The sequence below is a fragment of the Pseudactinotalea sp. HY158 genome, assembly GCF_009660225.1.
In the GTDB taxonomy this organism is placed as follows: Bacteria; Actinomycetota; Actinomycetes; order Actinomycetales; family Beutenbergiaceae; genus HY158.
In genome coordinates this window covers 1,259,271-1,316,941 of the sequence record NZ_CP045920.1, presented here as the reverse complement: position 1 = coordinate 1,316,941, position 57,671 = coordinate 1,259,271, and the positions used below count along the sequence as shown (strand labels likewise).

Here is a 57,671-nt window from a genome sequence, read left to right as displayed (position 1 = left end):
TCGATGTCGCGCAGCAGCGGCCAGGCGTGCGCGAGCAGGTGGTGGGCCAGCAGCACGGGCTGGGCGTGTTGCAGATGGGTGCGCCCCGGCATCGGTGCCCCCGGATGGGCGGCGGCCTGGTCGATCAGCGCCTGCGCGACGTCGCCGACGAGACCGGCGATGAGGCGGGCCTCCTCCCGCAGGTACATCCGCACGAGGGTGGCGATCTGGTCGTTGCGGGAGCGCCCGGCGCGGAGCTTGCCGCCGAGGTCGACCCCGGCGCGCTCGAGCAGGCCCCGCTCGAGCGCGGTGTGCACGTCCTCGTCCGCCTCGGCCGGGGCGAACGCGCCGCTGCGGACGTCGGCCTCGAGGGTGTCGAGCGCCGCGATCATCCCGGCCAGCTCGCGCTCGTCGAGGAGGCCGGCCGCGGCGAGCACGCGGGCGTGGGCACGGGAGCCGGCGATGTCGTGCCGGGCGAGCCGCCAGTCGAAGTGCGTGGACTTGCTCAGCGCCGCGAGGGCGTCGGCCGGCCCGCCCGTGAACCGCCCGCCCCACAGGCTGAGGGAGGAGTCCTCAGCCATTCGAGGACTCGCCCTCGGCCAGGTCGCCGGTGCCGAGGTCCACGGCGTTGCCGAACTTCTCGTCGCGGGCGGCGGCGAGCTTGGAGGTGAGGCCGAACAGCTCGATGAAGCCGCGGGCGTGGGACTGGTCGAAGCTGTCGCCCTCGTCGTAGGTGGCGAGGTTGAAGTCGTACAGGCCCTGCTCGCTGCGCCGGCCGGTCACGGTGGCGCGGCCGCCGTGCAGGCTGAGGCGGACGTCGCCGGAGACGTAGGCCTGGGTGTCCTCGATGAAGGCGTCGAGGGACTTCTTCAGCGGGGAGAACCACTGGCCCTCGTAGACCGTGTCGGTCCACCGGTCGGAGATCGTGCGCTTGAAGCGGGCCTGCTCCCGTTCGAGGGTGACGTTCTCGAGCTCCTTGTGGGCGGCGAGCAGCACCATGGCGCCGGGGGCCTCGTAGATCTCGCGGGACTTGATGCCCACGAGCCGGTCCTCGACGATGTCGATCCGGCCAACGCCCTGGGCGCCGCCGCGGCGGTTGAGCTCCTGGATCGCCTGGAGCGGGGTGACGGCCCGGCCGTCGATCGCGACCGGGATGCCGCGGGCGAAGGTGATGACCACCTCGTCCTCGACCGGCGGGAAGCCCGGGTCGTCGGTGTAGCTGTACACGTCCTTGGTGGGGCCGTTCCAGATGTCCTCGAGGAAGCCGGTCTCGATGGCCCGGCCCCAGACGTTCTGGTCGATCGAGAACGGGTTCGACTTGGTGGTCTCGATGGGAAGGCTGTGCTGCTCGGCGTACGCGATGGCCTTCTCGCGCGTGAGCGCGAGGTCGCGCACGGGGGCGATGCACGACAGGTCGGGGGCGAGCGAGGTGATGCCGACCTCGAAGCGCACCTGGTCGTTGCCCTTGCCGGTGCAGCCGTGCGCCACGGTCGTCGCACCGAACTGGCGGGCGGCGCGCACGAGGTGCTTGACGATGACGGGGCGGGAGATCGCCGACACGAGCGGGTAGGCGTCCATGTACAGGGCGTTCGCCTTGAGCGCCGGCATGCAGTACTCGTTCGCGAACTCGTCGCGGGCGTCGGCCACGTAGGCCTCGACGGCGCCGCAGTCGAGGGCCCGCTGTCGGATGACCTCGAGGTCCTCCCCGCCCTGGCCCACGTCGACGGCCACGGCCACGACCTCGGCGCCCGTGGCTTCACCGATCCAGCCGATGGCCACCGAGGTGTCCAAACCTCCGGAGTATGCGAGAACTACGCGGTCTTTGGTCATGCTTCCTGCACTTTCTGATCGAGGATTCGAGCGTTGGGATGAGCGAGTTCGAGGAATCGGGCGGCGGTCGCGCGCCCCCCGTCGGGCTCGGCGGTGATCACGAGCACCGTGTCGTCGCCCGCGATGGTGCCCAGCACGCTGGGCAGGATGGAGGTGTCGATCGCCGAGGCGAGGAACTGGGCGGCCCCGGGCGGGGTGCGCAGCACCACGAGGTTCGCCGACGGCTCGGCGGAGACGAGCAGGTCGCCCAGGAGCCGGGCCAGCCGGGCCGCGAGGTGCTCGGCGTCCGGGTCGGCGCCCGGCGCGGGGCTCCCCTCGGCCGGGACGGCGTAGCGCTGCCCGTCGCCGGCCCGCACCTTATAGGCGCGCAGCTCCTCCAGGTCGCGGGAGACGGTCGCCTGCGTGGAGGTCACCCCCGCGCCCGCGAGCAGGTCGCGCAGCTCCGCCTGGGAGCGCACGGCGTGACCGGCGATGAGCCGGCGGATGAGCGCGTGCCGGGCGGTCTTCGTGGCGGGAACGCTCACAGCCGCGCCCCGGGTCCGCCCGTGTGGTCGAGGAGGAACGAGAGCACCGCCTTCTGGGCGTGCAGCCGGTTCTCCGCCTCGTCCCAGACCACGGATCGGGGCCCGTCGAGGACCTCGGCCGTGATCTCCTTGCCCCGGTAGGCGGGCAGGCAGTGCAGCACGACGGCGGCCGGTGCCGCCAGGGCGAGCACGTCGCCGTCGAGCTGGAAGGGTCGAAACGGCGCGAGCCGTTCGGAGGCCTCGTCCTCCTGGCCCATCGACACCCACGTGTCCGTGGCCACCGCGTCGGCCCCGGACACGGCGGCGCCGGGGTCGTCGGTCACGGTGATCGAGCCGCCGGTCGTCGCGGCGATCGCCTCGGCGCGGGCGAGCAGGTCGGCCCGGGGCCGGTAGCCGGCGGGGGCGCCGATGCGCACGTCCAGGCCCGCGAGCGCGCCGCCGAGGAGGTAGGAGTGGGCCATGTTGTTGCCGCCGTCGCCGAGGTAGGCCAGGGTGCGCCCGGCGAGGGCGGGCCCCGCGCCGTCCACACCCCCGGCGAGCCCACCGGTGTGCTCGGCGATCGTGAGCAGGTCGGCGAGGATCTGGCACGGGTGGAAGTCGTCGGTCAGGGCGTTGACGACCGGCACGGTGGCGGCGCCGGCCATCTCCTCGATGCGGTCCTGCCCGTACGTGCGCCAGACGATCGCGGCGACCTGCCGGGTGAGCACGCGGGTGACGTCGGCGATCGACTCCCGGGTGCCGATCTGGGCGAGGCCGCCGTCGACCATGACCGGGTAGCCGCCGAGTTCGCTGATGCCGACCGTGAACGAGAGCTGGGTGCGCAGCGTCGGCTTGTCGAAGATGACCGCCACGGACCGCGGGCCGGCGAGGCTGCGATCGGCGAACCGGTCGGCCTTGAGGGCGGCGGCGCGGGTGAGCACCTCGCGCTGCTCGGCGCTGGTCAGGTCGTCGTCGGCGAGGAGGTGGCGGGTCATGCCGCGCCCCCGTTCGACTGGGCGTCCCCGGTGGCGCGCTCGGCCGCGGCGAGGATCGCCGGCAGCGCGTCGATGAAGTCCTGGGCCTGCGCGGCGGAGAGGATGAACGGGGGCGCGAGCCGCACCACGGTCGGCGCGGCGGCGTTGACGATGAAGCCGGCCTCGAGCGCGGCGGTCACGACCGCCGGGCCGATCGGTGCCGTGAGCTCGACCCCGAGCAGGAGCCCCTCGCCGCGGACGCCGCGGATGAGGGCGTGCTCCCCGGAGGCCTGCGGCAGGGCGGTGATGCCGGCGCGCAGCTGCTCGCCCCGCTCGCGGACGGCCGCGAGCAGGTCGTCGCGTTCGATCACGTGGATCGTGGCGAGGCCGGCGGCGGCCGCCATCGGGTTGCCGCCGAAGGTCGTGCCGTGGTTGCCCGGGGTGAACACCCCGGAGACGTCCGCGCCGAGCGTGACGAGCGCGCCGACGGGGAAGCCGCCGCCGAGGCCCTTGGCCAGCGCGATCGCGTCCGGCACGATGCCGCCGCCGATCTCGGGCAGGTGATGGGCCATCCAGGCGCCGCACCGGCCCATGCCGGTCTGCACCTCGTCGAGGATGAGCAGGGCCCCGGCGGCGCGCGTGAGCTCGCGCACCTGCGCCAGGTAGCCCGGGGGCGGCAGGCGCACGCCCGCCTCCCCCTGGATGGGTTCGAGCACGACCGCGGCCACGTCGCCGGCGGCCAGCTCGCGCCCGATCGCCTCGGCGTCGCCGAAGGGCACGTGGGTCACGCCGCCCGGCAGCGACCCGAACGGGTCCTTGTAGGCACTCTTGTAGGTGAGGGCGAGGGCGCCCATGCTGCGGCCGTGGAAGGCCCCCTCGGCGGCGAGGACCCGGGGCCGCCGCTGCCCGCCGTGCTTGCGCGCGAGCTTGAACGCGGCCTCGATCGCCTCGGTGCCGGAGTTCGTGAAGAACACCTTCGACCCGGCCGGCGCGCCGCCCGGCTCGGCGAGGGCCAGCAGCCGCTCGGCGAGCGCGATCTGGGTGGGGGTGGCGAAGAAGTTCGACACGTGCCCGAGCGTGTTGAACTGGGCGGCGATCGCGCCGGTGAGCGTCGGGTGGGTGTGGCCGAGGCAGTTGACCGCGATCCCGGCGAGCAGGTCGAGGTAGCGGCGGCCGTCGGCGTCCCACACGTAGGCCCCCTCCCCGCGCACGAGCACGCGCTGGGGCGCGCCGAACGTGTTCATCAGGGCGCCGGCATAGCGCTCCTGCCACTGCGCGGCGGTGGCCGCCTGGGTCGTGCCTGCGATGAGGTCGCTCATCTGAAGCCATCCTCCGGTTCGATCATTGTTCCCACCCCGTCGGTGGTGAAGATTTCCAGCAGCAGCGAGTGCGCCACCCGCCCGTCCACGACGTGGGCACCGCGGACCCCGCCCCGCACGGCCCGCAGGCACGCCTCCATCTTGGGCACCATCCCCGATTCGAGCCGCGGGAGCAGCGCCTCGAGCGCATCGGGGGACATCCGCCGGATGAGGGAGGAGCGGTCGGGCCAGTCCCCGTAGAGCCCCTCGACGTCGGTGAGCACCACGAGCTTCTCGGCGCCGAGGGCCACCGCGAGCGCGGCCGCGGCGGTGTCGGCGTTGACGTTGAGCACGTCCCCGGGGTGGTCGACGTCCGGCGCGATCGTGGAGACCACGGGGATCCGGCCCGAGTCGAGCAGCCCGCGCACGATCGCGGGGTTGACCCGCACGACGTCGCCCACGAGGCCGACGTCCACGCGCTCGCCGTCGACGGTGGCGTGGCGGCGGCGGGCGCCGAAGAGCCCGGCGTCCTCCCCCGAGATCCCCACGGCCAGGCCCTGGCGCACGTTGAGACGGTTGACCAGGGTGCGCTGCACCTGGCCGGTGAGCACCATCCGCACGACGTCCATCGTCTCCGGCGTGGTCACCCGCAGCCCGCCCCGGAACTCGCTCGTGATGTCGAGCCGGCCGAGCATCGAGGAGATCTGCGGGCCGCCGCCGTGCACCACGACGGGCAGGAGGCCCGCCTGCCGGAAGAAGCGGATGTCGTCGGCGAAGGCGCGTTCGAGCTCCGGGTCGACCATCGCGTTGCCGCCGAACTTGATCACGACGACCTTGCCGGAGAAGCGTTCGAGCCACGGCAGTGCCTCGATCAGCGCCCCGGCCTTCTGCTCGGGTCGAAGGGTGCGCGCGATGCGGATCTCAGCCGTGTCGGTCACGTCGGTCACGTCGGTCGCGTCGGTCACGTCGGTCGGGTCCGCGGCGGGGCCCTGCTGGGAAGGGGTCATGTGGAGTAGGCGCTGTTCTCGTGGACGTAGTCGTGGGTGAGGTCGTTGGTCCAGATGGTGGCGGAGTCGGTGCCGGCGTGCAGGTCGATGAGCACGTGTACGTCCCGGGCCGAGGCCAGGTCGACCTCGGTCCGCGGCCGGTGCGCTCCCCCGCCGCGGCAGACCATGACGCCGTTGACGCTCACGTCGAGGTCGTCGGCCTCGAAGCGGGCGACCTCGACGGGCACGGTGCCCACCTGCGCGAGCACCCGGCCCCAGTTCGGGTCGTTGCCGTAGATCGCGGTCTTGAACAGGGCGGAGCGGGCCACGGCGCGGCCGACGGCCTCGGCCGCGTCGGTCGAATGGGCCCCGACGACCTCGACGGCGATGTCGTGGCTCGCGCCCTCGGCGTCGGCCACGAGCGCCCGGGACAGGTCGGCGCACACGGAGGTGAGTGCGGCGGTGAACTCGCCCCGGTCGGGCGTGACGCCGCTCGCCCCGGAGGCGAGCAGGGCGACCGTGTCGGAGGTCGACATGCAGCCGTCGGAGTCGACCCGGTTGAAGGTCGCGCGCACGGCGCCCGCGAGCGCCTCGTGCGCGAGTTCGGGGGTGAGGACGGCGTCGGTGGTGACCACCGCGAGCATCGTGGCCATCGCGGGGGCGAGCATCCCGGCGCCCTTGGCCATCCCGCCCACGCTGTAGCCGGAGCCGGTGGCCACGGCCTCCTTCGCCACGGTGTCGGTGGTGAGGATCGCCTCGGCGGCGTCCGCCCCGCCGTCGGGGGCGAGCGCGGCCGCGGCGGCGTCGACCCCGGGCAGGAGCACCGCCATCGGCAGGTGTTCCCCGATGAGCCCGGTCGAGCAGACGAGCACCCCGGCGGCGGGCATCCCGAGCGCCGCGCCGACGCGCTCGGCCGTGGCCACGACGTCCGCGTCGCCGCGCGGGCCGGTGCACACGTTCGCGCCGCCGGAATTGAGCACGACGGCCCGGATCGACGTGCCGCCGGACTCCGCGAGGCGGGCGCGGGACCAGGTGACCGGCGCGCCGACCACGCGGTTCGTGGTGAACACCCCGGCGGCCACCGAGTCGGGGCCATCGTTGACCACGAGCGCGAGGTCGGACTTGCCGGAGGGCTTGAGGCCCGCGGTGACGCCGGTGGCCCGGAAGCCCCGGGGGGCGGTGATGCTCACGGCGCGACCCCCTCGATCGGGAGCCCGGCGGTCTCGGCGAGGCCGAGCGCGAGGTTCATCGACTGCACGGCCGCTCCGGCGGTGCCCTTGACGAGGTTGTCGATCGCGCACACGACGACGGCCCGGCCGGCCCGCTCGTCGAGGGCGACCTGCATGAGCGCGGTGTTGGCGCCCAGGGTCATCGCGGTCGAGGGCCAGGCGCCGTCCGGCAGCAGGTGCACGAACGGCTCCCGGGCATAGGCCTCCTCCCAGGCCGCCCGCAGCGAGGCGGCGGTGGTGCCGGCAGTGACGGGCGCGCTGATCGTGGCGAGGATCCCCCGCGACATCGGCACGAGCGTGGGGGTGAAGGAGATCTGCACCCGCTCCACGCCGGCATCGGCGCCGGCCGCGCGCAGGTTCTGTTCGATCTCGGGGATGTGCCGGTGCACGCCGCCGACGGCGTAGGGCACGGCGCTGCCGAGGCCCTCGCTCGCGAGCAGGTGGGTGCGCAGGCTCTTGCCGGCGCCGGAGTAGCCGTTGGCGAGCACGGCCACGAGGCCGGTCGGATCGACGACCCCGGCGGCCACGCCCGGCTGGATCCCGAGGGTCACCGCGGTCACGTTGCAGCCCGGCACGGCGACCCGCGTGACACCGGCGAGGCGATCGCGTTGGCGAGCTCCGCCGTCCACAATCAGCTCGGGCAGGCCGTACGGCCAGGTGCCGGCATGCTCGGAGCCGTAGAACGCCGTCCACTCGCCGGCGTCGGCGAGGCGGTGATCCGCGCCGCAGTCGAGCACGAGGGTGTGTGGGCTGAGGGTCTCGAGTTCGGCCGCGATCGCGGCGGAGGCGCCGTGCGGGAGGGCGAGGAACACGACGTCGTGACCGGCGAGGTGCTCGGCCGTCGTGGCCGTGAAGGTGCGGTCCGCGAGGCCGAGCAGATGCGGCTGGGTCGCGCGGACCGGCTCGCCGGCGTTGGAATGGGCGGTGAGTGCCCCGAGCCGCACCTGTGGGTGGGCGGTGAGCAGCCGCAGGATCTCGCCGCCGGCGTAACCACTGGCCCCGGCAACAGCCACGTTTACAGTCATCTGCATAACTATACACAGTCTCGAGCAGTGTGGGCGGACTGGAAGAATATCCCGCATGAGTATCCGAACGATCGTCCAGGGTGACGAGGTCGACGACTATCCCCTCCTGCCACCCGAGGCGGCCCGCGGCACGGCGCTGCGCGTGACCGAGGTGGGCGAGGGGGTGCTGCACGAGCCGTGCCGCACGATCACCGAATTCGACACCCCGGAGCTGCACACGCTCATCGACGACATGTTCGCCACGATGGCCGTCGCGGAGGGGGTCGGGCTCGCGGCGAACCAGGTGGGCGTGGACCTGCGGCTGTTCGTCTACGACCTCACCCACGCCGAGGTGCGCCACGTGGGGCACGTGCTCAACCCCGTGGTCGTGATCGAGGAGGAGGCCGGCACGGAGGAGTCCGAGGAGGGATGCCTGTCGGTGCCAGGGCCGGGGGCCGAGCTCTTCCGGGGCTCGCGGGCGACCGTCACGGGCGTGGACGTCTACGGCGAACCGGTGACCATCACCGGCGAGGGATACTTCGCGCGCTGCCTCCAGCACGAGACCGATCATCTCGGCGGCCGGCTCTACATCGACCTCATCTCCAAGCGCGAGCGCAAGCGGGTGCTGGCCGATATGTCCGACCTGCGCGAGGAGGTGCTCGAGCGGCGCACCGAGCTCGCCGCCGAGCTCGGCAAGGCGGCCCCGACCTACCCGGATGCGCCGCCGGCCCGCTAAGTGTTCGGGGCGCCGCCCACTCTGCGGTTCGGGTCGGGACCGTTCACCTCCCCGGGGCTGGTCGATCCTCCCCGTCCGACGGTCCGCGGCGTAACTTGGGGGGATGCACGCGATCGAGATCGACGCCCCCGGCGGGGCCGACACATTGGAATTCGTCCCCGTTCCCGAACTCGAGCCGGGACCCGGCCAGATCGTGGTGCACCCCCGCGGCATCGGCGTCAACTTCTACGACACCTACGTGCGCGGCGGCGTGTACCCGGCCGACTTCCCGCTGCGGCCCGGGTCGGAGGGCGCCGGTGAGGTGATCGCCGTGGGCCCGGGCGTGACCGGAGTCGCCCACGGGGACCGGGTCGCCTGGACGGGATCGGTCAGCGGGTCCTACGCCGAGCAGGTGCTGCTCGGCGCCGAGGCCGCCCTGCCCGTGCCGCCGGGGCTCGATCTCGTGACGGCCGCGGCGCTGCCGCTGCAGGGCCTCACGGCCCAGATGCTTGTGGACGGCGTCGCTCACCTCGGCGGACCCGGCACCGATCAGCACACGGTCTTCATCACGGCGGGGGCCGGCGGAGTGGGACAGCTGTTCATCCAGCTCGCCCGGGCGGCCGGTGCCCGCGTGCTCACGATGGTCGGCACGGAGGCGAAGGCGGAGGCCGCGCGCACGGCCGGGGCCGAGGACGTGTTCGTGCCCGACGGCGAGGAGCCGGTCGCGGCGCTGACCGAGTGGCTGCGCGGGCACACCGGTGGCCGCGGCGTCGACGTGTTCTACGACGGGCTCGGCCGGGCGACCTTCGACGCCGCGATCGCCTCGACCCGGATGCGCGGCCTCGTCGTGCTCTTCGGGGGCGCGTCGGGGCAGGTTCCCCCGTTCGACCTCCAACGCCTCAACCGGGCCGGCTCACTGTTCGTCACGCGCCCGACCGTGTGGCACTACGTGTCCGACCCGGCCGAGTTGCAGCGCCGCTGGGCCGAGGTGAGCGAGGCCGCCTCCCGCGGCGACCTGGCCGTGACCATCGGGGCGACCTATCCCCTCGAGCACGCGCGCTACGCCCACGAGGCCCTCGAGGCCCGGATGACCACCGGCAAGGTCATGCTCCTGCCGGCGTGAGCGACACGGGTGCGCCGGGTGCGGCATTCCGTGCAGATCGCGGGACCGGACCTCGACGGAATCCCGCCTTCGGCGGTGTATCGGCCAGGCTGAACCGGGGTGCGGGAGGCCCAGGCATCGCAGCGCGACGAAGTGGTGTCGGGGAGGGCCAGTTCCGGGCTGTACCTGGGACCCGGACCTGCCCCTCCCCGACGGGCCGCAATCAGGGGAGTGATGCGGCCGTCTGTGCGCCCAGGACGGAGGCGACCTCGTCGGCCCAGGCGGAAACCAATTCGAAATCCCGACGATCCTCGAGGTTCGCGCGCGTCATCGAGATGAGCGCCCGCTCCGCGTCGGTGAGGACGTCCGGGTCGACCCTACCGAGGAAGATCGGGTAGCGACTGCCCAGGTAGGGGCGTGCCGCGGGATGGGTGAACGGGGGCGCGAGCGGATTGCCCGTGATGTTCTTCAGGCCGGAGGCGAACACCCACACGGGCAGCTGCGGTGCCTCCCGTTCGAGGCGGGCGGTGAACTTGCGCGCGGCCGTGAGCGGGCGGCCGATGTAGATCGCCGTACCCACGATCACGGCGTCGTAGTCGAGGTCGGTCACCTGTGCGACGTCGGCGGTGCGCACCTCATGTCCGTGCCCGCTCAGCACAGAACCCACGACGGCACCGAATTCACGAGTCGAACCGTAGTTCGAGGCGGTGGCAACGAGGACTCTCATGACTCAAGGATCCACGCCGATCCGGGTGGCCTCGTAGGGCGAACGTCCCAGGAGGCGTAGTCCGAACGTCCCACGCACGAACTCCACCCGAGTGGGTCGATCAGGCGTCCGCGGACACCGTCGCATCCTGTCCGCGCGCTCCCACCAGTCGCGGCCGGCTCGCCGCGACCCCGGCGATCAGCTGCGCCACGAGCATGACCCCGAGCGCCGCGATCGGGACCGTCCAGCCACCGGTGGCCGACCGGAGGGCACCGAGCCCGATCGGGCCGAGGCCCGCGAGCAGGTACCCGAAACCCTGCGCCATCGTGGAGACCTGCCCGGTGTGATGGGCGTCCGGCGAGCGCCACACGATATAGCTCAACGCCAGGCTGATCGCCGCGCCCTGCCCCAGTCCGAGCAGCGTCATCCACACGTACGGCGCGGCCGTCGGGGCGAGGGCCAGCCCGGCGAACGCGACCCCGCTCACCCCGACGGCGAGCACGATCGGCAGCCAGGCGGGACGTGCCCGCCGGGCCAGGGCCGGGGTCACCAGCGACGCCGCGATCCCGGGGAACGCCGAGAACGACAGCATCCAGCCGGCCTCATCGGCACCCATGCCCGCGCTCGAGAGGATCGAGGGGACCCACGTGAGCGCCGCGTAATAGCTCATGCTCTGCAGGCCCATGAGCGCCGTGACCGCGAGCGCGACCGGATCCCGCAGGATCGCCCGGAGCGCGGGAGCACCCTGCCCACCCCGCCCGCCGGATCCGTCGGCAGAGCGAGCACGAGCCACCCGCCCCGATGAGCGACGCAGCTGCGGGATCCACAGGAGCACGGCGGCCACCGCCGGGATCGCCCACAGCGCGAGCGCCGCCTGCCACACCCCGCCCGCCAGGGGCAGCAACGGCACCGTCAGGCCCGAGGCCAGCGCGGCGCCGACGAACAGCGCCGTGGAGTACAGCCCCATCATGAGCCCCGCCCGATGGGAGAAGTCGCGCTTGATCGCGGCCGGCATCACGACGTTCCCGATCGCGATCGCGGCCCCCACGACGACCGTTCCGGCGAACAGCGCCGACATGCTCGGGTGCAGCCGCAGCACGATCCCGGCCGCGAGCGCGATCATCGTCGCCCCGAGCAGCCGGTGCATGCCGAACCGGCGCGTCAGGGCCGGGGTGAGGAACGCGAACGCGCCGAAGGCGATGACCGGGATCGTGGTCAGCAGGCTCGCCGCGGTGGCCGACAGGCCCAGGCTCGCCCGGATGTCGTCGAGCACCGGCCCCACCGAGGCCACCCCGATGCGCAGGTTCAGCCCGATCAGCAGCAGGCCGGCGGCGAGCAGCAGCCCGCCGAATCTGCCACCGCGGGCGGAGCGGCCCGGCAGCTCGGCGGCGCCGGCAGGGTCGCCGCCCGCCGGTCGAGCCCGAGCAGGCGAGTGTCCGGGGGCGGCCTGCCGCAACGCTGACATGGATCCCGTTTCGTCGTGAGGCGCCCGGACCGAGGCCGGCGGGCGGGCGGCGCGAACCGGCCCCGCCCCGGACATGTCTACCCCGGCGCCCCGGCCGCGAACAATCGCGGGCGTGCCGTCTGTGCGCAACACCACCACGCCGGCGATCCGACCCCCGGACTCAGTTCCCGAGGGGATCCTCCTCGAGCGCTACGCCCTCCCGGCCCGGCTCGCCCGGGCGAGCTGCGCCGTCCATAGGCCCCGGCACGTCGAACGCGGACCCGCGGCGCGCCCGCGAGTACTCGCTCAGCTCCGCCTCCACCGAGCGCGTGTACGGCAGGAAGTACAGCGCCACGATCCCGAGCACGGCGAACAGGATCGGCACGCCCGCGGTCGCGAACCGGATGCCGGCCTGGGCGGAGGCGCTCTGAAGTTCGGCGTGCTGGTCGTAGCCGGCGGCGGCGATGATGAACATGAAGATGGTCGTCTGGGTGCCGATGAGCGGGGCCGACATGATCGCCTTGAGCGACGTGAACGAGCCGGTCTTGCGGGTGCCGGTGAGGCGTTCGTTGTCGTCGATGAGCGCGGCCTCGAGCGCGATCGCGGCGGTGCTCATGATGTACCGCCCGCTCATGAGCACGAAATAGCACAGCAGCACGTGCCACCACTCGCTCGCCCAGAACAGCCCCGCGAGGCCACCGATATAGGGCACCATTCCGGCGAAGATCGACGCGCGCGACCCCACCCGCTTGATCATCCGGGCGAACAGCGGCAGCGCCGCCAGCACGAGGATCATCGACCCGGTGTCGGTGATCGTGGCCTGCGTGCCGGTGCTGCGGATCACGTGATCCATGAAGTACAGGAACGCGGTGAAGTACATGCCCATGGGCGCGAGCGCCGTGGTGCCGTAGGCGAACCAGGCCCAGAACGCCCGCATCCGCATGATCGAGCGGGCATCGGCCCGGAACTGGGCCCAGGTGAGCGCCTGGTCGCCGGCGTCGCCGCGCTCGTACAGCTCGGGCGGATCTTTGAGCGCCAGCGCCGGGACGAGGTAGAGGAGCCCGTTGACCGCCACGACCCCCATGAGCAGCGTCGCGATCGTGGCGCGGCTCGTGATCGCCTCGCCCACGAGCAGCTGGGTGGCCACGACCGTGGCGACCGCCGAGGAGACGTTCCCGATCCACGACTTGCCCACCTCGACGTCGATGCGATCCTCGCGTGTCGGCGCCGCGAGGTAGACATAGCTCGTCGCCGCGATGAGATAGAAGGTGGAGGCCACATCGAACAGGAACAACTCGAGCAGGAACACCCACAGGATCGCCGCCTGCGACCAGTCCGGGCTCGTCCACGCCATCGCCACGAGCCCGAGCAGCATGAACGGGATCGTCCGCCGCATGACGAGCAGGAACTTGCCGCGCCCGGGCCGGTAGCGCATCTTGTCGAGCATGAACCCGAAGATCGGGTCGTTGACCACGTTCCAGATGTTGAACGCCAGGTACACCCAGCCCACGTACGCCGGATCGAGCCCGATCACGTCCGTGTAGAACTTGATATACACGTTGTGGATGAGCACCGTCGACATCCACGTGGCCGGCAGTGGCGTGGCCAGCAGTGCCTTCTGGCGAAAGGTCAGGGCCATCGCCCGCTCCGATCGGTCGTGTTCATCGTCGAACCCGTCATGCACGCCGGCACTGTTCCGGCCCCGTCCCGGGCCTCAGCGCCCGGTCAGTTCGTAGGCGCCCTCCCCCGGCGGGACCTGCACCCAGGCGCCGTCCCGCTCGCACGCGGCGGGCGCGCCGTCCCGTGTGACCGTACATTCTCCCCCGGGCAGGTAGAACAGCGAGGGTCCGCCCGCGCCGGTGCCGCGCCAGCGCGCGCGCAGCGTGCCGCCCGCGACCCGCCAGTCCAGGCCGTCGCCCGCGAAAGCGGCCGGGCGGGGGCGGGTCAGGGCGGCGGCCGCCTCGGACCCGGCGAAGCCCTCCTGCCAGCACCAATAGGTCCACGACCAACCGTGGGCATCGAACAGGTCCTGCAGGAAGCGGGCGTGCTCGCCCACCCCGGGGCCGAGGTCGAGCGCGCCCCACTCCCCCACGAGCACGGGCACGCCGAGCCGCTCGGCGGTCTCCGCGTGACGGGCGAAGATCGTGCCCGCCCGGGTATTGCTCGAGAGCGCGATCGCCGGCGTGTCCACGGTCAGGTCGTACCCGTGCGGGGAGTACAGCCACGCGTCGTCGGCGAGCGGCGGCTGTCCCGAGGGCACGCCCGTGTTCGCGAAATAGGAGTGCTCGCGGGCGATGAGGCCGCGGCCGTCACGCGTACGGACGGCGGCCGTCACCTTCGCCATGAACGGCGCCACGGCCTCGTTCTCGAAGGCCGATACGAGCGGATGGACGGCGTCGCCCACCTGTCGGTGCACGCTCTCGCTATCGAGGTGGGCGAGCTGGGCGAACTTCGCCGCGGGGTCGGCGAAGTCAGCGAGCACCTGCTCGAGGTCCTGCCCGGTCGCGGCGGCGAACGCGCCGATGAGCGCGCCGAAGGTCTCCGGCGCCCCGCTGCCGGGGGCAGGCTCGTTCAGCAGGTCGTAGCCGAGCAGGCCCGGATGACCGGCGAAGCGTTCGGCGACGTGCGCCCACATCGCCGCGAACCGGTCCTGCAGCCCGATTCCGCCGGGGCCGAGGGCGTTCGCCCAGAACCGGTCGAGGGCCTCGTGCAGGGCGGGGCTGGTCAGGTAGGCGTCGCTCCACAGCTCCGTGGCGTCGAACGGCTGCTCGGTCAGGGTGGCCCAGGCGGGGGCGCCGTCCCCGAACGCCTGTGAGTACAGGTCCTGGTGGGAGTCGAGGAGCACGACCATGCCGGCGGAGTGGAGGAGGTCGAGCTGGGTGGCGATCCAGTCGAGGTAGTCCTCGTCGTAGTCGCCCGGGGCCGGTTCGACGGCGGCCCAGATGAGGCCGAGGCGCACGAGGGTGAACCCGCGGGCCGCGAGGTCGTCGATGTCGGCCGGGCTCCAGGGGCCGCGGAAACCGCGCTCGATATAGCTCCCGGTGGTCGCGTGACCGCCCTTGGCCACGAGGTTGATCCCGTGAAACACGCGGTGGCGGCCGTGGGAATCGCGGATCCGCGCGCCGTCGGTGTGGAAGGACATGTGCACTCTCCTGCGTCGCCCCGTTACAACGAGTCCAATCTACTGACGGGGCCGTTCGGATGAGAGCGGTTTGGACGATCGTCTTGCCCGCGTGGTGGCGGCCAGGAAGACCCCCCGACCGGGGGGTTCCCGGCCGACGGGGCCGGGTGGACGCTGTGTGGACCGGACCGAGGAGCCGACATGAACACCGACCCGTTCACCCAAGGAGACGACCAGCCCGTGGTGGTGATCGGCAGCGGCCCGGCCGGGCTGGCCACGGCCGCGGAGCTCACCCGGCGGGGAGTCGGCGCCGTCGTGCTCGAGCAGGGGGCGGGCATCGGCGCCGCGTGGGCGGCCCGCTACGACGGCCTGCGCTTCAATACGAGCCGGCTCCACTCGGCCCTTCCCGGGGCGCCCTTCGAGCGCGCCTGGGGTCAGTTCCCGACCCGGGACCAGTACGTGGGCTACCTCGCGGCGTACGCGCGGTCCCGGCACGTGCGGGTTCGGACCCACGCCCGCGTCGAGCGGCTCGACCGCCGGGGTGGCACGTGGCGGGTGACGACCCCGGCGGGAATCCTGACGACCCGGCACGTGGTCGTCGCCTGCGGGCGATTCAACGTTCCCGTGCTGCCCGACTGGGCCCGCCGGGAACGGTTCGGCGGCCGGCTGATGCACGCCTTCGACTACCGGAACGCGGCCCCGCTCGCCGGACAGCGGGTACTCGTGGTGGGCGCGGGATCGACCGGGATGGAGATCGCCCACGAGCTGGTGGGCGTCGCCGGGACCGTCTGGCTCTCGGTCCGCACTCCCCCGACCATCCTGTTCCGGATGATGCTCGGCGCGCCGGGCGACCTCCCGGTCCCGGTCATGATGCACCTGCCGCCGGCCTGGGTGGACCGCCTGCTCCGGCCGATGCAGCGCCGGGTCGTCGGCAACCTCGCGCCCTACGGCCTGCCCGAGGCGTCGGCGGGCCCGATGACCCGGCTGCGGAACCGCGGCGGGATCGGGGTGGCCGTGGTCGATCCACCGGTGGTCGACTCGATCCGGTCCGGCGCGATCCGGGTGGTCCCGGCCGTGGACTCCCTCGAGGGCGAGCACGCCCGACTCGCGGACGGGCGGCGACTGCGCCCGGACGTCGTCATCGCCGCGACGGGGTACCGGACCGGCCTCGAACCGCTCGTCGGCCGGTTCGGCGTGCTCGACGAGCGGGGCGAACCGGTCGAACGCACCGGGCGTGAATCCGCGCCGGGACTGCGGTTCGTCGGTTACGTCGCCAGGCCGGGGATCACGGGCTACGCCGGCCGGCTGGCTCGGCGGGCCGCATCCGAGATCGCGGCTCGGGAGAGAGCATCGCGACGAGCTCGACGCGGCTCGACGCCGCCAGCTTCGCCAGCACGTTCTTCACGTGGCCCCGCAGCGTCTCGGGAGTGATCCACAGGTCGGCCGCGATGGCCCGGGTGGTCTTGCCCGTGAGCAACAGCTGGGTCACCTCGCGTTCCCGACGGGTGAGCTGATGCAGCCTCATCACGAGCGGTGCCAGGTCGCCGCGCGTGGCGGGGTCGAGCACGAGCACGGTACGCCCCGGCCCCTCCCCGCCCAGCCGCGCGCCGCGCACGATGACGGACTCCCCGGCCGCCGTGCGGGCCCACGCCCGGGCCGGGTCGAGACCGGCGGGATCGACGGCTGCCGGGTCGGGGCCGGCAGCGCCGTCGCCGACGAGCGCCCGGGCCCGTCGCGCCACCTGGTGAAGCACCATCGTGCTCCGCAGGGATTCGTCCTCCGGGTCGCCGAACCACGTGGACACCATCGGCGTCATCGACTCGACCGAGCCGTCGTCCCGGAGCACGATGAGTTCCGGGGTGCCGTCGGCGGGGGCCTCGACCGCCCCGACGGCCAGGCCCGTGCGGATTCCGTCGGCGACATGCGGGGCCACCCGGGCGAGGAGCCCGACCTCGGCCGCCGTGAAGTCGGGCTCGTCGCGGCGCCGCACGAGGCACGCATGGCCCCAGGCGTCCGAGCCGCACGCGAAGACGGCCCGCAGCTCGTCGCCGTAGCCGCGCGGCCGGTAGACACGGCGCCACCGGCTGCTCGCATTCAGGTCGCCGCCGGTCGTACGGCTGAGCGAGGCGGCCGGGACTCCCCGATCGACCATCTCGACGAACCGATTGACGTCCTCGGTCTCGCTCATCTCCGCCTCGATGAGCTCGAGATGGGTGTGCCGGTCGACGCCCTCACCGTAGACGCCGTTCATGAGCATCGTGTCCGGGTCGACGAGGATCCAGCCCGCGGCGGCGTACGGCACGTCGGAGCGGATCCGGGCCGCCACCCACTCGAGCAGGTCCAGCGGATCCTGCGCGCGGGCACAGACCCGCGCGACATCGCGCACGAGTCGGTCCGGCACGCTCCCGCTGCGCCTCATACCCACGATCGTCCCACCGCCGCCGGCGCGGTGTCCACGAGCGGCGCCGGACCGTCACCCACCTCGGGGTGCGTCAGTTCGCGCGCGCCCGGCGCCGCACCGCCGCGAGGATCGCCCCGCCGCCGAGGATCGCCGCGAGGGCCAGCGCGACCGGCAGGGCCGGCTCGCTGCCCGTCCGGGCCAGTTCCTCGTCCGGCGTGGCCGCGGTCGGGTCCGGGTCACTCGACTCCGCCGGGTCCGTGGTCGGGTCGGGCTCGGTCGTCTCCGCCGGGTCCGTGGTCGGGTCGGGCTCGGTCGTCTCCGTCGGGTCGGGGTCGGTCGGGTCCGTGGTCTCGGTCGGGTCCGGGTCGGACGTCTCCGTCGGGTCCGGGTCGGCCGTCTCGGTCGGGTCCGGGTCGGTGGGCTCGGCTCCCCAGACGCTCACGCCGAGGAAGCTGTCGCCGGGCCGGTCGGCGGGGCCGGAGACGTCGTCGACGAGTTCCATGGCACCGGTCGCGGGGTCGATGGTGCCGAGCGCGGTGTGGACCTCCACCTCGCCGGCCACCGTGGATCCGAGCGCCCACAACTGGCCGGCCGCATCGAAGTCGATCGCCTCGATCGCGAACATGGAGTCCTCGTCGCCCTGGAGGATCTCTCGGTGGCCCGAGGTGGCGACCTCGTCGGTCCCGAGATCGACCGGTGCGAGCCTGTGGGAGATGGACTCGACCTGGCCGTCCTCCTCGAGGGCGACGAACAGCAGCCAGGTCTCACCGGTGGGGCTCGTCGAGAGGTCCTGCACCCAGGTGTAGTCGTAGCCGAGATGGTTCGCGACGCGGGTCTCGGGCGTGAACTCGCCGGTGACGGGGTCGATCACGCCGATCTCCACGACGTCGGCGCGATCGTCCAGGGTTCCGTACCCGATGCAGATCGCGCGGAGGAGGCCGCCGGTGTAGTCGGCACCGAGGCAGCCCTCGAGCCGCAGGTCCTCCCGGTCGCCGAGCGCGGAGTCGTACACGATGGCGACGGGCGCGCCGAAGGTGCCGTCGGTGGCGTCCACCGGGACGACGGCGGGCGCTCGGTACAGGTCGGTCTCGGGATCGCCGGTCGGCGGTTCCTCGGGGTCCGGAGCGTCGGGGTCGACCTCGAGCATCTGGGTGGTCGGAAGGTCGTCCGGCGCGTCGACCGGAGCGGATTGGAGTACCGCGTACCCCTGGCCGTCCTCGTCGACGTCGAGCCCCCCGCCGATCACCCAGCCGCCGCTCGACCAGCCCGTGATCGGCCCGCCCGCGGCCACGGACGCCGCCGTCACGGAGTCGAGGTCGAAGAGCCGGGTCACCGCGTCCGCGGGCTCGAGGTCGTCCCCCTCGGCATCGACGACGATCTGGGTCAGGGCCGTGATCCGCTGCCCGTCCGGGAGTGGATCACCGGGGGCGGCGGCCGTCGGCACGGATCCGGCGAGGAGCACGGCGCAGGCTCCGGCACCCGCGAGGGCGGCGCGTCGTGGACGGGTTGCGGTCATGTGTGGCTCTCCTTGGATGGGGTCGGCGGCCGCGCCGGGGGCCTTCGCGATCGACTCCGGGCAGGGCCGTCATCGACTCCGGGCAGGGCCCGGCGCAGCAGCGGCCCACTCTTGCAGCGGCCGCTCACAAACCGCTCACAAGAACGCCCCCTCGAGGATTGATCCTCGAGGGGGCGATCCTCACCTCATCCGGTGCGATGATGCGGTGCCGTCCTATCGGCCGCGGGGGTGGCTCCGGCGCCGCATGGTGAGCAGCACGGCACCCGCAAGCACGAGCGCGGCCGTCGCGATCCCGAGCGGCCCGGCGGACAGGCCGGTGTCCGGCATCGCGCCCCCATCACCCGCATCGCCCGACGGCTGCACGGACGGATCGGACGAGTCGGACGGATCCGCATCGCCGCCCGGGCCGCCGGGTGTCGGATCGGTCGGATCCGTCGGGTCCGGGTCCGTCGGGTCCGTCGGGTCCGGGTCGGTCGGGTCCGTCGGGTCCGGATCCGTCGGGTCGGTGGGATCGGTGGGCGCCGCCTCGGTCGTCACGGCCGCGGAGGCCGGCGACTCGGCACCGGCCCCGAGCGCGTTGAGCGCCGTGACGGTCGCCGTGTACGTGGCCCCGGGAACGAGGTCGGTGAAGTCCGCCGAAGTCGTTCCCGCGTCGACCGTGACGGTCGCGGCATCGGCGTCGCCGGAGAGCGAGACGCAGTACCCGGTCACGGCGGAGCCGCCGTCGTCGCTCACACCGGACCAGCGCACGGTGATCGTCGTCGGCGCCGTCAGCTCGGCCGCCGGCGCGGCCGGCCGGGCCGGCACGGTCATCTCGACGAGCCCGTCGATCGCGGCGACGAGACCGTCGCGGGCCGCCGTGTAGTCCGCGTGGGACGCGCCGGCGGCAAGACCCCGGGCCTGGGCGAGCGCGTCCTCGAACGCCTCGACGCTCTCCCGCGTGTACGCGGTCGTGTCGAGCGATTCGGCCGCGTCCACGACCTCGGCCAGTTCCCGAACGACCACCCATTCGAGCTGCTCCTGGGCCGCGTTCAGCACCCAGAGCGCGTCGTCGACCTCCGGCTGGAGCGAGGTCGGATCCTCGAGGGTGACCTGAGCGTCCTGGAGGGCGCGTTCGAAGACCCCGAAGTCCACCGCGATGTACCTGTCGCGCTGCGGCAGCAGGTCGCGGGCGGCCTCGACGGCCTGGCGCAGCTCGGTCAGGTCCGCCCCGCCGAACTCGAACCAGTCGAAGTTCGCCACGTAGGGATGCCCGGAGTCGGTGCGCGCACGCATCGTGATCACGAGGGTGTGCACGCCGGTGACCTCCGCGGGCAGGGCAGCGGTCACGGTGCGGTAGGCGCTCCAGCTCGTTCCCGTGGTGGGCAGGGGGATCGTCGCGATCGGGTCGTTCGCCGCGTCGTCCAGTCGCACCTCGATCAGCGCGCCGGGACCGGTGCGCCCGGAGTTGTTCGCGTACCGCACCGACAGGGTGCTGAACTCGCGGGCCGACAGGTCGACGTCGTCGTAGGTGAGCACGCCGCCGTCCCAGGTGCCGCCGACGTTGCCGATCGTGTTGCCGGCGTCGTCGGTGCTCGTCTCGGTCTTGAGCCCGTTCCCGTTCGAGTCCGTGAACGCCTCGGCCTCGACACGCGCGGTCTGCGCCTCGGAGCCGTCGCCCGGGCTCGAGAACTGCGCCCAGTCGATGTTCCCGATCCACGGCCGCGCCTCGGTGGTCGAGCCCTCGAACACCAGGTAGAGCGTGTGGGAGCCCTCGAGCAGCGACGGGTCGGACAGGGTGTGCTCGACCGTGGTGTAGTCGCTCCAGCTCGATCCCGACGACGGGAGGGCGACCTCGTCGAGGAGCGGGCCGTCCGGGGCATCCAGGCGCAGCGCCACGCGCGAGTCGGCGGGGCCGCGTCCGCTGTTGTTCACGTAGCGGATCGTGAACGTCTCCGGCGGGGCGCCTGCGAAGTCCAGGTCGCCGTAGGCGATCCAGCTGCCGTCGCGCACCCCGCCGAGGTTCCCGAGCGGGACGCCGCTGGAGTCGGTGCTCGATTCGGCCTTGAGGTCGCCGCCGGACCAGTCGTCGCTGCTCTCGGCCTGCAGCCGGCGGTGCGGCGACTGCGCGATCGACAGCGACCCCACGGCCCCCTGGAGGTCGTAGAACGCGCTGCGCAGGTCCTCCTCGCTCGCGTCCTCGTCGGCGAGCAGGTCTCGGGCGGCGGTCCGCGCCGCCTCGAAGCCGGCGAACGTGGACGACGCGTAGTTGCCCTTCTCGATGAGGCGCACCCGTTCGTAGAGGTCGGCGAGCTGCGCGTGCCACTGTCGGTCGAGGGCGACGGTGAAGGCGCGCAGCCCGAGGCCGTCACCGCTGATCGACGGCGCCGGCGTGGCCTCGAACGCGCCGTCGGCGAAGCGGAGCACGAAGCTCGCGCCGCGCTCGATCGTGCCGTGCACCCGCAGGTCCAGGGTGCTCGGTCCGGTCTTCTCGGCCGCGGCCTCGAGGCCCGCCGGCAATCCGGGCAGGGTGAGGTCGCCGTCGGCCACGAGATCGCGGCCCTCGGCGCCGGCGAAGCGGGCGCCGTGCATCGTGAGCACGACCGACTCCTCCAGCGCGCCGTCGGCGCCCGCCCGCATGGTCAGCCGGTCCGCGCTCACGGTGACGCCGGCGAAGGTGACCCGCAGATCGAGGGCCGGCGGGGCGTCGTCCAGGCGCTGCGCGAACGCCGCATCGGTCACACTCAGACGCAGGTCGTCGGTGCTGTCGAGCGGGGTGGAGGCGGCGGCCCGGCCCGTGAGGGAGAGCTGCACCGTGCGGTCGTCGACCCGGATCGCCGAGAGGGTGAGGCCGGCCGGGACGCCGCTCGCCTCGATCGCCCCGCCGGCGGCGAGGTCGTCGCCGTCCGCGCCCGCGAACGCGCCGTCCGCCAGGCTCAGGGTGAGCGAGTTGCCGATCGACCCGTCGCCGGCGGGCGCCTCGTGGAACTCGCGCGAGTCGAGCGACACCGGGGAGTCCGGTTCGTAGATCGAGCTGTCCACGGAGTCGCTCAGCGAGGGCGGGGCGATGCCGTCGGCCGCCCAGTCGGACGGCTCGGAGCCCATGGTGAACGCGAGCTCGCCGCCGGCCATGAGCTGGTCGTAGGTCACCCACGTGCGGTCGAAGGCGGCGCCGTTCAGCCGGGCCGACTGGATGTAGTAGGAGTCCGCGGAGACGCCGTCGGCCGAGATCGTGAAGCTCGAGCCCGAGGGGTAGGTGATCGTCGTGCGCTCGAAGAACGGGCTGCCGATCTGGTACTGGTCCGACCCGAGGTTGACCGGGAAGAGGCCGAGGCCGGCGGCGACGAACATCGACGACATCGTGCCGGTGTCGTTGTCCATGGTCGGCAGGAAGCCCTGCGGGTCGAGCGAGTAGACCCGGGTCTTGACCGGCGGGGTGAACTCGCCACCGGAGGAGGGCGCGTAGCTCGTGGACCCGGTGGCGATGTACCGGTTCCAGGTCTTCTCCGTGTAGATGCTGCGCACCCAGTGCTGGGTCTTCGACGGCGCGCCCACGTAGTTGAACAGGTACGGGGCCTGCAGGTCGATCTCGTTGGCGTTCGAGTGGAGCATCCGCGACCCGTCGTCGGGCGCCTGCTCGCCGAACATGTAGCTGAGCGCGGCGAGGGTGTTCTCCCGCCCGCCCATGAGGTCGATGAGGCCGCCCATGTCGGGGGCCATGTACCAGTGGTACTGCCAGGCGGTGCCCTGGTAGAGGTTGCCTGCCTGGAACCGTTCCGGGTCGATGTCCGCGAAGGTGCCGTCGGCGCGCCGGGGCAGGTTGAGGCCCACGGTCGTGCCGTCGGGCAGTTCGACCGCATTCTCGGAGAAGATGTTGACCCAGTTCGTCGCGCGGTCGCGGTAGGCGCGGGCCTCGTCGGTGTACCCGAGCGCCGTGGCGATGGTCGACATCGCCCAGTCGTCGTAGGCGGTGCCGAGGGTCTCGTCCATCTCGTTCGCGATGTACCCGAGCTCGACGTTCGACTCGTCCGCGTAGCGTCCCTGGGATTCGGTCACGAGCCCCGGCCAGGCCTGCGCGAGCCCGGTCGGCTGCGCTCCCTTCGCGATCGCGTCGGCGAGGACGACGGCGGCTCGCTCGAATCGCACCGTCGGCACCGCGTGGGTCAGGCTCCCGAGCCTGCTCGCGCCGCTGTCGCCGAGGCCCGCGAACAGGTCGACGATCGATTGGGCCATGTCGGCGTAGAGGTCGGGGTAGGCGATCGCCAGCGCCCCGTACTTGCGGAAGTCGTCCCAGAAGCCCCAGCCGTCGTAGTGGGTGTACCCCTCCGCCTGGCGGATCGTGCCGTCGAGGGAGCGGTAGGTCCCGCTCGTGCTCGTGGCGTTCACGGGGGTGGCCAGCATCCGGTAGAGGTGGGTGTAGAACAGCCGGGCGAGCGTGCCGTCCGGGTCGCTCGTCGCGCTGGTCGAGATCGCCACCCGGCCGAGCAAGTCCTCCCAGGCGGCGCGGGTGTCGGTGCGGATCTGGCCGAAAGTGCGATCGGCGATCTCGACGCCGAAGTCGACGGCGGCCTGCTCGGCGCTGATCGTCGAGATCGCCACCTGCAGGCCCACCTGCTCGCCGGCCTCGACGTCGAAGTCGAGGATCGCGCCGATGTCGGTGCCGGCCCGGTTCTTCGAGGTCGTGCTGAGCATCCGGTTGCCGCCCCACGTGCGCACGGCGGCCGTGGGCGCGGTCGACTCCGCGTAGTAGAAGAGCCGGTACTCGTAGCCGTTGAAGTAGCCGACGACCTCCCCCGAGAGCGCGGCCCGGCCATCGGGCAGCTCGGTCACCGCGAGGGTCGCGTCGCGCCGGTCGGTGAAGTTGTTGGCCAGGTCGAGCACGAGCGAGGCCGTGCCCGCCTCCGGGAAGGTGAAGCGATCCCAGCCGGCGCGGGTGTCCGTCGTCGCCTCGGCCACGATCGGGTCGGCGCCGGGGGCATCGCTGACGTCGGAGTCGGTTCCCTCGGTCGTGGTCAGGTCGACCCGGTAGTACCCGGGCGAGGCCTCCTCCGCGTCGTGGGAGTAGGTCTTCGCGTAGGAGGCGCGGTCGGGCCGCTGCGTGTAGTCGACGTAGGTCGGGACGACGAGCAGGTCGCCGCCCGCGCCGCTGCCGCCGACGCCGTCGAGGTTCGTGTGCGTGAACCCGGCGATCTGGTCCTCGGCGTAGTCGTAACCGGTGTGCGAGCGATCGGGGGTCGTCATCGGGTTGATCTTGACGAGCGAGTTCGGCGCCTGCGCGCCCGGGAGGTCCTGGCCGTAGTCGTCCTCGGTCGAGACGAACGGGTCGACCAGCGAGGTCACGTCGGTCACGGGGGTGGCCGCGGGCGTGATCGCCGGTTCGGGCGCCGCGCTCGCCGAGATCGCCCCGCCGGAGACGAGGGCGGCGGCGAGCACGAGGCTCGCGGATGCATGGGCTGTGCGGGTGAAGATCACGGGGGTCCTAGCGTGCCGGCTGCCCGGCCAGTGGCTTGACAGCGTTGTCAGAAGGTCCACGTACCGTAACACGCACGCGTCGACCGCGACACCCCCGATCTGTCGGTACTCCATCTCGCCGATCATTTCCACACCCAGGGTGGAACCCGTCGCCCGCTGCCGCTAGAATGAATCGCTCTACGTAATTTGATTCAGTAGGCGGAGCGCATGAACACGAGCACCGTGAACGCAGCCATCGAAAGCGCCCGCACGGCTGCCGGCCTCTCTCAGCGCGCCCTGGAGAACCGCACGGGCATCTCCCAATCGACCCTCAACCGCATCCTGACCGGCAAACGGGCGCCGAAGATGACCGAGTTGATCCAGATTGCCGCCGCCACCGGCTGTACCGTCACGCAACTGACGGGTACGGCCGTCGCGAACCGTGTGCAGTGCGCGGCCCGTTCCACCAACGGGGCCACCATGGAGGGCATGCGGCAACGACTGCTGCACTTCATCGAACTCGATGCCTACCTGGACGACCAGGCGATCTCGACGACACGCTGACCCGGGGGGACCATGACAAGCGAACAGCAGGGCCGAGCGGCAGCGGCCGCCTTCCGCGCCGAGCACCACCTCGGCTTCCAACCCCTGGGGGATCTCGTCGCGCTCATCGAGCGCGCCACCCCACACGACGTCACCATCCTCGACGCGACGCCCGACGAGCACGGCCTCACCATGCGCGATCCGGTTCGCGGCGTCGCGTTCATCGGCATCGCACGCACCCGCAATCCCATGCGGCAGCGCAGCACCCTCGCCCACGAGCTCGCCCACGTTGTCTTCGATGATTGGGACGGCACGCCGAGCCTCACGAGCCGGTCACCACAAGAGGTCCGGGCTGACGCGTTCGCGCGCCACCTCCTCGTACCCCTTCAAGGTGTCGCGGAACTCCTCGGTGATCGCGACAGCGTAGCCGCACGAGATCTCTCCACCGTCGTCCAGTCGTTCTTGGTCTCTCCGGCGATGGCAGCCATCGCTCTTCAGAGCTGCGGCTATATCGATGAATCCACCAAGCACGAATGGATGACGCTGTCGACGCTCCACCTGGCAACGCGCTTCGGCTGGAGCGACCAATACGCCTCGCTACAGAACGATGCCGACCGGCTACGCTCACCGCAGCGGCTCCTCGCTCGCGCGATCAACGGCTACGGCGAAGGCGTCATCAGCGCACAGGCCATTGCGACCCTCAGGGGAATCAGCCTCGAAGCGGCCACCGATGAGCTCTCAGCCGCCGGAATCATCCCTCGGACCCCTCGGCCACCGTGGCTGTCCGCCGCAGACCTACCCATGGTCTCCGTCGATCTCAGCGACCTGGACGACGAACCTCCCGAGGGCACCACGGCATGACCTCTCGCCCGATCATGGACGACGGGCTCGCTCCCTTGATGTCCACGGGCCTCATGGAGCTTCCCTGCTGGACGCAGTAGCTCGAACCGGTCCCACCCCGCCCGCTCACGCCGCCCGGCGCCGGGCCTGGGCCTCCATCTGCTCGAGCACGACGACCACGGCGTCCTCGCGCCGGTCCGGCGGATAGTCGTACTTGATGAGCAGCCGCTTGACGTTGCGCCGCAGGGTCGCGCGGACGTCGTCGCGCACCGCCCAGTCCGTCTTCACGTCCCGGCGCATGATCCGCACGAGTTCGCGGGCGATCTGGGCCAGCACCCCCTCCCCCTGCAGCTCCAGGGCCGCGTCGTTCGTGGCCACCGCATCGAAGAACGCGAGCTCGTCCGGGTTCAGGGGCGGGTCGAAGAGCCGGCCGCGGTCCTTCTCGGCGCGCACCTCGTTCGCCACCTGCACGAGTTCGGCGATGACCTCCGCCGAGGTGAGGTTCGAGTTCGTGTAGCGCACCATGATCGCCTCGAGCCGATCGGAGAAGGCCCGCGCCCGGATCGTGTTCCCGCGGGTGGCCGCCCGGCTCTCGCGTTCGATCAGCGCCCGGAGCAGTTCGATCGTCACCTGCGGGGTGGCGCTTCGCTGGGCACCGGCGAGGAACGTGGCGTCGAGCTGATCGATGCGCTGCACGCCGAGGCCGGCGGCCTCGTAGACGTCGAGCACCTCGCCCGAGGTGAAGGAGCGGGCGGCGAGATCGGCGAGAAGGCGAGCGACGTCGTCCGGAATCGGCTCACCGCGCGCGTGCCGGTCCTCGGCGTCGACCTTGCCCATCCACACGCGCACCTCCTCGTAGAAGCGGGCCTCGGTCGCGAGTTCGGCCAGGCCCTCGCTCCGGCCGCACAGCGCCCACGCCCGGGTGAGCCGCCCGGCGAGCCGGCGGAACCGCTCCTGGCGGGTCTCCTGCCCCGCGGGCACCTGGTTGCCCGGGGTGCGCGGGCTGCGCAGCCAATCGACGACCTGGAGTGCGGCGCTCGCGTAGCCGCGCCCGTCGACGCCCACCCGCTCGAGCTGGGCGCGCCAGTCGGAGCCGCCGAGCAGGTCGCGCAGCTGCAGCACGAGCGCCCGTGCGAGCCCCGCGGCGTCCTCGACCGTGCGCCCGACCGGCCGGGAGTCCCGGTCGCGCTCGGTGTACTCGGCGAGCGCGTCCCGCAGGTTCTCGGCGATCGGTGCGTACGCCACGAGCAGCCCGGCGTTCTTGCCGCGGAAGGTGCGGTTGACCCGGGCGAGGGTCTGCATGAGCAGCGCCCCGCGCATCGGCCGGTCGAGGTAGAGGGTGTGCAGCGGCGGCGCGTCGAAGCCGGTGAGCATCATGTCCTTGACGATCACGAGCTCGAGTTCGTCGTCCGGATCCTTGAGGCGCCGCTTGATCACGTCGTTCTGGGACTCGCGGCGCACGTGCTCGGAGATCGGCGGCGCGTCGGCGGGCGTGCCGGAGTAGACCACCTTGATGCGGCCCCGGTCGAGGTCGTCGTGGTGCCAGTCCGGGCGCAGCGTGACGATCTGCTCGTAGAGCCGCGCGCAGATCTCGCGGGTGGCGGCCACGATGAGGCCCTTGCCGGGTGCTCCCTCGCTTGTGGACGACGCCCGCACCAGTTCCGCAACGGCGTCACGTCGCGCCTCCCAGTGGGTCACGAGGTCGGCCGCGAGTTCGCGCATGCGGGTGGGGGCGCCGTAGACGGCGTTGATCACGGCGACGGAGCGTTCGAGGCGCTCGCGTTCGGCGTCGTCGAGCCCGGTCGTGACCTCGTCGGCGGTCGCGTCGATCTCCTCGGCGGTCACGTCCTCGGCGAGGCCGACCTTGACGAGCCGCGACTCGAAGTAGACGGGCACGGTGGCGCCGTCCTCGACCGCGCGGGTGAGGTCGTAGGTGTCGATGACGTCCCCGAAGACCTCGCGGGTGTTCCGGTCGGCGGTGTCGATCGGGGTGCCGGTGAAGGCGAGTAGGGTCGCGTTCGGCAGTGCGTTCTTCAGGTGCCAGGCGTAGCCGTCGAGGTTGTCGTAGTGGCTGCGGTGCGCCTCGTCGACGATGAGGAGGATATTCGAACGTTCGGAGAGCATCGGATGGGCGGCGCCGGCGTCCCGCTCCTCATGGGTGAGACCGAATTTCTGCAGGGTGGTGAAGTAGATGCCGCCGGTGCGCCGGGAACTGAGGGCCTCGCGCAACTCGGAGCGACGCCGCACCTGGCGCGGCTGCTCGGGCAGCAGCTGGGAGCGGGCGAACGTCGCGTACAGCTGGCCGTCGAGCTCGGTGCGGTCGGTCACCACGACGATCGTCGGGTTCTCGAGTTCGGGACGGCGGGCGACGAGCGCGGCGTACAGCTCCATCTCCATCGACTTGCCCGAGCCCTGTGTGTGCCACACGACGCCGGCCCGGCCGTCACCGGCGACGGCGGCCACGGTGGCCTCGACCGCCTTGGTCACCGCGAAGTACTGGTGGGCCTTGGCGATGCGCTTGGTCAGGCCGTCCTCGCCGGAGTCGAAGGCGACGAAGGACCGCATGAGCTGGAGGAATCGGGCGTGGTCGAAGAGTCCGTCGATCAGCACGTCGAGGGCGGTGTCCCGGTCGACATCGAGATCGAGCAGGAGTGGTTGCTGCGGTCCGTCGAGGCCCTCGCTCGCATCGGGCGGGCCGCCGGGGGCGACAACCGCGCCGGTCGCGTCGACGTTCCACGGGGCGTAGTGCTCGAGCGGGGTGAACGGGGTGCCGTAGCGGGCGGTCACACCGTCGGAGACCACCGTGAGCACGCAGAACCGGAAGGCGCTCGGCAGCTCCCGCACGTAGGTGGCGATCTGGGCCTGCGCGGTGGCGATGTCGTCGCCGGCACTCGCGTTCTTCAGCTCCATCACGACCACGGGCATCCCGTTGAGGTAGAGCACGAGGTCGAACCGGCGCTCGACCTCGCCCGAGATCACCGTGACCTGGTTGACTGCGAGCCATTCGTTCTGCCCCGGCGCGGCTCCGGTGAGCCGGATCGAGGGCGAGCGTTCTCGGCCCTCGTCGATATAGGTGAGGCGGTAGCCGTCGGTGAGGTAGCGGTGGATCCGCTCGTTCTCGGCGATCGCATCGGCCGAGGTGGCGCGCAGGATCTCGGCGGCGGCCTGGTCGAGGTACTGGCGGGGAACCTCGGGGTTGAGCCGCCGCAGCGCCGACCGCAGCCGCGACGGGATCGCGAGCTCGGCCCACGACTCGCGCTGCGACTGTGCGCCGAGGGCCGCGTAGCCGGGATGACCGACGGCGCTGCTCGCCCCGGGCGCGATCTCACGCCCGGAGAGCGGCTGCCAGCCGAGGTGCTCCTCGGCGAGCCGCTCGAGCGCGAGCTGTTCCCAGTCGGATTCCCGCACGGTGCCTCCATCGCTTCCGGTTGTGGGCGAGCCTATCGGCGCCGCCCAGGGCAGCATGGCAGCAAGTGATCGCGCTCGATCGCCTGGAGGCGATAACCCTACTGATCGGCCCTCTGGCACACCCGGCGGTGCGGGCGGGCCGCATGCTCGTCAACGGTCACGACGGCGGCGTGCCATGCGCGAGGTCCGACGGCCTCGAAGGAGAACTCGAAGATCGCGGGCATGGTGGCGTTCCTCCAGGATGGGGCACCTGTGGCGATCGACCAGGCCGTCTGTTGTCGAAATGAGACTCGGTAGGTCGGCCAGTGCCCGCGCACCACCCATCGAGACCAGGGTCGTTCGGACGGTGCTCCGGATAGTCATCCTGTCGCCCCTCGCCGTCGAAGTCGGGCTCACGGTGGTCGGCGCCAATCATGCGATCCATCTCGAACGCGAGTGGTATCCGGTCGAGGGCAGTTCCAAGCGTCCTCCGACGTGATCCCGGAGCTCGAACAGACGGTCGCGATCTGCTAGCTGGAACGGTCGCGATCTGCTAGCTGGAACGTCCGCGATTCGCCATCTGCGCTGGTGACAGGCACAGCAGGTCGGGCGGTCGACACGGCTGCGTCGACCTTGCCCCGCCTGCCCCGGCCGTGGATGGCATCCGGGGTACCGCCCATCGGCCCCAGGAGCCATCGATGACGCCGACGGCCTCCACGGGTCTCATCCTCACCGACGAATTCACCGATGCCCTCGAGCGGCTCGAGCGCGGCGAGAATCTTTTCCTCACCGGAGGGGCGAGGACGGGGAAGTTGACGCTCATCCGGCACGTCCCCTCCTCGGCGATCCGCCGGTCGGGTCGAGGTTGCGCGAGCCTCTCTCCGACAGCATCGAGCAGGTGGCCGATTTCATCGGCACGCAGTTCTCGTCACTCGCTCATAATGTGCTCAGGTCCGCTTCGGTGGCGTAGATCCCCAATTCGGCCAGTTCGGACGGAGTCTCCTCGAGTGCCCGGGCACGTTGCGATGTCGTCTGCGGAATGACCCACGGCTCGGAGAGCGCCCGCACGTCCGTCGCCCACTCGGGTACTGCTTCGCCCATGACACGCAGTGCCCTGGCGGCCAGCACCCGCAGGAGCGCGTCGAAGCGCGCATCGGGGATCTGCCGAGGCTCCACGGACCATTCCGCGATGTCCTCCGGCTCGCCGAGTCCACGAAGGTGTTCGATTCCCTGGATCAGCATCCGCATTGCCCGCGACTCGTCGCCGGCGACGAGAGCCTCACGTGTGGCCTCGGCGCTCGAGCGCGCGGTCATCCAACGGCGCTTCTCGCCGTGCGCGTCCCGCAGCTCGGAGGCGGTGACCAGGCGGTGGATCTCGGGCTGGCTGCGCCCCATCGCCTGGGCAATGCGGCGCTGACTCATGCCACCCCTGGCGGCCCGCGCTGCGGTATTGCGCAACAGCCGTGACGCTTCTGCTCGCATCAGCCCCGCCGTCCGGGCCGCCGTCAGAAGTTCGTGTTCCAGGATGACCACCTCCGCAGATAGCAGAGCCTATCCCCTCGCCTTCCACGCTTCCCGCTCACATCACCGCGCCGGCGAGGCCCCGCTGGGAGGAGCGTCTCGCATAGGCGTCGCGGCGGATGGTCAGCCGCGAACGGGCTCCGGGGAGCCCGCTTTCCGAATGGGGAGTTCCTGGTCCGCGTCGGGACCGGGGACCGCCCGGCGCCCGGCCTCGGGCGGCACGAGCAGGGTGATCGCCGCCCCGGCGAGCGCGGCGACCGCCCCCACGAGGAAGCACAGTTGGAAGGCGCCGCTCGTCGGAATCGACGGACCGCCGGGGGCCATCTCCTGCAACTGGCTGGTGAGCAGCGCCGCCATGACGGCGCCCGCGGTGGTCGTGCCGATCGCGCGCATGAGGCTGTTCACGCCGACGCCCGAGCCCGCCTCGCCGGCGGGAACGTTGTCGAGGATGAGTGTGGGCATCGCGGCGTAGCCGATCCCCACCCCGGAACAGGCGACGATTGTGGCGAGCATGAGCTGCCACGGCGATCCCATGAGGAACAGCGCCATGAAATAGCCCGCCGAGAGGACCACGGCCCCCACCGCGAGCGTGATCCGGGCGCCGTACCGGCGGATCATTCGGCTCGAGACCGGGGCCATGGCCATCATCATGAGGCCGCCGGGGGCCATCCACAGCCCGACGGCCAGGATGCTCTGGCCGAGTCCGTAGCCGGTCGCCTCGGGCGCCTGCAGCAGCTGCGGCACCACGATGCTCTGGGCCATCATCCCGAAGCCGATGAGCACGGCGGCGGTGTTGGTGAACAGCACGGGCCGCAGCGCCATCGTGCGCAGGTCGACCAGCGCGCTGCGCCGTCGCAGCTCATAGGCGCCCCAGGCGAGGAGCACGGCGAGTCCGCCGCCGATGCAACCCCAGGTCGTCGCAGAGCCCCACCCCCATCCCGATCCCTTCGACACACCGACGAGCAGGACGGCCAGGCCGACGCTCAGACCGAGGATCCCCACGCCGTCCAGACGCCCCGACCGGGCCGAGCCCGTGGCGGGCACCAGCAGCCACGAGAAGGCGAGCACGAGGACCGCCAGGGCCGCCGACACCCAGAAGAGGCCGTGCCAGGAATACGACTGGGCGATCCATGCCGCCAGCGGCAGCCCGAGCGCGCCGCCCACGCCGAGGGTGGCGCTCACCGCGGCGACCGCGCCGGTGCGCAGGTGCGGCGGGGCCACCTCGCGCACGAGCGAGATCGCCACCGGGATGTATCCCATCGCCGCCCCCTGGAGGGCGCGCCCCACGAGCACCGGCGCGAGGGTCGAGGAGAGGGCCGTGATGAGCGAGCCGACGAGCAGGACGGCCGCCGAGGTCACGAGCACGTGCTTCTTGCCGTACATGTCGGCGAGGCGGCCGGCCACGGGCATCGCGATGGCTCCCGCGAGCAGCGTCACGGTCACGACCCAGGAGGCGTTGCTCGCGCTCGTCGACAGCAGTGCCGGCAGCTCCGACTGGATCGGGATGACGAGCGACTGCATGAGCGCTCCGGCCATGCTTCCGAAGCACAGGACCGCGATGACGAGGGAGGAGGGCCGGGTGGCGAATTGGGTGCGTGACCCCATGAAGATCCTTACAGTATGTAACTTACATAGAACCGTGGATAAGGTAGCCCTACGCGAAGCCGCACGTCAACACGGAGGAACGATGGTCACGAACGCAGCCGGAGCGGGCCCCGGCACGCCCACGCCCCAGACCCTCTTCGACGCGCACCCCGGCCGGCACGTCGCCGCGGAGTTCCACCGCCTCGACGCCACCCGGCGGGTGGTCGAGCGGCAGGCATCGCTCACCCGGGCCGAGCGGCGCCTGCTCTGGCTGCTGGCCGACGGGCGCCCGCGCACCTTCCGGGAGATCGCCGAGGAGCTCGGGCTCGAACAGTCAACGGTCAACCGGCAGGTCAACGGGGCCGCCGCCGACGGCCTCGTCGAGTCGATCGAGATCCGCCCCCGGCAGGTCCGCCCGAGTGATGCGGGGCTGCGCTCGTTCACCGGGTCCATCTCGCACCAGCTCGACACCTACGAGGCCGCGCTCGCCCGGTTCGACCCGGCCGACCGGGAGAACTTCACCTCGCTGCTCGGGCAATTCGTGGCGCACTACGCCGAGGCGGCCGCCGATGCCGAAGCGGCCCGCGACCGCCCACCCCGCGCGCCCGGGGCGTGAGCCGGGCGGCCGCCCATTCCACCCATTCCGCCTATTCCTTGACCGCCCCGCTCGAGACGTTCATGATCCGCTTCTGGAAGACGAAGAACGCGACGGCCACCGGAATGGTCATGATGGCCGCGGCGGCGAGCTTGATCGGATACTGCGTGCCCGCGGACAGCGCACCCGAGGAGAGTTGGGCGACCCCTTTCGTCAGAGTGAACAGGTCCGGCCTGTCGGAGGCGATGATGAAGTGCGACAACTCGTTCCACGACCCCTGGAACGAGAGGATGACGATGGTGATGATCGCAGGCCGCGCCATCGGCAGGACCACCGACCAGAAGATTCGGAACGTGCTGGCGCCGTCGATGCGGGCGGCCTCCTCCACGCTCACGGGGATGGACTCGAAGAAGTTCTTGATGATGAAGATGCCCGCGGCGTCCACGAGCAGCGGGATGATGAGGGCCGCGTACGTGTTGTAGATGTTCAGTTGCTTGAGCACCAGGAACTTCGGGATGAGGAGCACCACGCTCGGCACGGCCATGATGGCCACGAGCGTGGCGAACACCGTGCCCCGGCCGGGGAAGCGGAGCCGTGCCAGCGCGTAGCCGGCCAGTGCGTCGAAGAACACCCGGCCCACGGTGACGACCACGGCCACGATCGCGGAGTTCCTGAACCACAGCGGGAAGTCGGACGCGGAGAAGAGTCGCTGATAGGCGGCGACCGTCCACGTGTGGGGTAGTCCGAGTGGATTGGCCACCGCCTCGGGCTGCGACTTGAACGACGTCAATACGTTGACGACGAACGGATAGATGTAGATCACGGCGAGCACGATGAGCACGAGCGTGGCGATGTAGGTGCCCAGATGCGGGCGCAGACTCCAGCCCGCGTGCTGCTGCTGGTGCGAGCGAGGCGCAACGACGTCAGACATGACCGTCCTCCTCCGTGCCGGGGGCCTTCGACTGCTTCTTGCGGTCGGCGATCGTGGTCCCGTCGCCGAACACGAACCGGTGCCGTCGGGGCACGGTGGTGTGCTCGCGCAGGGTCGCGCGTTGCACGATCGTCATGATGACGATGATCGCGAAGAGGATGAACGCGATCGCGGCGCCTTCGCCCCAGTGCTGCCGCTCGAAGGAGGCCTCATAAGAGAGATACGCGGGGGTCAGCGTGGTCTTGGCGGGGGCACCCTTCGTGCCGGTGTAGATCTGGTCGAACACCTGCCACGTGCCGATCAGGCCGAGCGTGATCACCGTGAACAGGGTCGGGCGCAGCATCGGGACCGTGACCCGGCTGAAGCGCTGCCAGGCCGTGGCGCCGTCGACGCGCGACGCGTCATCGATCTCCTCCCCGATGCTCTGCAGCGCCGCGATGAACAGCAGCATGAACGTGCCGGAGGTCGTGAAGATGGCCATGATGATGAACACCGTCATCGCCACGCTCGGCCCGGCGATCCACTCCCACCACGACAGACCCAGCAGCGGACTCGCCTGGAGGGCGGCGGGGCTGTGATCGACGCCGAAGGCCCCGAGGAGGAGGTGCACCAGGCCGCGCGGTTCGGACATCCAGTTCGGGCCGTCGACGCTCAGGTACGACAGCGCCTTGTTCACGGCCCCCTCCGGGGAGAAGAGGAACAGGAACAGGACGGTGATCGCCACCGAACTCGTGACCGACGGGAAGTAGAACGCGGTCCGGAAGAATCCGCGAGCGCGCAGCAGCCGCCGGTTCACCATGACCGCCAGGGTCAGCGACAGGGCCGTCTGGATCGGCACGACGAGAATCACGTAGTAGACGTTGTTCCGGAGCGAGACCGCGAAGTCCTTCTCTGCGAGCCCTCCCTGCGTCGTCAGGGTGGCGTAGTTGTCGGCCCCGACGAACGAGACGTTCGAACTGAAGGGGCTGCCGCGGCCGCTCCAGTCGGACACGCTCACCCACGCGGCCATGATGATCGGCAGCACGAGGAACAGCAGCAGCAGCACGACCGCGGGGGCGATGAAGATCCACCCGGAGATCGCCTGGGGCCGGTTTCGTTTCGACCACGCTCCCGGGGTGCGGATCCTGCCGCTTCTCGTGGAGCCATGCGCGTCGCTCATGTCGAGACCCCTTCCTGCCGTGCGCGCGATCCGCACGGCGCCGAGGCTGTGGGCCGGGCCGATCGGCTCACCGAGGGGCCCGGCGACCGGGGATGGCTAATCCAGTGTCGCGGCCAGGTTCTGTTGCACCGACTTGAGGATCTGCGCGGGGTCGGCGCCGGGAAGTCCCTGCAGCTGCGAGTTGAAGTCGGAGATGACGACGGATGCGCCTTCGTTCACCGGACCCGACTCGGCGTAGTCGGCGCCGGCGATGAAGGCCGCCTGGTCGGGGAACTCCTTCGCCCACTGGTCGCGAACCGACTGGATCGAGGGCATGACGCCGAACGCCTTCGCGAAGGCCATCTGTTGATCGGCGCTGGTGAGGAACTCGACGAACTTCGTGGCATCGGCGACGTCACCGCCCGTCGCCACGCCCCAGCAGTTCGTGAACAGCAACGTGCCCTTTCCCGCCGGGCCGGCGGGGAGCTCGACCACCTTGTAGTTGATCTTGGGATAGTCGCTGGCCATCGCGCCGACGATCCAGTTGCCCTCGATCACCATCGCTGCCTTGCCGATTCCGAGCGCCTCGCCGCCCCACCCGGCGCCGAGGTCGGCCGCGAACTTGGCGTTGCCGCTCTCGAGCAGGCTCTGGACGTACTTCAGGGCCTTGAGGTTCTCGGGGGAATCGACGGTGGCCTTGGTGCCGTCGTCGTTGACCAGGGACCCGCCCGCCTCGGCCATGAAGGCGCCGATTCGCGCCCATTCGGGGGTGAAGCTCAGGCCGGCGTGATCACTCGTCGTCAGCTTCGCCGCGACGTTCGACAGGTCGTCCCAGGTCGTGGGGATGTCGCTGTCGGTCAGCCCGGCGTCCTTCCACATGTCCGTGTTGATCACGAGTGCGAGAGTGGAGAAGTCCTTCGGCGCGCAGTAGGTCGTGCCGCCGACGGTGAACGCGGAGACCAGGTTCGGGTAGAAGTCCGCGGTGTTGTCGAGCTTGTCGAAGTACGCGGCGAGCGAGCCGTTGTTGGCATAGGCGGCGACCTGGTCGGTGCTCAGGTAGAACAGGTCGGGCGGCGAGCTTGCCGCGAAACCCTGACTCAGCTGCTGGTTGAGGTCGGCGGCCACCTGCACGGTGACATCCACGCCGGAGCTCTTGGACCAGGTGGCCGCGGCGTCCTTGACGGCCTTCGTCTCGGCCTCACCGGATGAACCGATGAGGAGCGTGAGCGAGCCACCGCCCGAGCCGCTCGAACCCTCCGTGGCACCGCCGCCGCCGTTGTCGTCGTCGAACCCTCCCCCGCCGCCACAGGCGGTCAGGGCGAGCGCGCCGGCGCTCACGAGGGTCAGGGTCGAGAGCCATGTTCGTGTCTTCATCTTTCTCTCCGTTCGGGTGATAGCTCAGCCGCCGGACTGGACCGGGGATGTTGACGAACGTCGGGTGAGGCTGGGTTCGATGAGCGCGTTGGGCATCGTCGGGTGGATGAGCCGTTCGAGGACGGCGTCCGCGACCCGGGTCAGCGGCTGGGCGATCGAGGTGAGGCCGATCGCGTGGGCGACCGGGGAGTCGTCGAACCCGACGATCGACGTCGACAGCCCGAGTTCGGATCGTGCGGTCATGGCTCCCAGGGCCACGATGTCGGAGACGCACACGACGGCCGTCACGGCCGATAGCAGATCGCGCGCGGCCGCCGTTGCCGCATCGGTCGCGTTCTCGCACGCGCGGTGCCAGGGTGACGCCTCGCCGGGCTGGACCCCGCGGGCGAGGAGGGCGTCGCGCCATCCGTGGAATCGGTCGTCACCCACCCCGGAGCCCTGGGGCCATCCCAGGAAGCCGATCCGCCGGTGGCCCAGCTCCCACAGGTGGCCGACCGCGAGCGCGACCCCCGCCGCGCCGTCGACATCGACCCACGGATGCGGGGATGCGGCGTCCGACCATGCCCGGCCGAAGGTGACGTACGGTGTCGAGGACTTCGAGAGCCAATTCCCGCGCGGATCGTCTCGATGGGTGTTCGTGACGGCGAATCCGTCGAGGTCGGCCTGCAGGCGCAACTTCCGATAGTGGGCGATCTCATCCAGGTCGTCGACGGTCGCGAACAGCAGGATCCGGTAGCCGTGGGCCTGGGCGGCGGAGGCGAGGGCGTGGATGAAGCGGTCCCCGATCGGGTCCGGGCTCGAGGCCCGGGTGGTCCGCAGCCCGTACCCGAAGACGCGGGATCGACCCGTCTTGAGCTGGCGAGCGGCGAGGGAGGGGTGGTAGTCGAGCTGCTCGACGGCGGCCAACACCCGATCGCGGGTGTCGGGCCGGACCACCTGGGGGCAGTTGAGCGTGTTCGACACGGTCTGACGGGAGACCCCCGCCGCAGCAGCGACCGTGGCCACAGTGACGCGTGGAGCAACCATGCTCTGCCTCCTTGCTCGCCCGTCGCCGAACCGGACACCGCCCCCCGACCGTGGGGTCGGGAGAGCGGGTCGTTTTGGTCTGCCGTTGCGATGGCCAGTCGCCGGTTTGAACGCTCAAACTAGTTCTATGGTCCGAACCCGATCCACCGACTGTCAAGAGGAGAGCCCCATGCCGTTACAACCACTTCTTCACGACCGGCTCGCGGTGCTCGAGGCGCCGATGCAGGCGTGGTCGGGTCCGGACGGGCAGATCGGTCCGGGAGGGCACGTGGACGGCGTGTACTGCGCCGACACCCGGGTCCTGAACGAGGCCCGGCTCGAGATCGGCACCGACGGGGTGGGTGCGGAACCCGAACACGTCTTCTCGGCGATCGAGGGGGCCGACCGGGCGCGGATCGTCTACGTGCCACGGAATATCGACGGTCCCGGAGCGGATCCCGAGGTCCGATGCGACCGCATCCGGTCGGTCTCACGGCGAACCGTCGAGGAGCGGATCGTGCTCAGCTCGGCGCTGCCGGAGGATCTCGAGGCCGTGGTCACGATCCACCTGGCCACCGACCTGGCCGACATGTCGCTGGTCAAGCAGGGGCGGGGCGGCCCGCCGGTTCGCCCGGAACCCGCGACCGACGGCGAGGTCGCCTGGCGGCGGGACGGGTTGACCGTGGCCGTCGACTGCCCGGGTGCCACCCTCGAACGCTCCGAGGTCGGCGCGGTGGCCACGTGGCGCGTTCGGATACCGGCGCGAGGCGAGACGGGCATCACGTGGGCCGTCCGCGCCGACGATGCTCGATCCGTCGTGACGGCGCCGGCCTGGATGCCGCCGCTCGCGGCCACGGTCGAGGGCCCGGACCACCGCCTGGCGCGACTGCTGAGCACCTCCCTCGAGGATCTCTCCGGGCTGGTCATGTCGACCCGAGACGCGCCGAACGACGTGTTCGTCGCCGCCGGCGCCCCGTGGTTCTTCACCCTCTTCGGCCGCGACAGCCTCTGGACCGCCCGGATGCTGCTGCCGCTGGGCACGGAATTGGCGGGGGGCACGCTGCGGACCCTCGCACGCCGGCAGGGCACGCGAGACGATCCGGCCACGGCCGAGCAGCCGGGCAAGATCATGCACGAGATCCGGGCGGCGAGCCAGCACCTCGACACCGGTGCGCAGCTGCCGAGTGAGTACTACGGAACGATCGACGCGACGAGCCTGTGGATCAACCTGCTGGTCGATGCGTGGCGCTGGGGGATGCCGAGCGAGGAGATCGAGCCGCTGCTGGGAAACCTCGAGGCGGCCCTGGCATGGCAGGTCGACCACGGGGATGCGGACGGCGACTCCTTCCTGGAGTACTTCGACGAGTCCGGCACCGGTCTGGCGAACCAGGGGTGGAAGGATTCCGCCGATTCGGTGCGGTTCCGGGACGGCACGCTCGCCGACGGCGCCGTCGCACTCGTCGAGGTCCAGGGATACGCCTACGAGGCGGCCGTCGGAGGGGCGCAGTTGCTCGAGGCGTTCGGGCGGGACGGAACCCGTTGGCGCACGTGGGCCGAGGGTTTGAGGCGCCGTTTCAACGAACAGTTCTGGGTCGACGACACCCGGGGGCGCTACCCGGCCATCGCGCTCGACGGCGCGAAGCGCCCCGTCGACTCCCTGACGTCGAATATCGGTCATCTCATCGGCACCGGCATCCTGAGCCCGGCCGACGAGCAGGCGGTCGCCGACCGGCTCCTCGGGCCGGAGCTGGCCGCTCCCACCGGGCTGCGGACCCTCGCGCAGGGGCAGGGGGGCTTCTGGCCACTGAGCTACCACGGCGGCAGCATCTGGTCTCACGACACGGCGATTGCGGTGATGAACCTGTCCCGGGCCGGCTTCACGCTGCATGCAGCGGAATTGGCGACCCTGCTGCTGAGCGCCGCACCCGCCTTCGACTACCGCCTTCCCGAGCTGTTCTCGGGGGAAGGGCGGCCGGTGCCGTACCCGGCCTCGTGCCGCCCGCAGGCGTGGGCCGCCGCCGCGGGGGTGGTGCTGGCGACCGCGCCGTGGGGCCTCGCGCCCGACATGCCACACGGGACCATCAGGATGGTCGGCAGCCACGGCGGCCACGGCGGCGCCGTGGCATCGCGCGTGGCCGGCCTGCGCGTCGGCGGACGCCCCCTGACCCTCACGGCGGCAGGCGGTGACGACCGGGCGCTTCGGGTCGAGTGCGACCCGGCCGTGCGGGTCATCGCCACCGCGCCCCGGCCGGCGAGGCCCCGGTCGAGCTGACCCCATGCGCCCGGAAGAAATCACGGCGTCGACCTGTTCGGGTGGGTGAACGATCCATCCACCACGCGGAGACACGCATGAGCGCCATCACCATCTACGGAACGACCGGCATGATCGGCCAGGACATCACCCGGGAGGCGGCGCGGCGGGGGCACTCGGTCACCGGCGTCTCGCGGCATGCGCCCGAGAATCCGGTCGAGGGCGTCACGTACGAGCGCGGCGACCTGGCCGACACCGGCGACTTCGTGCGCCGCGCGGCCGGCAGTGACGTCGTGGTGGTGTCCGTGCCGCCGGATCGCACGGGCGGCCCGCACGAGCCGTACCTGCAGGCCCACCGGGGCATCATCGCGGCGGCGCCCTCGGCGCGGCTGGTCGTCCTCGGCGGTGCGGGCAGCCTGCACGGTGAGGACGGTGCGCGCCTCGTCGACTCCCCCGGGTTTCCCGAGGCGTACGTCAAGGAGTCGCGCACGGCCTCGCAGATGCTCGAGTTGTATCGTGCGGACGGCGCCCGGCTCGATTGGGTGATCGTGTCGCCTTCGCCCGAGATCGGTCCGGGCGAGGCGAGCGCCGAGCGGCGTATCGGGGGCGACGAGCCGGTGGGCGACTACGTCAGTTCCGGAACGCTGGCCGCCGCGGTGCTGGACGAGATCAAGGAGCCGTCCGTGCGCAACGCCCGCTTCACGGTCGCGAACGCCTGACGCCTGCGGACCGCAGGACGACCCGCGGGCCTGGGGGCCGACGTCCCGGTCCGTATCGGAACGTCACTCCAGGAGCCGCGCCCGGCCGCTCCGATGGTCGAGGCGTCGCGCGCGAACTGGAAGTACAGGATCGACATACTTACGCTTGTCCCTTAAGTGTAAGTAAACTGATCTCATGCTGAAGCGTCCGTCCGACGAGCCGCTGCCGGTCCCTGCCACGGGTGACGAAGAGCACGAGTGGCTTGCGGAGCCGGACGGGATGACGTCACGGGCGCGTCTACGGGCGGGATCGGGCCCCTATTCATCGAGCGTGCCGCCCTCACTGATCGACTATCGCCCGGCGATCCCAGCGGATCTCACCGCAGAAATCGAGGAGGCGGCCACCGATCTCACGCGGTTCGACAGGTATGCCGCAGCCACTCTCGGCGCATCGAGCCCGACGCTCGGTCCGATGAGTGCCGTGCTCCTTCGCAGCGAATCGTCCTCCTCCTCCCAGATCGAGAACCTCACCGTGAGCGCCCGGCAGTTGGCGATGGCAGAGGTGGACCAGTCCACCAGCGCCAATGCGGCGCTCGTGGTGGCGAACGTGCGGGCCATGGAGGCCGCTCTGGATCTCGCGGACCGGCTCGACGTGGATGCCATCCTGCGAATGCACGCCGCGCTCATGACGCGACAACCAGGCTGGGAGGACCACGCTGGACGATTCCGTCGCCAGTTGGTGTGGATCGGCACGTCCTCGGTCAGCCCGCGGGGCGCGGCGCACGTGGCGCCACAGCCGGAGCTGGTGCCCGGCGCGATCGCCGATCTCATGCACTTCGTCGATCGCGCCGACCTGCCGGTCATCGCCCAGGCGGCGATCGCCCACGCGCAGTTCGAGACGATCCACCCGTTCACCGACGGTAACGGCCGCACGGGACGCGCCCTCGTGCACGCCATGCTGCGCGCTGCGGGGATCCTGCAGAGCACGACGGCGCCGATCTCGGCCGGCCTTCTCACGGACACGGCCGGCTACTTCGACGCGCTCACGAGCTTCCGGGAGGGCGATGCCCGGCCGATCGTCGAACGGTTCGCCCTGGCCGGCCGCTACGCGGCCACCACCGGCACCCGCCTCATCGACGACCTCGCCGGACAGATCGACGCCGCCCGTGACATGCTCGCCGGACTCCGCACGAACGCGAGCGCCTGGTCGGTACTGCCCCATCTCATCGCCCATCCGGTCGTCACCAGCACGTTCCTGGTCACCCGGCTCGGCCTGAACGAGGTCACGGCGCAGCGCGCCCTGGGCCAACTGACCGAACGCGGCGTACTCGCCGAACGCACGGGCTTCCGCCGCAACCGCGTGTGGCAGCACGACGGGATCCTCGGCGTGCTCGAGGACTACGGGCAGCGGCTGCATCGGTCCGGATAGGCGGAGAGCGCCGGCGCGGTTGGTGGCCGAAGCACTCCTGGACTGAGAGCGCCGGCGGGGGCGCCTCGCGACGTCAGCGGCGGTAGCGGCGCTCCGTCAGTTGTGCCAGGGCACCGGTGGAATCGGCGGCCACCGCCCCGGGCAGGGAGTCCGCGGTCAGCTCCCCGGTGGCGAGGGACGCCACCTCCTCGGGAAGGCGGAGCAGGCGTACGAGCCGCGGCAGCAGCTCCGCCGACCACTCGCTCGCGGCCAGGGCGACGAATTCGTCGATCGCCTCCCGGTCCAGGCCCAGTTCACTCAGGGACCGGCCGGCCGCCGCCGGGAAGTCCTCCGGGACCGAGGGCACGGCCTGGCCGAGCCGCTCGAGGGCGATCGCCTGCCCGCGCACCATGGCCGGGTAGGGGCCGTGACCGGCGGAGTCCTCGACGAGTCGGACCGGCGGCGCGTTCCAGACCGAGAGCAGGCTGACCACCGCCTGCTGCCGTGCCGCCTTGAGCGGTCCGCGCCACCACTGCACCGCCGATGTGCTGTAGACCGCGACCTCGACGTGGTCGCTCATGGCGATGAGCTGCACGACCGGGCGTTGGCTCTTCGGCCACGTGCTCGGCCGCCGCGGGAATCCGACCAGTACGTCCCGCCCGCCGACCTGCACGTGCGTGATCGCACCGCCCACGCAGAACGCCAGGAACTCGATGTCCGCCTTCTCTGCCGAGAACGAGGTCGGCAGCACGTACACCCGGCGGATCTCCTGCTGCTCGGCGCCGGCGCCCTGCATCCGGTCGGCGATATTCGCCGGCACCGTGGCGGCGCGCTGGTTGCCCGCGCAGTCGTGCGCGAGCACGCCCGCCGCGAGTTGTCGGCGCAGCAGCTCGGCGGTCTCCTCGATCGACCTGCCCGGCGCGATGCCCTCGGGCCCGGCGGTGAGCACCGAGTCCCCGGCCGTGAGCACCGTCGCGCGGACCCGGCCGAGCGTGTCTGCCGGGTGGTCGGCCCGTTCGACCACGCCGATCAGGCGCAGGGAACGCAGCTTCTCGACGGTGCGGGCTATCGCCCGCCGAGTGTCGAACAGCACGAGCTCGACGTGCACATGTTCCGCCTGCCCCTCGGATCCACCATGATCATCCACCATTGAGCCATCGTAGCCGCGCCCGCCCGCGCACGTCCGAGAGCCGTCATCGTGTGGTCGATGTGGTCGGTGTAGGCCGGGATCGTCGCCTCGGCATGCGGTGCTCTCCCATCTCCTCGATGAGTCCGGCGCACCGCATCATCGCGTTGAGGCTGACGGACGGCGGCACCTGCTTCGTCTTGTCGAGGTGGCCCTGGATGTAATCGCCCATGCGCACGTCCGGGTCGATCCGGGCGAGAAGCATATGGACGACGGATTCCGCCTCGATCTCGCGGGTCGCGTGGTCCAGGATCGGCTGTGAACGATCGGGCCAATGGTCTGTGTCCGGCGAGCCGAGGTGTCCGCAGTAGAGGTGGGCTAGTTCGTGGATCAGGGTGGCGTAACGGTCCGTCGGGCTGAGGTTCCGGTTGATCTCGAGTTCGTACCGCAACGGGAAGTACTCGACCTGCGGCAGGCCGTCCGGCGTTCTGCCGGTTGCGGGCCGGGAGAGCCGGATCGTCGAGTTCGGTGTCTTCCGGATCCTCCCGCCGGAGTGCCCGCCGTGGTCCACGAGGGTGATCCGGATGCCGTCGCGGATCGCGTTCAGTTCGGTGTAGCGCCATCGGTCGTCGATCTGGGCCACGGTGCCGTCGAGCTGGATTTCGAGGGGCCGGACCGCGCTCCGGGGCACGGGTGGCGCGTCGTCCACGAGGGGTTCGGTGTCGTCCACGTCGAAGACCACTCGGACCGGGCCCCTCGGCTGGAGGATGACGAGCGGTCGCACTCCGGGCCGGATCGTCCGCTTGAATGTGCGCAACCACCGGTTCGCGGTCGCGACGTACTCGGCGCCCGGCTTCTGCACGTGGATCAGCATCCGGTTGAACGGGCGGTACTCCGGTAGCCGGGAGACGAACCGGAGAAGCTCCCGATACTCCTGCGGGCCGCCGTAGTTCCCGGCGCTGTGGATCAGTGCATCGATCGACTTCCGCGCATCCTCGACGTCGACATCGCGGCGCGCGCCCGCGGGAGGCGCGGGCTCCGGGCGATCGACGTCGAAGTCGACGTCCCCGTCGAAGAGGCTCGCTTGTTCGGGCTCGCTCGCCCTCAGGTCGAATGGCGTGGAGGTCGAGTTCGTGGTGGCCATGTCATGACTCCGCTGCCGTCGCGGTTGTCGATTCTCGGCGCCCGCCCCGACCACTTCGTCCGGCGGCCTGGATCAGGAGGTCACCGAGGACGGCGAGGCCGAGCAGAGCGAGCAGGTCACCGTTTCGCCGGGTCACGGCCGCCTCATAGAGCTGGACTTCGTAGAGGCCGCCTGCCTGGGTGACCTGCAGGTCGAGGAGGTCGTTCGCGTACCACCCGTTCACGACGCTCTGCTGCGGCGCGCCCTGGGTGTTCTCGTTGTTCAGGTCGTTACGCGTGCTCGCCATGAGCTGCTGCGATTCCCAGCCGTTGACCGCCAGCGCGTTCGGAGCCTCGGGGGCCGTGTTGAAGTAGACCGGCGCCAACGCCAGAAGCATGACGGCCGCCCAAACGAGACGGATGCGCGCCGCAGCAGCGCTCGTGCCGACTCTGATCTTCGGGGCCGCGGGAGTGCTTGCCGCTGGAGACTGCCCCGGCGGCTGGACCGGCGCCTGCGGGCTTCCGTAGTCCGAGGGTGCGTGAGCGCTCTCGTATGGGCGCATCGGGTTCGGGGACACGGATTCGGGTGGGATCGGGTTCGGCGACGGTGTCGTCATGATGCTCCGTTCAGAAGAGTCGTGAGGCGCCACGCAATGGACGCTGGTCCCCTCCACGGGGTGGGAATCGATTCATACGGCCTCCGCCACGGCCGCCTCGGCCTCCCGGACCCGCAGGTCACCCGACATGAGCTTCGGCAGGAGCGTGTCGCGGAGTGTGCCGAGAGTGTGGGTCTCGGCGACCGCTGCCGCGAGAGTTCCCTCCAGCGAACGCAGTCGAGACTCGAACTGCTCTGCGACTACGCCAGCGGGCCTTGGCACTTCAAGGTCCTCCAACTGGGACCTGTTGATCGAACCGAAGACGGTGCCACCCGCATTATACTTCGCCCATACCTCGGGAATTCCTCGCAGCAGATGGAATAGCAGGTATGGCCTGCGATCCTGGGGCCGAAGTGACGCAACCCCACGGCCAATGCACATCTCCTCGCTGGCCAAGTTCAAGGTCCCCACGGGCGCTCGAACACTTACGAGTACGTCACCAGCCGCGGCATGTCGAATGGGAGCGGTCGTGAAGACTCGACGAGACGGATAGCGAAGTCCGAAATCTCGTATCCCCTGGTAGAAGGGAAGCCCTTCACCGTCTTCGTTCAACCTCTCCCCCTTGGGAGAACTCCCCATCGTCACGTCAGCAACGTCAGCAAGCCGGACCCAGTCGCTTGCTGGAAGGGATCGGACGACAGCAGTTGCAAGTTCATCCGCCGTGGCGGCGAGCCTGCGATTGACCTCGATTTTGTCGTCGAGCGCGCCAAGGACGTTGGCGACTGCCTCCTGCTCAGGTAGTGACGGAAGGTGAAGGCGCCACTCCCCCAATGTGCTCAGCGCGATCCGGTTGACCGTGGCTCCATGAATGACGTGCCGATGGATCAAGTTCTTCACTTCGGGAGAGAGCCACTTATAGAGCAAGTATCGGGGACACACGTCGTCGGCCGTCAGGCGTAGCAGGGCCATGCGGCGACCGAGGCAGGCCCGAGTACCGGCTGGCATGAGGGCTGCTTCGCCTAGTCTGGTCTCATAAGAGAAGAGGAGGTCACCTTCACGTGGGGTGACGCGCCTTGTCCATCGCTTAAAGTCCACCTCATCGACGCGGTCCGACCGTGAAAGGTCGAGACGGCCATTCAACAGACTTGAAATATTGAGGAAGTAGGGGCCGCTGGCCCGCCGATTCGGCGTTGCGTGTGGACCATCGAAAATCTCCGCGAAGTCAGCGATACGTCGGGTAGAAATGTGATCGCTCGTCACCGCACACGCCCCAGCTGCTCGCGCACGACCTGCTCGAGTCGGGCCGACTCCTCGAACTGGGCGAACAGCTCTCCGGTGAGCCGCTCGATCTTCTGCTCGATGGGCTCGCCGTCGTCCTCCTCGGGCGGGGCGCCGACGTAGCGCCCGGGGGTGAGGGAGTAGTCGGCGTCCTTGATCTCGGCGAGCGTGGCCGAGTAGCAGAAGCCCGGCTCGTCCTCGTATTCGAGGCCGGCGTCGCGCGCGGAGGCGCTGCCCCGCCAGGCGTGGAAGGTGCCGGCGATCTTGGCGATGTCCTCCTCGCCCAGCTCCCGCTCGGCCCGGTCGACCATGTGGCCGAGGTCGCGGGCGTCGATGAAGAGCACCTGGCCGCGCCGGTCCGTGGCCGCGCCGACGCCGCTCCCCTCGTCACCGGCCGCATCACCGGCCGCGTCACCGCCCCCGGACTGCCCGGCGTGCCCAGCGGACTTGTCCTTCGCGAAGAACCACACGCACACGGGGATCCCGGTCGAGCGGAACAGCTGGGTGGGCAGCGCCACGAGACAGCTGACCAGGTCCGCCTCCACGAGGTTCGCCCGGATCTGCCCCTCTCCCCCACTGTTGCTCGACATCGACCCGTTGGCCATTACCACGCCGGCCGACCCGTCCGGGGCGAGCTTGCTCAGGATGTGCTGGATCCACGCGTAGTTCGCGTTATTCGCCGGCGGCACGCCGTAGGTCCAGCGGGCATCCTCGGCCGAGCGCGCCCAGTCCTTGATGTTGAACGGCGGGTTCGCGAGCACGAAGTCCATCGGTACGTCCGGGTGCAGGTCGCGGGCGAACGTGTCACCCCACCGCGGCCCGAGGTTCCCGGTGAGCCCGTGCACGGCGAGGTTCATCCTCGCCATCCGCCACGTGCCCTGATTCAGCTCCTGCCCGTACACGCTGATCGCCTGCCGGTCGGCGTCGTGCCGCTCGAGGAACTTCTCCGCCTGCACGAACATGCCGCCCGAACCGCAGCACGGGTCGTACACGCGCCCCTGGAACGGCTCGAGCACGTCCACGAGCACCCGCACCACGTCCGGCGGTGTGTAGAACTCCCCGCCCCGCTTGCCCTCGGCCGCGGCGAAGCGCCCGAGGAAGTACTCGTACACCTCGCCGAGCACGTCGCGCGCCTTCCGCGCCCCCACCCCGGAGAAGCGCGCCGCGTGGAACAGGTCGATCAGCTCCCCGAGCCGGCGCTGATCCACCCCGTCCCGGTTGAAGATCGTGGGCAGCGTGGCGTGCAGCGCGACGTTCGCGCCCATGAGCTGCTCCATCGCCTCGTCCACGAGCTGCCCGATCGAGGCCTCGGACTCGACCTCGGTGGCGACCCTGCCCTTGGCGTGCGCCGCGAGGTACTCCCACCGCGCCCGCTTCGGAACCCAGAACACGCCCTCCGAGCGGTACTCGTCGACGTCCTCCTCCATGAGCACCCGCTGCTCCTCGGTGAAGCCGTCGGCGGCGAGCTCCTCGCCGAGCTCTCGGCGCCGCTCCGTGAACGCATCCGACACGTACTTGAGGAACACGAGCCCGAGGATCACGTCCTTGTACTGGCTCGCGTCCATCGACCCCCGCAGCTTGTCGGCGGCCTTCCACAGCGTGTCCTTCAGTTCCTTCATCGTGGTGGCTGCACCGACACTCTCGCTCGGTACGGCGGCCTGCTTCTTACGTGGCGGCACGGTTCCTCATTCCTGCTCGGGGTGGTCGGATTCATCATCCACCAGACGTACGACACCGGCGCTCACGCCCGCCGTCACCTCGGTGGTCAGCTCCTGCAGCAGCCGCAGCGACTCGCGGGCGGCCGCCTGCGCCTCCTCGATACGGGCGAGCGCCGCGGCGGTCTGCGCCGCCTGCTCCGGCGGCACGAGCCGGAGCGCCCAATCGCGCCGGCGGGTGCCCCGTTCGGCGCGCCGAATGTCGGCGGCGATCAGGGCGGGCACGAGGCCGACCGCGTGGTCGCGCACCCGCAGCACCTGGGCCGGGTAGGCCACGAGGCTCAGGCCGGCGCGATCCACGATCGCGGCCGGGCGCGGGGCACTCGTGAAGACGACGTCGCCCGGCTCGGTCAACCGGCTCCCCGGGTGGCGGGCGATCAGTTCCATCCGGTCGACCGCTCGCGGCCCGCCCTCGCCGGTCACCTCGGCCGGGCCGATCACCCGCACCTCCCCGCTCGCTCCGGTCGCCGGCCGCGCGAGGCCCTCGATCCGGTTCCCGGGCAGGCGGCGCAGTGCCCGCCGGTCGATGAGTTCCCCGAGCGTGAAGCGCCGCACCGCGACCGGGTCCCCGGCCCGGACGGCCAGGTCGACCGTGGCCGCCGGCACGTCGGCGAGGGCACGGGAGAGCTCGCGCACGCGCGCGGGCGCGGCTGCGTCGTCCCTGATCGCGCGCTGGAGCGGCCGGGACGTGGCGAGCAGGCCGGCCCGCTCGGCGAGGATGCGCGAGGTGTGGGCGAACCGGGCGAAGCGGAACGCGTGCGCGCGGACCTCGGCGCTCGTTCCCATCGCGGCGAGCACGTCGGTGAGGAGGTCGTCCACGAGACCGGCCGGCAGTCGCCCGCGGCGCAGCGGCTGCACGGAGGCGTCGGCGACCATGATCCACCGCCCGCCGATCGGCACCTCGGGATGGGCGTCGCCGAGCACCCACAGGGCGAGCCGCTCCCGGGATCGCGACGGCACCAATCCGGCCGGCAGGAGCACCGCCGCCCGCACCTTGTCGGTGCGCAGCAGGTCGGAACGGATCGACTCCACCTCGGGGCCGGCCTCGTCGATGAGCACCCGCGCCGGGCCGAGCACGACTGCCCGTTGCCCCGGCGCGAGCCGCACCGCGATCTCGTCGATCCGTTCGAGCACGCCCGCATCGCCCCGCTCGCCCCGCTCACCCCGCTCAACCCAGCGCGAGAGCGTGGTGACGACGATCGCCCCCGCGGCGAATCCACTCGCCATGTCGGAATGGGTCACCTGCCATCCGTGGGCGAGCAGGCGCCGTCGGGCGAGCCTCGCGAGGGTGCCCGCGCCGGGGCCCGACCGCGCGGTGGTCGGGTGGTCGGTGGTCGGGCGGTCGTCGGCAGGGCGGTCGCCGGGCGGGTGGTCGATGGTCGGGGGGGCGCCGGCCGGCTCCGGGAGCACGGCGCGGGCCCGGTCGAGGTGCTCCTCGTGGGAGAGCACGGCCGCGAGTACGTCCCCGGCGCCGGGTTCGGGATCGGCCACGACGAGCGGCCCACCCGGGCTCAGCGTCAGCGCGAGGCGGGCGAGCAGGTCGAGGGCCGCGGGGGCGAGCGCGTCGTCCGCAGGGACGAGGGCCGGCAGGAGCCGGTCGATGGCGGCGCCCGCGGAGTAGGCGGAGTCGACCACCTCGTCGGCGAGGGAGGCGAGGTGCTCGAGACGAGCAGGAACGGCGGCCGCGGCCTCGAGCTCGCGATAGCTGTCGCGGTCGTGCGGGTCGGCGTCGTCGGCCAGGTCGAGGAGCGCCTCGACGTCGCATCCGGCGAGCGGCCCACCCGATGCGGCCCGCAGGCGCACGAGGGCGGTGATCACGTGGAGCTCCGCGGGCGCCACGCTTCCCCGCAGCGCGCGGACCACGACGTCGGCGGTGAACTCGCGGTTGTTCCCGAGGCCGGTGCGGTCGATCCAGTCGGCCACCTCACCCGCCCGGAAGAGGAGCCGAGTCCCGCGCTGCTCGCACGGGAGGGGAAAACGGTTCGGCCCGTCGGGATGGCGGCTGCGCCACACCGAGACGACGGGGCGCTGCACGCCCGCGACCTCCGCAATGTCGGCGAGGCCGACCCGCAGATCATCCAGGAGGCGGTGCCGGCTCAGCTGCCTTCTCGGGTGCGGGCTCATCCGTCCCCCTCTCTCCATCTCGGTTCGGAGCCATCGTGCCAGAGAATGCAACTCTGATGGTGTTTTTCACGATAAGCCCACTTATCGCACCGTTCGTTGATCGCCCTTGATCGGCGCTGGACACTCGACGCAATGACCAGCCCGATGCGAAGGAGATCACGATGACAAGCGCCATGACCAGGCGACCGGCGGCGGCAGTCCTTGCCGCGGCGATGCTCGGCCTGACCGGATGCGGGGCGGCGCTCACCGCCGACGAGAGCACCGGCCAGAAGGCCCACGGCGACGAGCAGGCGGGGCAGTCCGAACCGGCCACCGAGCCGGCATCCGCCCCCGCCACGCCGAGCCCGGAGCCCGAGCCGACACCGGAGCCCGAACCCGAGGGCAGCCGCGCGAATCCGTTCGCGATCGGCACGAGCATGGGCAACGAGACCTGGGATCTCGTGCTCGACACACCGCGGGAGGCGTGGACGGAGATCAAGGCCGAGAACCGATTCAACGACCCGCCCGCCGAGGGCATGGAGTTCTGGATCGTGCCGCTCGAGGCGACCTACCTGGGCGCCGAGACGGGCACGGCCTGGCTCGACATCGACGTGAAATTCGTCGGCTCCGACAACCGCACCTACGACGGCTACTGCGGAGTCATCCCCGGCGATCTCGACGAGGTCGGCGACCTGTACGAGGGCGGGGTCGCCGAGGGGAACGTGTGCCTCGAGGTGCCCGCCGGCGCCGATGGCCTCTGGACCGTGGCCACGGACTACGGCGAGCCGGCCTTCTTCGCGGCGGAATGAGGCGAGGCAGATGACGAATCCGAACGAGCCGGCGCCCTTCAGTCCGGAGGCGGCCGCCCGGGACGACCACCCGCACGAGCCGGACCACCCCGGAGAACCCGGCCACCCGCCGTCCACACGCTTCGGCTCGAACGAGCCGGACCTCCCCGGAGAACCCGGCCACCCTCCGTCCATACCCGCCGGCTCGAAGCCGCGCCGCGGTCTACGCACCGCGCTCATCGCGGGCGGGGCTGTGGCCGTGCTCGTCGGCACCGTCGTCGTGGGCCTGACGATGCTCACCCCCGATCCGCTGGCCGAGGCCTTCGAGACATGCGACGGCACGAACGCGCTCACGGTCGTCTCGGCCGCCTGGGCCGACGAGCCCACGCCGACCGAGACGGACTCCCCGCACACACGCCGGCCGGATGCGCTGGAGGAGTACCTCGCCGGCCGTCTCTCCCTCGACGACGACGCCACGACCCTCGTGCTCGACACACTGCCTCAGGACGACGACCCCCTCGGCCTGAGCACGTTCGTGCTCGAATGTCTCTACGTCAGCCTCGACACGCCCGCATGGCTGCAGACCAATATCGGCCAGACTCGAGCGCTCGACGGGCGCCGGCAGGGCGAATGGGAGCACTTTCGGGCCGAGTGGAGCTATCACCCGGACAACGGTCTCAACCTGGTGATCAGAATGGCCCGACAGTAACCGGATGCCCCAGCAGGCCCCGGAGTGGGGCGAGGTGGCGATCTGGAGCCCTCCCGCTTTGGTAGACAGTCGCCCGGCTGGGATACTGGTTTACGAGGAGAACATGATCATGGGTGAAGCACGTAAGAAGTACACGGACTCGTTTAAGTCCGAGGCGGTCGAGCTAGTGGTGACCTCGGGTCGCCCGATCGCCGAGATCGCTCGCGACCTGGGAGTCAACGAGGGAACGTTAGGAAATTGGGTGAATCTGGCGAAGAAGCGAGGCGAGTTGACCGAGAAGCCGTTGACGATCGATGAGCGTTCCGAGCTCACGGAGCTGCGGGGTGAGAACCGCCGGCTGAAGATGGAACGGGAGATACTAAAAAAAGCCGCGGCGTGGTTTGCGAAGGAGAGCATGTGAGGTTCGCGTTCATTCGCGATCTCGCAGCCGAGCAGTCTGGCAAACCACGCAATGAACGGATCCCCCTTGCGCTGATGTGTGAGGTGTTGGAGGTCTCCCGGGGCGGCTACTACGCGTGGGAGAAGCGGACACCCTCGGCCCACCAGCTGGCCGATGAAGAACTCAGCCAGCACATCGTCGCCCTCCACCGCGCCCACGAGGGCCGCCTTGGGATCGAGCGCATGGTCGTCGAACTCGCCAAGGCCGGGGACCACCACTCACCCAAGCGAGTACGACGCCTGGCCCGGGCAGCCGGCCTGGAATCGGTGCATCCACGGCCCTACAAGACCACCACGATCCGCGACAAGAGCCGCCAGGGCGGGCTGATCGACCTCGTCGAACGCGACTTCGTCCCGGACGGGCCCGATGAGATCTGGTACACCGACATCACCTACATCCGCACCTGGGCAGGGTGGGCCTACCTGGCCGTGATCCTGGACGGACACACCCGCGAGGTCGTCGGGCAGGCCCTGGCCGGCCACATGCGCACCAGCCTGGTCACCGATGCGCTGAAGGATGCGATCACCAGGCGCAGACCACCCATTGGACAATGCGTGATACACAGCGACCGCGGCAGCCAGTACACCTCCAGCGAATTCCGTAACCTCGCCTTCGCCAACGGCATCATCCCCTCCGTGGGCCATACCGGAATATGCTACGACAACGCCATGGCAGAATCATTCAACGCGACCTTCAAGAAGGAACTCATACACCTGCACACATGGCCATCGATCACGAAGCTACGAACAGCAGTGTTCGACTACATCGAAACCTACTACAATCGCAGGCGCCCACATTCCGCTCTCGGCGGACTCACACCCCACGAAAAGGGCGAGCAAACACGACCCCAACTTGACACTCACGCATTACATGCGGCATAATTAAGACTGTCAACGAAACCGGTAGGCCTCCAATCGTCCGGTGCACGGGCGGGTTCGCCGACGCCGCCATTCACGGTGACGGGGTTCACGGGGACGGGGCTGAGCCTCACGGGGACGGGGCTGCGGGCGGCGTGGTCACGGTGACGGTGCTGCCCGCCCCGAGCGGACTCACATTCCCCACCCGGTCGGTGGCGAAGACCGCATACGAATACTGCCTACCGGCCGCAAGCCCGGTATCGGTCACCGACTCGTCCTGAGCCTGCACCAACGGGATCTTGCGACCCGCATCGATCGTCGCCGGAGCCACCGCCCCATCCACCCGCCGCACCGTGATCCGCTTCAACTGCGAATCGACCGGATTCTCCCAGGCCAACACCACCCGACTGCCACCATCGACCGACGCCGTCACCCCCGTCACCGCACCCGGAAACACCACCGGCACCGTAATCGAGGCCGCCTCACTCACCGCGCCCGAGTTCGCCTGCGTGAACACCGAATACGAATACCGCTGCCCCGGCGCCAAACCCGAATCATCGGTGGCATGAGTCGTCAACGCCCGACCCGTCACGATCTCGACCCCATCAGTCACCGTCGCCGGCGCCACCTGCCCGGCCGCGCCCCGCACGATGATCCGAGCGATCCCGGCATCGGGCGAATACTCCCAATTGAGCACCGTCTTGGCCGACGTCACGATCGGAGCAACCAGACCCGTCACCGCCGGCGGCGCCGTACCCGTCCCACCATCACCATCACCGCCGCCGTCACCGCCGCCGCTGTCACCGCCGCCGCTGTCACCGCCGCCGCCGGGCGGCACGGTCAACGGCGGCGTGGTCACGGTGACGGTGCTGCCCGCCCCGAGCGGACTCACATTCCCCACCCGGTCGGTGGCGAAGACCGCATACGAATACTGCCTACCGGCCGCAAGCCCGGTATCGGTCACCGACTCGTCCTGAGCCTGCACCAACGGGATCTTGCGACCCTCATCGATCGTCGCCGGAGCCACCGCCCCATCCACCCGCCGCACCGTGATCCGCTTCAACTGCGAATCGACCGGATTCTCCCAGGCCAACACCACCCGACTGCCACCATCGACCGACGCCGTCACCCCCGTCACCGCACCCGGAAACACCACCGGCACCGTAATCGAGGCCGCCTCACTCACCGCGCCCGAGTTCGCCTGCGTGAACACCGAATACGAATACCGCTGCCCCGGCGCCAAACCCGAATCATCGGTGGCATGAGTCGTCAACGCCCGACCCGTCACGATCTCGACCCCATCGGTCACCGTCGCCGGCGCCACCTGCCCGGCCGCGCCCCGCACGATGATCCGAGCGATCCCGGCATCGGGCGAATACTCCCAATTGAGCACCGTCTTGGCCGACGTCACGATCGGAGCAACCAGACCCGTCACCGCCGGCGGCGCCGTACCCGTCCCACCACCATCACCCGCGCCGCCGCCGCTGTCACCGCCGCCGCCGGGCGGCACGGTCAACGGCGGCATGGTCACGGTGACGGTACTGCCCGCCCCGAGCGGACTCACATTCCCCACCCGGTCGGTGGCGAAAACCGCATACGAATACTGCATACCCGCCGCAAGCCCGGTATCAGTCACCGACTCATCCTGAGCCTGCACCAACGGGACCTTACGACCCGCATCGATCGTCGCCGGAGCCACCGCCCCATCCACCCGCCGCACCGTGATCCGCTTCAACTGCGCATCGACCGGATTCTGCCAAGCCAACACCACCCGACTGCCACCATCGACCGACGCCGTCACCCCCGTCACCGCACCCGGAAACACCACCGGCACCGTAATCGAGGCCGCCTCACTCACCGCGCCCGAGTTCGCCTGCGTGAACACCGAATACGAATACCGCTGCCCCGGCGCCAAACCCGAATCATCGGTGGCATGAGTCGTCAACGCCCGACCCGTCACGATCTCGACCCCATCGGTCACCGTCGCCGGCGCCACCTGCCCGGCCGCGCCCCGCACGATGATCCGAGCGATCCCGGCATCGGGCGAATACTCCCAATTGAGCACCGTCTTGGCCGACGTCACGATCGGAGCAACCAGACCCGTCACCGCCGGCGGCGCCGTACCCGTCCCACCACCATCACCCGCGCCGCCGCCGCCGCTGTCACCGCCGCCGCCGGGCGGCACGGTCAACGGCGGCATGGTCACGGTGACGGTACTGCCCGCCCCGAGCGGACTCACATTCCCCACCCGGTCGGTGGCGAAAACCGCATACGAATACTGCATACCCGCCGCAAGCCCGGTATCGGTCACCGACTCGTCCTGAGCCTGCACCAACGGGACCTTACGACCCGCATCGATCGTCGCCGGAGCCACCGCCCCATCCACCCGCCGCACCGTGATCCGCTTCAACTGCGCATCGACCGGATTCTGCCAAGCCAACACCACCCGACTGGAACCATCGACCGACGCCGTCACATCTGTCACCGCACCCGGAAACACCACCGGCACCGTAATCGAGGCCGGCTGCCCGATATTCCCCGCCTTGTCCTGGACGAACACGGAATAGGAGTATCGCTGGCCGGGCTGCAGTCCCCCCGGATCCGAGGCATAGGTCTGCAAGGGGTGGCCGGTCGGAACCTCGACCCCATCGGTCGCCGTCGCCGGCGCCACCTGCCCGGCCGCGCCCCGCACGATGATCCGGGCGATATCCAAATCGGTCGGCTGCGTCGGATACCCCCAACTCAGGGAGACCTTCGTGGAGCTCACGATCGGCGCGCTCAGATCGACCACCGGGGTCGGCGGAGGATCGTCTGCGAGAACCATACTGTTCATCGCCTTACCGGTGACCTGGGTGACGCCGGTGATTCCCGGCGGGATGTCCTGCTGATTGAAGGAGTTGTCTCCCCATGTCCGCACCGTGCCGTCCCGGAGCGCGACCGTGCTGTGGGTCGCCCCGGCCGAGATCGCCGCAACGGGCGGGAGATCGGCCGGTACGCTCGCCTGCCCATCGTCGTTCCTGCCCCACGCGACCACGCTCCCGTCGCCGAGCAGCGCCATGCTGTGATACCAGCCGGCCGCGATGGCCACGACTCCGGTGAGGCCGGCGGGCACGGTCGCCTGGCCGTAGTCGTTGTTCCCCCAGGCGACGACCGTTCCGTCGCTCTCGAGCGCGAGGCTGTGGAATCCGCCCCCGTCGATGGCCACGACGTCGTGCAGCCCTGCCGGAACGCTCGCCTGGCCGTCGTCGTCGTCACCCCAGGCGACGACGCTCCCGTCGCCCTCGAGGGCGAGGCTGTGATAGCGGCCGCCCGAGATCGCCGTGACGCCGCCGAGGCCCGCGGGCACCGTTGCCTGGCCGTGGTCGTCGTCGCCCCAGGCCACGACGGTGCCATCGCCGAGGAGGGCGAGGCTGTGGAACCCCCCGGCCGCCACGGCGGACACATCGGAGAGCCCGGCGGGTACGTCGGCCTCACCGGCCTCGTCGTCGCCCCAGGCGACCACGGTGCCGTTCTCTCGGAGGGCGAGGCTGTGCGCGGCCCCGGAGATCTGCTTGATGTCGGACATGCCGCTCGGAACGTCGGACTCACCCCACGTGTCGCGCCCCCAGGCGACGATCGTGTGCGGGGTGGCGGCCTCGCTCACCTGCGGGGTGATCACGAGCAGCATTGCCGCCAGCATCGAGGCCAGGACCGCGAGCACAACAGCGCGCAATCCCACAATCCGACGTACGGGCCGAGCCAGGTCACGCGACATCGCGATCCACTCCATTCATTGGGCGGGTCTCGCGACCCACGGGCCAGAGCAAGATGCGAATGGGAGTCTACGCCGATCAGGCCGCAGTCCTGGGGCCTCACCCACCAATTATTTCGACGACTTCATATCTCACCCTCACCTCACCCCGCACTCATACCAATATTGTGGGAGACGCAATCTCCAATTCACCTATTCGAGCCTCGATAATTCACATCTGACGACTCGGCACGATCCATACAGAGCACGACAATCGAAGGTCCCACCACCCACCACAGGCCTCGGGTGCGGTTGGCGCGGTTGGCGCGGGCAGCACGGGTAGCACAGGCAGCACGGCCGGCGCGGGCCGCACGGCCGGCGCGGGCCGCACGGCAGCACAGTCGGCGCGGGCATCACAGTCGGCACGGGCAGCACGGTCGGCACGACGTGGCCACCGTGATGGTGCAGACCGCGTCGGCATGTCGAGTTCAGTCCGTGCGGCAAGGGTCGTGAACGCTCGGGACTGCCGGGAGCAGGCGGAGTCGACGCCGTCGGCCCTGCCGTCGACCCGCCGTCGACCCCACTGTCAGCTCCGGGCGATGAATCTGTTCTCGACCCTTGTTATCGAACATACGTTCTAGTATGATGGGGTCATCAGCCACCATCGGAGGTGAATGAGGATGTCGGAGCCACAGCCCACCCAGCCCGCTCGAGGCGGCAGCACGCCCGGCGAGGGCATCGGGGCCGGTGCCGACGACGCCGCCGGCGAGATCGGCGCGGCCCGCGTGGCCGGGCCAGGCAATACCGCCCGCGCGGATGCGGCCGGCAGCACGGCCGGCGCAGCGGTGACAGCGGCCGGCGCAGCGGGCACGACGGCGGATGCGGCCGGTGCAGCAGGCACGACGGTGGCGGCGGCCGGGGTGGTGCTCAAGGGCCTGGAGGTGCTGGCCCAGACGTCCTGGGCGGACCTTCCCGCACCGATGGTGATCGAGCTGGTCGACCAGCTCGAACAGGCCCAACGACGACTCGAGGGCGCCCGGGCCGGGGCCCTGTCCGCGGTCGAGGCCGACGGATCCTGGGCACTGCAGGGAGCCCGGACCTTCACCTCCTGGCTCCGGAACCACTCCGGCGCCGCCGCCGGGGCCACCTCCCGCCGCGTACGTGAATCACGCGCCCTGCGCGACCACCTGCCCGCCCCGCCACCGCCCTGGCCCACGGCCGGATCGGCACCGACCACCTGCGCATCCTCGCCCGCGACGCGACCCGCACCCAGCGACTACGAGACCAACTCACCGACCCCGACCTCGGCGAGACCTTCCTCCTCACCCACGCCCAGACCCTCGACGCCGACCGATTCGCCAAACTCGTCGCCGCCTGGGCCATCCGCACCGACCCCGAGGCCGCCGACCGCGCCTGGCGCGAGGACACCGGCAAGGAAGAACTCTCCCTGGCCCCCACCACCGGCGGCTACCACCTCACCGGCTGGCTCACCACCACCTCCGGACAGGCCCTGGACACAGCCCTGACCGCCCACATGGGCCGCAAGAGCCAAGACGACCAACGCACCCCGAACCAACGCCGCGCCGCCGCCCTGACCGGCCTCGCCCGCGAATCCCTCGACACCGGCACCCACGGCACCTCCGCCCGCATCCGCCCCCACCTGACCGTCACCGTCCCCTGGAACACCCTCCGCGC

The 57,671-nt window shown here is 70.9% G+C and carries 43 protein-coding genes and 2 pseudogenes (2 of these 45 cut by a window edge); 14 read left to right on the top strand and 31 right to left on the bottom strand.

The annotated features are described in order from the left end of the window. The 8 genes in view from argH to argC are tightly spaced (each overlapping or abutting the next) and all read right to left on the bottom strand, a layout consistent with a single transcriptional unit that may run on beyond the window. Window positions 1–560, bottom strand: partial view of an argininosuccinate lyase gene (gene argH / locus GCE65_RS05810; RefSeq protein ID WP_153877720.1) — the 5' portion only. 856 nt of this gene lie to the left of the window's left edge; the window shows 560 of its 1,416 coding nt (coding positions 1–560); the start codon lies at window positions 558–560; its stop codon lies off the left edge, out of view. After that, window positions 553–1,809 (bottom strand): argininosuccinate synthase, encoded by a 1,257-nt coding sequence (locus GCE65_RS05805; protein ID WP_152910374.1) that lies wholly within the window; start codon window positions 1,807–1,809, stop codon window positions 553–555. Before GCE65_RS05805 ends, argH begins: the two co-directional genes overlap by 8 nt. After that, window positions 1,806–2,333, bottom strand: coding sequence for an arginine repressor (locus tag GCE65_RS05800; RefSeq protein ID WP_153877719.1), 528 nt, complete (start codon window positions 2,331–2,333; stop codon window positions 1,806–1,808). The genes GCE65_RS05805 and GCE65_RS05800 overlap by 4 nt, the downstream gene beginning before the upstream one ends. Next, window positions 2,330–3,307: an ornithine carbamoyltransferase gene (gene argF / locus GCE65_RS05795; protein WP_152910373.1), complete on the bottom strand. Its 978-nt coding sequence runs from the start codon at window positions 3,305–3,307 to the stop codon at window positions 2,330–2,332. Before argF ends, GCE65_RS05800 begins: the two co-directional genes overlap by 4 nt. Beyond that, the gene (locus tag GCE65_RS05790) at window positions 3,304–4,605 is read right to left on the bottom strand and encodes an acetylornithine transaminase (RefSeq protein WP_152910372.1); all 1,302 of its coding nucleotides are present in this window, start codon (window positions 4,603–4,605) and stop codon (window positions 3,304–3,306) included. The genes argF and GCE65_RS05790 overlap by 4 nt, the downstream gene beginning before the upstream one ends. Then, window positions 4,602–5,591, bottom strand: coding sequence for an acetylglutamate kinase (argB, locus tag GCE65_RS05785; protein ID WP_153877718.1), 990 nt, complete (start codon window positions 5,589–5,591; stop codon window positions 4,602–4,604). Before argB ends, GCE65_RS05790 begins: the two co-directional genes overlap by 4 nt. Next, window positions 5,588–6,760: a bifunctional glutamate N-acetyltransferase/amino-acid acetyltransferase ArgJ gene (argJ, locus tag GCE65_RS05780; RefSeq protein WP_153877717.1), complete on the bottom strand. Its 1,173-nt coding sequence runs from the start codon at window positions 6,758–6,760 to the stop codon at window positions 5,588–5,590. The genes argB and argJ overlap by 4 nt, the downstream gene beginning before the upstream one ends. Further along, a complete protein-coding gene (gene argC / locus GCE65_RS05775; RefSeq protein WP_152910370.1) occupies window positions 6,757–7,824 on the bottom strand; it encodes an N-acetyl-gamma-glutamyl-phosphate reductase in 1,068 nt (355 codons plus the stop codon). Before argC ends, argJ begins: the two co-directional genes overlap by 4 nt. A 55-nt stretch (window positions 7,825–7,879) precedes the next feature. Between argC and def the strand changes: the two genes are divergently transcribed. Then, complete coding sequence (gene def / locus GCE65_RS05770; RefSeq protein ID WP_153877716.1) at window positions 7,880–8,539, top strand: peptide deformylase; 660 nt, start codon at window positions 7,880–7,882, stop codon at window positions 8,537–8,539. A 103-nt stretch (window positions 8,540–8,642) separates the two neighbouring features. Next, window positions 8,643–9,641 carry a quinone oxidoreductase gene (locus GCE65_RS05765; RefSeq protein WP_153877715.1) on the top strand — a complete coding sequence of 333 codons (999 nt, stop codon included), beginning with the start codon at window positions 8,643–8,645 and terminating at the stop codon, window positions 9,639–9,641. Window positions 9,642–9,843: 202 nt separating this feature from the next. Here the strand turns inward: GCE65_RS05765 and GCE65_RS05760 are convergent, their stop codons facing one another. From GCE65_RS05760 to GCE65_RS05745, 4 genes are all read right to left on the bottom strand, one after another. Beyond that, a complete protein-coding gene (locus GCE65_RS05760; protein WP_152910366.1) occupies window positions 9,844–10,347 on the bottom strand; it encodes a flavodoxin domain-containing protein in 504 nt (167 codons plus the stop codon). A 100-nt stretch (window positions 10,348–10,447) separates the two neighbouring features. Then, entirely contained in the window at window positions 10,448–11,791 is a 1,344-nt protein-coding gene (locus GCE65_RS05755; RefSeq protein WP_153877714.1) for an MFS transporter, read from the bottom strand. Window positions 11,792–11,951: 160 nt separating this feature from the next. Next, window positions 11,952–13,454 (bottom strand): MFS transporter, encoded by a 1,503-nt coding sequence (locus tag GCE65_RS05750; protein WP_153877713.1) that lies wholly within the window; start codon window positions 13,452–13,454, stop codon window positions 11,952–11,954. Window positions 13,455–13,484: 30 nt separating this feature from the next. Then, on the bottom strand, window positions 13,485–14,912 hold the full coding sequence (locus tag GCE65_RS05745; protein ID WP_153877712.1) for a glycoside hydrolase family 5 protein: 1,428 nt from the start codon (window positions 14,910–14,912) through the stop codon (window positions 13,485–13,487). A 180-nt stretch (window positions 14,913–15,092) separates the two neighbouring features. On the opposite strand from GCE65_RS05745, the gene GCE65_RS05740 reads away from it, so the two are divergent. Beyond that, on the top strand, window positions 15,093–16,322 hold the full coding sequence (locus tag GCE65_RS05740) for an NAD(P)/FAD-dependent oxidoreductase (protein WP_153877711.1): 1,230 nt from the start codon (window positions 15,093–15,095) through the stop codon (window positions 16,320–16,322). Here GCE65_RS05740 and GCE65_RS16525 read toward each other — a convergent pair. From GCE65_RS16525 to GCE65_RS05725, 3 genes and pseudogenes are all read right to left on the bottom strand, one after another. Then, window positions 16,300–16,416: pseudogene (locus GCE65_RS16525) on the bottom strand (LuxR C-terminal-related transcriptional regulator); the annotation flags it as partial. The gene GCE65_RS05740 and the pseudogene GCE65_RS16525 overlap by 23 nt on opposite strands. A gap of 967 nt (window positions 16,417–17,383) precedes the next feature. Then, the gene (locus GCE65_RS05730) at window positions 17,384–18,808 is read right to left on the bottom strand and encodes a hypothetical protein (RefSeq protein ID WP_153877709.1); all 1,425 of its coding nucleotides are present in this window, start codon (window positions 18,806–18,808) and stop codon (window positions 17,384–17,386) included. 213 nt (window positions 18,809–19,021) lie between these two features. Next, a complete protein-coding gene (locus GCE65_RS05725; RefSeq protein ID WP_153877708.1) occupies window positions 19,022–24,259 on the bottom strand; it encodes a glycoside hydrolase domain-containing protein in 5,238 nt (1,745 codons plus the stop codon). Between the two features lie 207 nt (window positions 24,260–24,466). Here GCE65_RS05725 and GCE65_RS05720 point away from each other — a divergent pair, with 207 nt between their 5' ends. Together GCE65_RS05720 and GCE65_RS05715 are read left to right on the top strand one after the other, a co-directional pair. Further along, window positions 24,467–24,802 (top strand): helix-turn-helix transcriptional regulator, encoded by a 336-nt coding sequence (locus GCE65_RS05720; RefSeq protein WP_152910358.1) that lies wholly within the window; start codon window positions 24,467–24,469, stop codon window positions 24,800–24,802. Between the two features lie 12 nt (window positions 24,803–24,814). Beyond that, the gene (locus GCE65_RS05715; protein ID WP_153877707.1) at window positions 24,815–25,642 is read left to right on the top strand and encodes an ImmA/IrrE family metallo-endopeptidase; all 828 of its coding nucleotides are present in this window, start codon (window positions 24,815–24,817) and stop codon (window positions 25,640–25,642) included. Between the two features lie 105 nt (window positions 25,643–25,747). Here GCE65_RS05715 and GCE65_RS05710 read toward each other — a convergent pair whose 3' ends face one another. The 4 genes from GCE65_RS05710 to GCE65_RS05700 all read right to left on the bottom strand — a co-directional run bounded on the left by GCE65_RS05710 (window position 25,748) and on the right by GCE65_RS05700 (window position 32,134). Continuing rightward, window positions 25,748–29,086: a type I restriction endonuclease subunit R gene (locus GCE65_RS05710; protein ID WP_153877706.1), complete on the bottom strand. Its 3,339-nt coding sequence runs from the start codon at window positions 29,084–29,086 to the stop codon at window positions 25,748–25,750. Between the two features lie 41 nt (window positions 29,087–29,127). Next, complete coding sequence (locus GCE65_RS16825; protein ID WP_255475301.1) at window positions 29,128–29,253, bottom strand: hypothetical protein; 126 nt, start codon at window positions 29,251–29,253, stop codon at window positions 29,128–29,130. A gap of 691 nt (window positions 29,254–29,944) precedes the next feature. After that, window positions 29,945–30,541, bottom strand: a complete 597-nt coding sequence (locus GCE65_RS05705) for a hypothetical protein (protein ID WP_153877705.1) — start codon at window positions 30,539–30,541, stop codon at window positions 29,945–29,947. 111 nt (window positions 30,542–30,652) lie between these two features. Next, window positions 30,653–32,134 carry an MFS transporter gene (locus GCE65_RS05700; protein ID WP_153877704.1) on the bottom strand — a complete coding sequence of 494 codons (1,482 nt, stop codon included), beginning with the start codon at window positions 32,132–32,134 and terminating at the stop codon, window positions 30,653–30,655. An 82-nt stretch (window positions 32,135–32,216) separates the two neighbouring features. Here GCE65_RS05700 and GCE65_RS05695 point away from each other — a divergent pair, with 82 nt between their 5' ends. Beyond that, on the top strand, window positions 32,217–32,729 hold the full coding sequence (locus GCE65_RS05695; RefSeq protein ID WP_153877703.1) for a MarR family winged helix-turn-helix transcriptional regulator: 513 nt from the start codon (window positions 32,217–32,219) through the stop codon (window positions 32,727–32,729). A gap of 31 nt (window positions 32,730–32,760) precedes the next feature. On the opposite strand, the gene GCE65_RS05690 is transcribed toward GCE65_RS05695, so the two are convergent. The 4 genes from GCE65_RS05690 to GCE65_RS05675 all read right to left on the bottom strand — a co-directional run bounded on the left by GCE65_RS05690 (window position 32,761) and on the right by GCE65_RS05675 (window position 37,177). Beyond that, window positions 32,761–33,639, bottom strand: coding sequence for a carbohydrate ABC transporter permease (locus GCE65_RS05690; RefSeq protein WP_152910351.1), 879 nt, complete (start codon window positions 33,637–33,639; stop codon window positions 32,761–32,763). After that, the gene (locus GCE65_RS05685; protein WP_153877702.1) at window positions 33,632–34,798 is read right to left on the bottom strand and encodes a carbohydrate ABC transporter permease; all 1,167 of its coding nucleotides are present in this window, start codon (window positions 34,796–34,798) and stop codon (window positions 33,632–33,634) included. Before GCE65_RS05685 ends, GCE65_RS05690 begins: the two co-directional genes overlap by 8 nt. A 96-nt stretch (window positions 34,799–34,894) precedes the next feature. Next, entirely contained in the window at window positions 34,895–36,151 is a 1,257-nt protein-coding gene (locus GCE65_RS05680) for an extracellular solute-binding protein (RefSeq protein ID WP_152910349.1), read from the bottom strand. Between the two features lie 24 nt (window positions 36,152–36,175). Next, window positions 36,176–37,177: a LacI family DNA-binding transcriptional regulator gene (locus tag GCE65_RS05675; RefSeq protein ID WP_153877701.1), complete on the bottom strand. Its 1,002-nt coding sequence runs from the start codon at window positions 37,175–37,177 to the stop codon at window positions 36,176–36,178. A gap of 169 nt (window positions 37,178–37,346) precedes the next feature. Between GCE65_RS05675 and GCE65_RS05670 the strand changes: the two genes are divergently transcribed. From GCE65_RS05670 to GCE65_RS05660, 3 genes are all read left to right on the top strand, one after another. Beyond that, window positions 37,347–39,428 (top strand): glycogen debranching N-terminal domain-containing protein, encoded by a 2,082-nt coding sequence (locus GCE65_RS05670; protein ID WP_153877700.1) that lies wholly within the window; start codon window positions 37,347–37,349, stop codon window positions 39,426–39,428. A 77-nt stretch (window positions 39,429–39,505) separates the two neighbouring features. Next, complete coding sequence (locus GCE65_RS05665; protein ID WP_153877699.1) at window positions 39,506–40,126, top strand: NAD(P)-dependent oxidoreductase; 621 nt, start codon at window positions 39,506–39,508, stop codon at window positions 40,124–40,126. A gap of 451 nt (window positions 40,127–40,577) precedes the next feature. Then, window positions 40,578–41,534, top strand: coding sequence for a Fic family protein (locus GCE65_RS05660; RefSeq protein WP_228760130.1), 957 nt, complete (start codon window positions 40,578–40,580; stop codon window positions 41,532–41,534). A 73-nt stretch (window positions 41,535–41,607) separates the two neighbouring features. On the opposite strand, the gene GCE65_RS05655 is transcribed toward GCE65_RS05660, so the two are convergent. The 6 genes from GCE65_RS05655 to GCE65_RS05630 form a co-directional block, all read right to left on the bottom strand. After that, window positions 41,608–42,663 (bottom strand): hypothetical protein, encoded by a 1,056-nt coding sequence (locus GCE65_RS05655; RefSeq protein WP_153877697.1) that lies wholly within the window; start codon window positions 42,661–42,663, stop codon window positions 41,608–41,610. Between the two features lie 43 nt (window positions 42,664–42,706). Next, entirely contained in the window at window positions 42,707–43,783 is a 1,077-nt protein-coding gene (locus GCE65_RS05650) for an ImmA/IrrE family metallo-endopeptidase (RefSeq protein ID WP_153877696.1), read from the bottom strand. 1 nt (window position 43,784) lies between these two features. Beyond that, the gene (locus tag GCE65_RS05645) at window positions 43,785–44,159 is read right to left on the bottom strand and encodes a hypothetical protein (RefSeq protein ID WP_153877695.1); all 375 of its coding nucleotides are present in this window, start codon (window positions 44,157–44,159) and stop codon (window positions 43,785–43,787) included. A gap of 291 nt (window positions 44,160–44,450) precedes the next feature. After that, entirely contained in the window at window positions 44,451–45,452 is a 1,002-nt protein-coding gene (locus GCE65_RS05640) for a restriction endonuclease subunit S (protein WP_370460219.1), read from the bottom strand. Between the two features lie 161 nt (window positions 45,453–45,613). Beyond that, the gene (locus GCE65_RS05635; protein ID WP_153877693.1) at window positions 45,614–47,314 is read right to left on the bottom strand and encodes a class I SAM-dependent DNA methyltransferase; all 1,701 of its coding nucleotides are present in this window, start codon (window positions 47,312–47,314) and stop codon (window positions 45,614–45,616) included. 6 nt (window positions 47,315–47,320) lie between these two features. Continuing rightward, complete coding sequence (locus GCE65_RS05630; protein ID WP_153877692.1) at window positions 47,321–49,474, bottom strand: hypothetical protein; 2,154 nt, start codon at window positions 49,472–49,474, stop codon at window positions 47,321–47,323. A 161-nt stretch (window positions 49,475–49,635) separates the two neighbouring features. On the opposite strand from GCE65_RS05630, the gene GCE65_RS05625 reads away from it, so the two are divergent. The 4 genes from GCE65_RS05625 to GCE65_RS05610 all read left to right on the top strand — a co-directional run bounded on the left by GCE65_RS05625 (window position 49,636) and on the right by GCE65_RS05610 (window position 52,270). After that, on the top strand, window positions 49,636–50,262 hold the full coding sequence (locus tag GCE65_RS05625; RefSeq protein WP_153877691.1) for a hypothetical protein: 627 nt from the start codon (window positions 49,636–49,638) through the stop codon (window positions 50,260–50,262). A 10-nt stretch (window positions 50,263–50,272) separates the two neighbouring features. Further along, on the top strand, window positions 50,273–50,950 hold the full coding sequence (locus tag GCE65_RS05620; protein WP_153877690.1) for a hypothetical protein: 678 nt from the start codon (window positions 50,273–50,275) through the stop codon (window positions 50,948–50,950). 109 nt (window positions 50,951–51,059) lie between these two features. Then, window positions 51,060–51,350, top strand: a complete 291-nt coding sequence (locus GCE65_RS05615) for a transposase (RefSeq protein ID WP_194928841.1) — start codon at window positions 51,060–51,062, stop codon at window positions 51,348–51,350. After that, window positions 51,347–52,270, top strand: a complete 924-nt coding sequence (locus tag GCE65_RS05610; RefSeq protein ID WP_194928840.1) for an IS3 family transposase — start codon at window positions 51,347–51,349, stop codon at window positions 52,268–52,270. The genes GCE65_RS05615 and GCE65_RS05610 overlap by 4 nt, the downstream gene beginning before the upstream one ends. Before the next feature lie 106 nt (window positions 52,271–52,376). On the opposite strand, the gene GCE65_RS16820 is transcribed toward GCE65_RS05610, so the two are convergent. Together GCE65_RS16820 and GCE65_RS17025 are read right to left on the bottom strand one after the other, a co-directional pair. Further along, the gene (locus GCE65_RS16820; protein ID WP_255475300.1) at window positions 52,377–55,451 is read right to left on the bottom strand and encodes a hypothetical protein; all 3,075 of its coding nucleotides are present in this window, start codon (window positions 55,449–55,451) and stop codon (window positions 52,377–52,379) included. Between the two features lie 42 nt (window positions 55,452–55,493). Continuing rightward, window positions 55,494–55,811 (bottom strand): annotated as a pseudogene (locus GCE65_RS17025) (hypothetical protein); the annotation flags it as partial. A gap of 1,330 nt (window positions 55,812–57,141) precedes the next feature. Here GCE65_RS17025 and GCE65_RS05600 point away from each other — a divergent pair. Beyond that, window positions 57,142–57,671 carry the 5' portion of a DUF222 domain-containing protein gene (locus tag GCE65_RS05600; protein WP_153877687.1) on the top strand. The gene runs 322 nt beyond the window's last position, so the window shows 530 of its 852 coding nt (coding positions 1–530); it begins with the start codon at window positions 57,142–57,144; its stop codon lies off the right edge, out of view.

Bases quoted from the DNA above. Each gene is read 5' to 3' on its own strand.
- GCE65_RS05805 (WP_152910374.1), bottom strand. From the start codon at position 1,809: ATGACCAAAGACCGCGTAGTTCTCGCATACTCCGGAGGTTTGGACACC.
- argF (WP_152910373.1), bottom strand. From the start codon at position 3,307: ATGACCCGCCACCTCCTCGCCGACGACGACCTGACCAGCGCCGAGCAG.
- GCE65_RS05790 (WP_152910372.1), bottom strand. From the start codon at position 4,605: ATGAGCGACCTCATCGCAGGCACGACCCAGGCGGCCACCGCCGCGCAG.
- argB (WP_153877718.1), bottom strand. From the start codon at position 5,591: ATGACCCCTTCCCAGCAGGGCCCCGCCGCGGACCCGACCGACGTGACC.
- argC (WP_152910370.1), bottom strand. From the start codon at position 7,824: ATGACTGTAAACGTGGCTGTTGCCGGGGCCAGTGGTTACGCCGGCGGC.
- def (WP_153877716.1), top strand. From the start codon at position 7,880: ATGAGTATCCGAACGATCGTCCAGGGTGACGAGGTCGACGACTATCCC.
- GCE65_RS05765 (WP_153877715.1), top strand. From the start codon at position 8,643: ATGCACGCGATCGAGATCGACGCCCCCGGCGGGGCCGACACATTGGAA.
- GCE65_RS05760 (WP_152910366.1), bottom strand. From the start codon at position 10,347: ATGAGAGTCCTCGTTGCCACCGCCTCGAACTACGGTTCGACTCGTGAA.
- GCE65_RS05755 (WP_153877714.1), bottom strand. From the start codon at position 11,791: ATGTCAGCGTTGCGGCAGGCCGCCCCCGGACACTCGCCTGCTCGGGCT.
- GCE65_RS05745 (WP_153877712.1), bottom strand. From the start codon at position 14,912: ATGTCCTTCCACACCGACGGCGCGCGGATCCGCGATTCCCACGGCCGC.
- GCE65_RS05740 (WP_153877711.1), top strand. From the start codon at position 15,093: ATGAACACCGACCCGTTCACCCAAGGAGACGACCAGCCCGTGGTGGTG.
- GCE65_RS05730 (WP_153877709.1), bottom strand. From the start codon at position 18,808: ATGACCGCAACCCGTCCACGACGCGCCGCCCTCGCGGGTGCCGGAGCC.
- GCE65_RS05720 (WP_152910358.1), top strand. From the start codon at position 24,467: ATGAACACGAGCACCGTGAACGCAGCCATCGAAAGCGCCCGCACGGCT.
- GCE65_RS05715 (WP_153877707.1), top strand. From the start codon at position 24,815: ATGACAAGCGAACAGCAGGGCCGAGCGGCAGCGGCCGCCTTCCGCGCC.
- GCE65_RS05710 (WP_153877706.1), bottom strand. From the start codon at position 29,086: ATGCTGCCCTGGGCGGCGCCGATAGGCTCGCCCACAACCGGAAGCGAT.
- GCE65_RS16825 (WP_255475301.1), bottom strand. From the start codon at position 29,253: ATGCCCGCGATCTTCGAGTTCTCCTTCGAGGCCGTCGGACCTCGCGCA.
- GCE65_RS05700 (WP_153877704.1), bottom strand. From the start codon at position 32,134: ATGGGGTCACGCACCCAATTCGCCACCCGGCCCTCCTCCCTCGTCATC.
- GCE65_RS05695 (WP_153877703.1), top strand. From the start codon at position 32,217: ATGGTCACGAACGCAGCCGGAGCGGGCCCCGGCACGCCCACGCCCCAG.
- GCE65_RS05690 (WP_152910351.1), bottom strand. From the start codon at position 33,639: ATGTCTGACGTCGTTGCGCCTCGCTCGCACCAGCAGCAGCACGCGGGC.
- GCE65_RS05685 (WP_153877702.1), bottom strand. From the start codon at position 34,798: ATGAGCGACGCGCATGGCTCCACGAGAAGCGGCAGGATCCGCACCCCG.
- GCE65_RS05680 (WP_152910349.1), bottom strand. From the start codon at position 36,151: ATGAAGACACGAACATGGCTCTCGACCCTGACCCTCGTGAGCGCCGGC.
- GCE65_RS05675 (WP_153877701.1), bottom strand. From the start codon at position 37,177: ATGGTTGCTCCACGCGTCACTGTGGCCACGGTCGCTGCTGCGGCGGGG.
- GCE65_RS05670 (WP_153877700.1), top strand. From the start codon at position 37,347: ATGCCGTTACAACCACTTCTTCACGACCGGCTCGCGGTGCTCGAGGCG.
- GCE65_RS05665 (WP_153877699.1), top strand. From the start codon at position 39,506: ATGAGCGCCATCACCATCTACGGAACGACCGGCATGATCGGCCAGGAC.
- GCE65_RS05660 (WP_228760130.1), top strand. From the start codon at position 40,578: ATGAGTGCCGTGCTCCTTCGCAGCGAATCGTCCTCCTCCTCCCAGATC.
- GCE65_RS05655 (WP_153877697.1), bottom strand. From the start codon at position 42,663: ATGGTGGATGATCATGGTGGATCCGAGGGGCAGGCGGAACATGTGCAC.
- GCE65_RS05650 (WP_153877696.1), bottom strand. From the start codon at position 43,783: ATGGCCACCACGAACTCGACCTCCACGCCATTCGACCTGAGGGCGAGC.
- GCE65_RS05645 (WP_153877695.1), bottom strand. From the start codon at position 44,159: ATGCTTCTGGCGTTGGCGCCGGTCTACTTCAACACGGCCCCCGAGGCT.
- GCE65_RS05630 (WP_153877692.1), bottom strand. From the start codon at position 49,474: ATGAGCCCGCACCCGAGAAGGCAGCTGAGCCGGCACCGCCTCCTGGAT.
- GCE65_RS05625 (WP_153877691.1), top strand. From the start codon at position 49,636: ATGACAAGCGCCATGACCAGGCGACCGGCGGCGGCAGTCCTTGCCGCG.
- GCE65_RS05620 (WP_153877690.1), top strand. From the start codon at position 50,273: ATGACGAATCCGAACGAGCCGGCGCCCTTCAGTCCGGAGGCGGCCGCC.
- GCE65_RS05615 (WP_194928841.1), top strand. From the start codon at position 51,060: ATGGGTGAAGCACGTAAGAAGTACACGGACTCGTTTAAGTCCGAGGCG.